Raw genomic sequence first — 57,671 nt, 5'->3', positions numbered from 1 at the left:
ACCACCAGGTCAACGATCAGCTTGGCATTCGGGATGCCCATGCGTTCCAGCACGGTCTGGTAGGAACCGACCGCTGCCAGCGCAGGATCATTCCACGGCACCAGGGCCACGACGATGAAGATCGACACCAGGTAGAACAAGCCGATCCGCCAGATCACCGAGTTGGTGGCCTTGGAAATCTGCTGGCCCGGGTTCTTCGATTCAGCGGCCGCGATGGTCACGATCTCGGTGCCCATGAACGAGAACATGGTGGTCAGGATCGCCGCCAATACCGCGCCCATGCCGTTGGGCAGGAAGCCCTGGGTGTCGAACAGGTGCGAAACGCCGCTGACCTGACTGCCCGGCAGGAAGCCGAAGATCGCCAGGATGCCGAGGATCACAAACCCGATGATCGCCACCACTTTGATCAGCGCAAACCAGAACTCGAACTCGCCGTAGTTCTTCACACTGAACAGGTTGGTCGCGGTCAGCAGCAAGGTAATGATCAGGGTGAAGGCCCAGATCGCCACGCCGGGGAACCAGGCGTGCAGGATGGTCGCGGCAGCGTTGGCTTCCAGCGGAATCACCAGCACCCAGAACCACCAGTACAACCAGCCGATGGTGAAACCGGCCCAGTGCCCGATCGCACGGTCGGCATAAGTAGAGAACGAACCCGTGTCCGGCGATGCCACGGCCATCTCGGCCAGCATGCGCATCACCAACACCACCAGCGTACCGGCGGCGGCATAAGCCAGCAGCACGGCCGGGCCTGCCGCAGCAATCGCGTGGCCGGAGCCCACAAACAACCCGGCACCGATAACGCCGGCAATCGACAGCATGGTGACGTGACGCGGTTTGAGCCCCTGTTCGAGGTCATTGGAGCTTTGCGTACTACTCATTGACACACCTTTGCGAGGAATTGCGAATACGGTCCACCCGGTCTGGCGTCTTTCTCGTGAAAAGAAACCAACGGGGCGTTCTTTATTTTTTACGCAAGATTTGCGCCAAAATGTTACAGAGCCGCGATTGACGCGGGCTGTAGGGAAACTCAATAGCTCTCGTAAGTCACTGACACTAATGGCATTCCGCTATAGCGTTACTGTGCGACTCACTTGAAAGACGAATCAGTGCACCAAAAACACACACAATTTGTGCGTGACGCCCCATTAAAGGGCTGATATGGACCGTTCGCCGGTTTAACCCTTCCAACACCCGGCCAAAGCTGGCACCATCGCGCCCTTTTTTACGCGAAACCTGTAGGAATACTGGTTCAAACGGCTGTTCGGTTGTTGATGGCGCGACACACTGCTGTGCCGATGCGACACCCTGCCGCAGACCGTCTGTTTACCGCCTGCAGGGCTGTTGGCTGTCATCCGGACGCTATGCTAGCTTGGCGCCTCGCCAGGAAGGCGGGCCAACAGCAGGAGCGCAATGAACACAATGAGGACCGCACATGGCTGAGGCCACGCCCGCGCTTGAAATCCGCAACTTGCATAAACGCTATGGTGAGCTGGAGGTGCTTAAAGGTATCTCGCTGACCGCCCGCGACGGCGATGTGATCTCGATCCTGGGTTCCTCCGGTTCCGGCAAGTCCACGTTCCTGCGCTGCATCAACCTGCTGGAAAACCCGCACCAGGGGCAAATCCTGGTAGCTGGTGAAGAGCTCAAGCTCAAGGCTGCGAAAAACGGCGAACTGGTGGCCGCCGACGGCAAACAGATCAACCGCCTGCGCAGCGAAATCGGTTTTGTGTTTCAAAACTTTAACCTGTGGCCGCACATGAGCGTCCTCGACAACATCATCGAGGCCCCGCGCCGCGTGCTCGGCCAGAGCAAGGCCGAAGCCACTGAAATCGCCGAAGCCTTGCTGGCCAAGGTCGGCATCAGTGACAAGCGTCATGCCTACCCCGCGCAACTGTCCGGCGGCCAGCAACAACGCGCCGCGATCGCACGCACCCTGGCCATGCAGCCCAAAGTCATCCTGTTCGACGAGCCCACATCGGCCCTTGACCCGGAAATGGTTCAGGAAGTACTTAATGTGATCCGCGCCCTGGCCGAAGAAGGCCGCACCATGCTGCTGGTCACCCATGAAATGGGCTTTGCCCGCCAGGTGTCCAGTGAAGTGGTGTTCCTGCACCAGGGCCTGGTCGAAGAGCAAGGATCGCCACAGCAGGTATTTGAAAACCCGCTTTCGGCGCGCTGCAAACAATTCATGTCCAGCAACCGCTAACGGAGCAACATGCATGCAGAACTATAAAAAATTCCTCTTGGCCGCCGCTGTTTCGATGGCGTTCAGCGCCACGGCGATGGCTGAAACCTTGAAAATGGGGATCGAAGCGGCCTACCCGCCGTTCAACAATAAAGATGCCAGCGGCAACGTCGTCGGCTTCGACAAGGACATCGGCGACGCCCTGTGCGCCAAGATGAAAGTCGAGAAGTGCGAAGTGTATGTCTCCGACTGGGACGGCATCATCCCGGCCCTGAATGCCAAGAAGTTCGACTTCCTGGTCTCCTCGCTGTCCATCACCGATGAACGCAAGCAGGCCGTCGACTTCACCGACCCGTACTACTCCAACAAGCTGCAGTTCATCGCGCCCAAAGCCAACAAAGACTTCAAGACCGACGCGGACTACCTGAAGGGCAAGATCATCGGTGCACAGCGCGCAACGCTGGCCGGTACCTACCTGGAAGACAAGCTGCCGGACACCACCGCCAAGCTCTACGACACCCAGGAAAACGCCTACCTCGACCTGACTTCCGGCCGCCTGGACGGGATGCTCGCCGACAAGTACGTGCAGTACGAGTGGCTGAAAAGCAAAGACGGCTCCGCCTACGAATTCAAGGGCGACCCGGTGGTCGAGAGCGACAAGATCGGTATCGCCGTACGCAAAGGCGACCCGCTGCGCGAGCGCTTGAACAAAGCCCTGGCTGAAATCAAGGCCGACGGCACCTACAAGAAGATCAACGACAAGTACTTCCCTTTCAGTATCGAGTGATCCTGAATGGCCTGCCCGGCGTGCTCGCTTGAGTGCGCCGGTCCTGAGCTTTGCCTTGCGAAACGACTAAACCATGAATTTCGACCTCTACGGATTCGGCCCGGCGCTCGCCGCCGGCGCGCTGATGACCGTCAAGCTGGCGCTCACCGCCCTGTGCCTCGGGCTGGTGCTCGGGCTGGCCGGCGCCCTGGCCAAGACTTCCCCGTACAAGCCGCTGCAATGGCTTGGCGGCAGCTACTCCACCCTGGTTCGCGGCATCCCGGAACTGCTGTGGGTCCTGCTGATCTACTTCGGCACGGTCAACCTGATGCGCTCCCTCGGGGAGTTTTTCGGCAACCCCGACCTTTCCCTCAGCGCTTTCGCCGCCGGGGTGATCGCCCTGGGCCTGTGCTTTGGCGCCTACGCCACGGAAGTCTTCCGCGGCGCGATCCTGGCCATTCCCAAGGGCCACCGTGAAGCCGGTGTCGCACTGGGCTTGTCGAAGGTCCGGATCTTCACCCGCTTGATCATGCCGCAGATGTGGCGCATCGCGCTGCCGGGCCTGGGCAACCTGTTCATGATTCTGATGAAGGACACCGCGCTGGTCTCGGTGATCGGCCTGGAAGAAATCATGCGCCACGCGCAGATCGGCGTGACCGTCACCAAGCAGCCCTTCACCTTCTTTATGGTCGCGGCCTTCATGTACCTGGGCCTCACTGTCCTGGCGATGACCGGCATGCACTTCCTGGAAAAACGTGCCGCGCGCGGCTTTGCGAGGAGCACGCAATGAGTGGCGACTACAGCTGGCTGTCGCATTTCGACCTGGGCCTGAACTGGGCCGTGATCATCAAATGGCTGCCGAAACTGGCCCAGGGCGCAACCCTGACCCTGGAGCTGGTGGCCATCGCCGTGATCGCCGGCCTGCTGCTGGCAATCCCGCTGGGCATCGCCCGCTCGTCACGCCTGTGGTACGTGCGCACCCTGCCCTACTGCTACATTTTCTTCTTCCGCGGCACGCCGCTGCTGGTGCAGCTGTTCCTGGTGTACTACGGCCTGGCACAGTTCGACGCCGTGCGTGAAAGCTTCATGTGGCCGTATCTGCGGGACCCGTTCTGGTGCGCCACCGCCACCATGACCCTGCACACCGCCGCCTATATCGCCGAGATCCTGCGTGGCGCGATCCAGGCCATCCCGCCGGGTGAAATCGAAGCCGCGCGGGCGCTGGGCATGTCCAGGCCCAAGGCGCTGTTCTACATCATCCTGCCGCGTGCCGCGCGCATCGGCCTGCCGGCCTACAGCAACGAAGTGATCCTGATGCTCAAGGCCAGCGCCCTGGCCAGTACCGTGACCCTGCTGGAACTGACCGGCATGGCCCGAACGATCATTGCCCGCACCTACCTGCCGGTAGAGATCTTCTTCGCTGCCGGGTTGTTCTACCTGCTGATGTCCTACGTCCTGGTGCGCTTCTTCAAGCTGCTGGAGCGCTGGTTGCGGGTCGATGCCTGCCAGGGCCGCTGACGCCTTGTTGACGGGTGAGCACCTGCTCGCCCGCTTCCAGGCGCTGGATACGTTCCTCACCGAACATCAAGGGTTGTGGCGACCAAGGCCCTTTACCCATCTGCAATTGCCGTGGGAAACCCAGCATCCCGAACTGGCCCATTGGCTGCGCCAGCGCTCGCTGGCCGAAGCGGAAAGCAGCCATAACCAGCCTCACCACTTGCCGGCGCCTGCGCCTTTCCCTGAGCTGGCCATGCAGTCGCTGAATCTCAGCGCTGTGGATAACTTACCATCCCGCCCGCTACCCGCCGCCCGCCATCGCCTGAACGTCGATGTACCCGGCCGCAAATGGCAGCAGATCGAAGCCTTCGGCGCCGCACTGCAATTTCGCCACCCCCCCGAACACTGGCTCGACTGGTGTGCCGGCAAGGGCCACCTCGGCCGCCGCCTGTTGCAACCCGGGCAGCAACTGACCTGCCTGGAATACGACCCGGCCCTCATCGCCTCAGGGCAAGCCCTCAGCGAACACCATCAATTGCCCGTCACCCATCGCCTGCAAGATGTGATGGCCGACGTACAGATCAGCCGCGACCAAACCCCGGTGGCACTGCACGCCTGCGGCGACCTGCATGTGCGCCTGCTCCAGCTGGCCAGCGCCGCCGGCTGCCAGCAGTTGGCCGTGGCGCCCTGCTGCTACAACCGCATCCGCGCCGAGCAGTACCCGCCGCTGTCGATTGCCGCCCAGGCGTCGTCACTGCATTTATCGGTGGAAGACCTCGGCCTGCCGCTGAGCGAAACCGTTACCGCCGGCGCTCGGGTGCGCCAGCAGCGCGATACGTCGATGGCCAGGCGCCTGGGCTTTGATGTTCTGCAGCGGCAACTGCGCGGGAGCGATGCTTACCTGCCCACTCCGTCCCTGCCCGCGAGTTGGCTGGCCAAGCCGTTCGCCGACTACTGCCGCGAACTGGCGGCCCTCAAGGGATTATCCACAGGGGAACAGCATTGGTCGGCACTGGAGGCCCAAGGCTGGCAGCGCTTGGCACAGGTGCGAAACCTGGAATTAGTGCGTGGTCTGTTTCGGCGCCCGCTGGAAATGTGGCTGGTACTGGACCGGGCATTGTTTCTCGAAGAAAACGGTTACAGGGTTCAAGTCGGCAGCTTCTGCGAAACACCGCTCACCCCGCGCAACCTGATGCTGCTCGCCGAGCGCAATTAAAGGGCATTTTGTCGCAGCGTGCCCTGTGGATAACTCTGTTGATGGAATTCTGGCAGAGGCCCTGCCGGCAAGCTTCGCGGGGCAAAATGCTGACTGGTCATTTTTTGTTCACAAAATAAAACGCACGCAAAACAGGCAGTTGCAGCGTGATGAGAACCGCTCCGCAAAATTGCGGTTTGATGACAGGTCGAACCAACCGATTGTGCATAAGCATCTGAGGTTAGCGGCATAACCCGGGCTTTTCAGTGGGCAACCAGCAGGCGGCAAAGCGCGTTTATATCGTCACAGGCCATGCTTGCGGCTTGGTTATCCAGCGGATCGCTGCCAAAAGCCAGGGCCTCGCTGATCGCCGGATCCCGATGCACCACCTCCAACAGGCTGTCACCCAGGCGCTTCCTGAACACCTCGACCATGTCCAGGCTGAAGCCCGAGGTCTCGTCGAGTTGGTTGATCACGAAGTGGCAACGCAGCGCCGGCCGATCATCAAGGTGTGGCGCCAGCAACTGCTCCATCTGCTCCAGGGTGCCAAGGGAAGCCGCATCCGCCTGGGCGATGACCAGCACCACATCGGCCACGTTCAGTGCCTGATGCAGGTAGACGTTATTACCCGCCGGGGTGTCGATGATCACCGTGTCCTGCTCACCCAAGCCCAGGGCCGACAAATGTTGCGCCAGCCAATGCGGCTCCTGTTTCAGCCAACGCTGGAGGTCTTCCTGCTGACGGATATCGGTTTCGCCAAACGTGATCACCTGGCAACCGGCAAAGCCTGAATGAAGGATCTGGCTCCAGCGCTCGTTGTGCAGGCTGGTGCGCCCGATGCCGGGCAAGGTATGGCTCAGGCCGAAGTGGTGATAGAGCGCGTTTTGCGGGTCCAGGTCCAGCGCCACCACTGGCTGCCCCAGGCGCTGCAAACCGCTGCTCAGCGCCGTGGCCAGGGTGCTGCGGCCGACGCCGCCATTGACCGAAACCAGCGCTACCACCTTCGCCCGGATGTTCGCGACTTCGCGGGACTGCTCGTTGGCACAAGGGGAATGTCGGGAGAACGACGCGCCACTGCCCATATTGAGGCTGGCACTGTCGTCGACCGGCATGTCTTCGAAGAACTGCAGCATCGAATCCATCCCTTGAACATCACTGGCAGTCGTCTTATCGAACAACGAAAAAAGATCATCGGTACGGCTCATCGCCAACACTCCCTCACGACGCATCTTAAAGACGTGAAAGGTCAGCTGTACTGATGCTTACCGCAGGTCTTTTTGTGGGCGCCTTTGTGTACGCATTCTGTGACAAAGGAATGAAAGTGTCATTATTTTGGTGTTTCTGAAGAAATCTTTAAGACGAGCGGTAAATGGTCAATTTACTGACTAATCTTTATCGGGTCGTAAGGTGTTTGCAAATCCCGCTCCGGGATCTCCCAGATCAGCAGCTTGGGCGGCGTCTGCTTGAACGCCGGGCTGTCGAAATAAGCCTTGGCGGCGCCTGAAAATTCGCCGCCGTCCTTGCTGAAGTTACCCACCGGAGCGTTCAGGGCTTTTTGCAGGAAACCCACGAAATTCGAATTGCGCGAAAACGAGGTACCGATCAGCGCCACGTTCGGCAGGCCGGCGTCACCAAACAAATCGTCAGGGTTACTCGACGCCGCCGGGCCGTTCTCATGCGCGGTGCTGGCCGCAACCTGCTCGCCCACCGGCTGCAACTTCGGCGGCAACCAGTCGAGACCGGCCAGGCGCACCAGGTCACCCGGACGCGGTGCGAGCGGTGCCTGGGTAATGTCGAAGGCTTGCTCCGGCGTGGCCTGGATACCGCGCTGCTGGATGCGCAGGGCCACGGCGCGGGCGCCGGCATTCGAGCCGATTTCGCTCCAGTGCGTGTCGGTACGCAGGTAGGCATCCGGCCCGAGGGGTTTCAGGGTGTCGGTCAAATCCAGCACTTCAACGCCCGCCGCTTGCAACAGCGTGCTCCATTGCTGGATCCGGCCATCCAGCACGGCCGGACGATACAAGCCGCAACGCTGGGCAGCGGCGATGCGGGTTTTATCCGGCACCACCATCACTTGCAGATCAATACCGCGCTGGCCTAGCTGCTTTTTCAGGTCGATCACCGCGTCGGCCTTGGTGCGCGCATTGTCTTCGGCGTGGCGGTTGAGCTTCAGCTCATCGCTGATAAACAGCCAGCCCGGGCAGCCCTGGCGCACCCGCGGCCCGGTGTCGCCGAACGCCAGCCAACTGGCGCCGCGCTCCAGGTTTGCCGCTTCGATGGCCATCGGTGCCTTGGACAGTTCCTTGGCAAACCGATGGGTCACTTCACCGTGCAGCAGCATGTCGCTGTCGACCTTGGGCGGCAGGAAACTCACCGGCCCCTTGACCATCAGCCAGACGCAAGACAACAGCCCCGCCGCCAGGAAAGGCACCAACACCCAGCCCGCCAGGGGGCTGGTGCGGACGGCCAATTCACTCGGTGGGGTCGGCGCGGTAGGGGCGGGCATCGTCAGGCTTCCTTAGAACTGAAAGTACAGAAACGGTACGGCATCGCGGCTGGCAATCAGCGCGAACGACAACACAAACCCGGCCACCGGCCACAGGGACGCGGCCACCACAAACCAGGGCTGCGTACCAAAACGCTGCTCGCAGCGGGTCTGCCAGATCGGCGCGATGATGCACACCAAACCGAGCAACGCGGCCATGCCATGGGCCGGGCGCATGGCCACGGCCAACGCATCACCCAAGGCCATGCCATGCATGCCGAATTGGCCGGCGTACATGGTCAGTGCCGAATGGAAGTCCGGTGCGCGGAACAGCGTCCAGGCCAGGCACACAAACAGCAGCGTCAAGATGTGCGACAGCACCGGCGGAATGCTCGGCAGGCTCGAGCGCGACCACGCCCGGTCAATGCACAACGCGATACCGTGGGCCGAACCCCACAACAGGTAGTTCCAACTGTCGCCGCCATGCCACAACCCGGCAATCGCCATGGTCAGGAACAGGTTGCGGTAGGTGCGCCATACGCCATCGCGGTTACCGCCGAGGGCGATGTACAGGTAGTCCCGCAGCCAGCTGGACAGCGACAAATGCCAGCGCCGCCAGAAGTCCTGGATGCTGCTGGCGAGGTATGGCCGGTTGAAGTTTTCCGGGAAGTGGAAGCCCAGCATCAAGCCCAGGCCGATGGCCATGGCACTGTAGCCGGCGAAGTCGAAAAACAGTTGCAACGAGTACGCCAGGCAGCCGATCCAGGCATCCACCAGGCTCGGGTTTTCCAGGTGGAAGGCGATGTCCACCAGCGGCGACAAGGTATCGGCCACCAGCACTTTCATGCCCATGCCGATCATGAAACGCCGAGCGCCAAGGCTGAAATTCGGCCAGTTGAAATAGCGCTGGTTCAGCTCGCGCCGCACCCAGTCATAACGAATGATCGGGCCCGCAATCGAGTGGCCGAACATCGAGATATAGGTCGCGTAATTAATGAAGCTGCGCTCCACCGGCACGGTGTGCCGATGCACATCCACCAGGTACGAAATCGCCTGCAGCACAATGAACGACAACCCGGCCGGCAACGCCACGCGCTGCCAATCCAGCGGCATCGCGCCGTACCAGGTGATCACCTCACTCACGGTGCCCGCGACGATGTTGGCGTACTTGTACCAACACAGCACCGCGGTGTTGAACACGATCAACGCGATCAACAGCCGCACCCGGCCCTTGCCGTCTTCACGGGAACGGTCCACCAGCAAACCGCCGACCCACGCCACCACGGTCAACACCATGTGCAGGAACAGGAACAGCGGGCTCAACCAGCCGTAGAACAGCCAGCTGCCGATCAACAGGATGACGTTGCGCCAGCCCGGACGGGCCAGCGCATAAATCAACAGGAAGGCCGGCAGGAACAGCGTGAGGAATTCCAGTGAGGCAAAGACCATGGTGGTGTCGGGCCCGATCAGTTAGCGAGCGTGTCGGAGGTAAACAGCAACCTCGAACCGGCGGCCGATGGCAGTGCGAGCACGCTGTAGCGTTCGCCGGCCTTGAGGGTGAAGGTCAGCGGCTGGCCCACCGGCGCGTTGGCGCACTTGAGCTGCACCGACAGTTCCACCGGGTTGATCATGCGGCGCGAAATCGCGCCTTCGGCGACCTTCTTGAACAGCTCGGCTTTTTGCGCCACGGCTTCCAGGCTCGCATCGGCGCAGGCGGCGTCGGCGTTGATAAAGGCCAGCGAGGCCTTCAGTGCGTTGAAGTCATCCGGCTGTTCGTGGATCACCAGCTGGCGCGTGCCGCCCTTGGCGTCCGGCACGGCCACTACGGTGGCGAACTCGCCCGGCGCGACGGTCACGGCCAGCTCGGAATCCTTGCCGCCCTGGCTCAACACACCCTTGATCGGGGTCTTGCCGCCCGACACCGGCAGGTAGTCAGACACCAGTTTGTCGCCACCCAACACCAGGCTGGCCTTGGAACCCTGGGGCAGCAATTTCAGCTCGCCGTCGGTGCCGTTGGCCAGGCGCAGGAAGGCCGAATCCTTCTCCGGGCCGGTGGGGTAAAGCGGGATGTCGGCGCTGTAGGCGCTGACGCTGCCGAGCAAGGTCGCCAGGCCCAGGGTGATCCGTTTCATTATTGCGCTCCTTTGCCCACGGCGGCCGGTGGCAACTTCGCCAGGGAGTCGCCGATCGCCTTGGCCCACTTCTGGTAGCCGTCGATGGTGAAGTGCTGGCCGTCGGTGGTGATCCACTGGCCCGGCTTGGAGAAGGTCAGCGAGTCAACGTAGGTGCACGGCGCCACGTTGGTGGCGAGGAACTGCGACATCACCTTGGTGCGCGCATCATCCTTCTTGTACTGCGAACCGACCTTGCCCCACGCCGGCCCGACCCACACACACTTGGTGCCGGTTTCGGTGATGGCCTTGGTCAGGGAAGTCACGCTTTTCCAGGCCCAGACTTTCGGGAACTGCGGCTCCGGGTACGAGGCCATGGTGTCGGCGATGATGATCACCACCAGGTCCGGCTTGTCCTTGGCGATCAGGTCTTTGATCGGGGTGGTGCTCATGGCGTTCTTGCCGAAAATCTCGGCCTTGCCAACCGGCAGGCGCTCGGCACCGCACTCGACTTTCTTCGGCACGATCCAGTCGGCTGCACCGGCGCCGCACGCGCCGATGGAGTGAACCTTGGCGCCCTGGGCGGTGAGGTTGTCCTGCAGCGGGTTGAGCAGTGAATCAGGAAAGCTCATGTGACTTTCGCCCAATACCAGCAGGGTCAGGCCGGCAATAGCAGAAGCGGAAACAGGCATGGATGACTCCTATCAAATCAATTCGAATAAGGGGAACGGTACGGACTGACCGGCAAGGGCATAGGCCCGCTCAGGTCTTCAAACAAGTAGCGCAGGTAGGCGTTACCGACGTACTGGCGATAGTCCTGGGCGTTGTCGAGACCGACTTCGCCACCCAGGTAAAAGCGCGAGCTGAGGCGGTATTCGGCGGCGGCGTTGAAGCTGTAGCCGATGCCGGTCTTGCTGTCCTTGGCGTATTTCGGATCGCCCCGGTCACTCTGGAGCTGGTCATGCCCCGGGAAATAATCGACCGCATCTTGCTCGATATGCTGGATGCCCACCGAACTTTTTATCTGGTAGCTGAACCGATCAAAACTCTGCGCCCAGCGCACCGGCACACCCAGGGAGAAGAAGCGCTGCGGGCTGAAGTAACCGCCCTGGCCGTAGGTGTAGTAACCCTGGTTTTCCTTGAAGCCCATGACCGAACCGCTGATGCCGAGGGTCAGGGTGTCGGTCGGGGTATTGCGCAGGTACCAGTAGATGCCGCTGCCCAGTTCCAGCCGGGTGTTGTCTTCGACGTTGTTGCCCAACAGCTCGTGCAACGAGGCGTAGCCATACACACCGAGCTTCTGGTTGTCGTAGCTCAGGTCGCCACGCCCGCCGTTGGCGGTCACGCCGCCCCATTTCTCGCCGGTACGCTTGTCTTCGGAACCGGCAAAGGAGGTCACACTGTCGGTGACCGGGCGCCGCGAAACGTTGACCCCGTAACGGAAGTTGGAGCCCTGGGAGAACGGCCGCGAGACGCTGGCGCCACCGACGATGGTGTCGTACAGGAAGCCCAGCGGGCTCACACCGATGTCGGCCTTGAGGCCTTCATCCGGGTTCTCCACGGCAACGGCCAGACCGACGCCCGTGTCGCTCTGGGAGCCCGCCGGGTTGGCCGTGCCACCGCCAAAGCGTGTGGCAGAGTCGCTCTTCACGCTGCCGGAACTCACATGCACCGGCGTCACGCGCAGCGCAACGTTCAGATCACCCACCGGCATCCGCGCTTCAAACGGCGCCTCGACGTCAGTGATTTTGCTCAAGCCGCTTTCGCCATTGTTGCTGCGAACGCTCAAGCCCTGCACCAGGTAACCGGTGCGATCCCGCAGGATCGTATCCAGCGCACGACGTGCCGGGCTGAGGTTGGCGGTGTCGAGTGCAGCAATGCTCGACGGTGGCTCGAACGGCTCGTTCCAGTTGTTCGACGCTGGACGCGCGGAGGCTGCCAGGGCATTGTCCGGCACGACATTGGTCGGTGCATCAATCGGCGGCGGCACGGCGCCGGCGACGGTCAGGTCGGTGACCTGGCGACGCTGGCCCGGCAAGCCGACGAAGGGGTTGTAAGGCACGCCCTGGGAGCCGGCCTGAGCCAATTGCGTCTGGCTCTTCTGGCTGTTCTCAATCGCCAACGCCTTGCGCAGCAGTGCAGCGGCTTCGTTGTTCTTGCCCAGCCCCTGATAGATGCGCGCAGCCGAGGTGAGGATCTCGGGGTTGCCCGGCTCCAGGGACAGCGCCTTTTCACTGGCGCTTTCCGCCAGGCCACGATCACGGCCCTGCAAGGCGATATCCGCCAGGCCCAGTTGCAGGCGAGCGTTGTTCGGGTTCTGCTGAATCAGCGGCGCATAAAGCTCCATGGCCTTTTTGCTATTGCCGCTGGCTGCGTACATCCGCGCCAGGGCACCTACCGCCATAGCGTCGTTGGGACGCTGGGCAAGGGCCGGCGACAGCATGTCGTAGGCCGCGACCAGGTCGTTTTTCTCACGCAGGGCATCAGCCTGCTTGACCCGGTACAGGTAGATCAAATCGTCGTAACGCTGGCGACCGGTTTCACTCAGCGGCTTGCCCTGCACTTCACGCAGGATGTCGCCCGCCTCGGTGTAGTGGTTGGCCTTGAGCAGGACATTGGCGTACAGCAGTTTCTGGTCGACGGTCGGGTTCGGATTGTTATCCAGAACCTTCTGCATGATATCCAGGCCCTGCTGCGTCGCGCCGACTTCCACATAAGCGGCCGCCAGCACCGCCAGGCGCTCAGGCTTCTGCCGGGTCATGGCTTCACTGCGGCCCAGCAGCGCGAGGGCTTCCGGGCGTTGGCCACGGCGGGCGGTCTCGATCGCGATGTCGGTCTGCTTGTGCAGCGCGATATCGATACCCAGCTCGTTCATGTCAGCGGTACGTTGCCCCGCAGGGATACGCGCCAGGGTCTCTTCAGCCTTTTTCCACTCACCCAGCTCCGCCGACAGCAGCGTGCTGGTGTACAGCGCGTCCGGCTGGTTCGGCTGCTTGGCCAGTAAGCCGTCGATCAAGGCACGGGCGTTGCGAATCTGGCCGTCGCGCAGGTAAATGCGCGCCAGGGCGAAGCGTGTCCACGGGTTTTCCGGGTCGGCATCAAGGGCTTGTTTGTAGGCGGCTTGCGCGGCTTTCAAATCGCCCCGCTGCTCGGCCAGCTTGCCGACCTGGGTAGCGCGCAACGCGGTGATTTTCACACTCGGCGCGAACTTCGCGCGCTCGGCGGGCGACACCGAGTCGATCAGCTTCAAGGCTTCTTCCGGCTGCCCGGATTGGGACAGCACGTTGATCAAGCCGCTCAGCGCGTCCGGGTCGCCAGGATGACGGGCGAGCACTTTGCGGTAGCCGGCTTCGGCGGTGTCGAACTGATTGTCCTGAGCCTGGAAACCCGCCAGTGCCACGGCAGCGCCGGGCTGGCCAGGGTTCAAGCGTTCGGCCTGGGCCACCAGGTCGCGGGCCTGGCTGCCGCGCCCGCCACGCTGGGCGTCACGGGCCTGGTTGAGCAGGTTCCAGTAGCGCACATCATTGAGCGCCGACTGCCATGCCGCGCCACCCGGCAAACGGGTGGCCTGAACCAGGTAGCTTTCAGCCTCGCTGAAGCGCTGCTGCTGTTGACGCAGCACGCCCATGCCACCGAGGGCATCGACGTCATTGGGTTTTTCGTTGAGGCGCGCCGCCAATAGCGGCTCGGCGGTTTTCAGGTCGCCGTCATCCAGCGCCTTGAACGCCTTGGTCATCTGCGGATCACGCTGCCAACCGGCGCCGGTCTTGCCTTGGGCAATGCCCTTGTTCATCAGCGCACGGATTTCGCTGTCGTCCGGATGCGCCGCCAGAAACTGCTGGAACAACGGCACCTGGTCGCTCTTCGGCGGGCCGAGCCAGATCAGCGCAAAGCGCCAGGTTTCATCGGCGTTGCCGCCCACGTCGTTGTTCGGTGCCAGCTTGGCCAGGGCGCGGATGCCGTCGGCGCGGGTGGCCGGGTTACGCGCCAGATGCTTGGCCAGGAACAGCGCCACAATCGGGTCGTTCGGCCGCTCGCGAGACAAACGCTGCAAGCCGGCGATGGCCTCGTTCGTGCCCTTGGGCGTGAAGCCCAGGGTGTTGTAATACTCGCGGGCAAGCAGGCCCTGGGGCTGGCGCCCCTGGAAGATCTGGCGATACAGCGCCACCGCTTGTTCGCGCTCTTCTTCAGGCTCGCCGAGTTCACGGGCCTGTTCCAGCAACTTCGCGTTGGCCGGGATGTTGACGGTGATGTCCTGCTCCAGCAGCAAGGCCTGGCGCGGTACCGGGCTCAGCGCCTGCAGGCGGGCCAGGTACTTTTGCGCTTCGGCCGGACGCTGTTGTTGCACCTGGATCAAGCCAATGCCGTACAGCGCATCCGGCTGTTCAGGGCTCAGGCGCAGCAGTTTCTGCCAGGTCTCGAGGGCGCGTTCCGGGTTCTTTTTCGACTGCCAGTAATAGCCCTGCTCGATCAGCAGGCTTTGCGGGTCAGTGGTTTCGGCAAAGCTGGCGCTGGAAGCCAGGGCCGCCAGAATCGCAATGGCTAGCGTGTGACGGCGCATGCAGACTCCCAGGATAATTTCACCGTGCCGTCTTGTTCGAAACGGTACTTTTGATCAGCGAAGCCCTGGCCGAACAGGCTGAGCATGTAGTCGTAGTAAATCGGCTGGGCGCTGTCCGGGGCCGAAGGCGCGAGCGCCTTGGCGAGGGCGTCGTCGACTTTCTGCTTTTGCAATTGCGCCAGGGCGGTTTCGCCCCGGGCCTGGAAGAAGGCCATGGTGGAGGCCGAGAACCCCGTCGGCGTGTAGCCGTTGTTTTTCTCGACTTCACCGGTCAGCACGTGGACTTTCTCCGGCGGCAAACCGTTGACCGACGCAGCGGTGGCACGGGAAATCCCGCCCAAGGCCTTGAGCATCGGCGCGGCCAGCGGGTCGCTCTTGGCGGTCATGCCGGCCCAGAGGTAAGTGCGGATCGCGTCGTAGCTGCCCAGGTCATCGGAAAACGGGTCGACGATAAACAGCCCGGTGTTTGCGCTGGTGGCGCGATAACCGACCCAGTTGGCCGCCAGGCCATGGGGATTGCTCGGCAGGTCGGCGAGCATCTTCGCGTTGCTCTCGGCCACTTCGTTCCAGCCGGCGTTCGGGCGCTCTTTTGCAAAGCGGCGCAGTTGCGGCAGTACTTGATAGCTGGGGTTGAAGCGCCACAGGCCTCCCGCGTGTGCATAGCCTACCGGCCCCGGCAACAGCATCTTGCCCAGGCCCGGTACGCGCACGATCAGGTTGCGTTCAACATTGGCCAACACCAGTTGCGCGTCGCTGCGGTACTGCGGTGCGTTCCACACGCGCGCGGCTTCGAGCAGCGCATAGGCCATCCACAAATCGGCGTCGCTGGCGGAGTTGCTGTCGATCGCGCCCCACTTGCCATCGTCACGCTTGCCCCACAGCCAGGCCGGCAGGTTCTGGCCGATGTCGGCGCCCGCCATGTTGGACTTGGTCCAGGTCCAGAGCTTGTCGAAGGTCGCCCGGTCGTTGCCCACCAGGGCAAAGAACATCGCGTACGACTGCCCTTCCGAGCTGCTTTCCGTCGGCTTCATGGACGAGTTCAACACCCGGCCATCGTCCTGGATAAAGCGCTTGGCATAGTTCTGCCACAGCGGCCAATCGCAGGTCTGTGCCTGGGCGGCACCGGCAAGCAATGTGCTGCCAATCACCGCCAGGATCGCGCTACGCAAAGGGTTCATGCCAACCGCCGTTTTGCACGGGCACGCAGTGCCAGGTAGATCAGGCAGGTCAGCACCAGCAGCCCCAGGAAGGTAATCGCCAGCATCCAGCCCAGGTTCTGGGACAGCTGCCATTGCATGAATTTGAAGTAGTTCAGGTCGCCGACGTAGTACTGCTGGTCCGCGACCAACGAGCTGATCTGCGTGCCCTGCACCACCGCCAGGCTGCCCTGGATCGAGTCTTTGTAGTCGTCACCGCCAATCAGCGCCGAGGTCGCTTCAAGCAGGCCCTGAGGCTGGTTGCTGGCGATCAGCACCACGCTGCGCCCGGCCTTGAGCGGCGATTGGAAGCCGGCGAACCAGGTGCTGTTGCTCAGCCCGCTGAAGGTGATGCCGGCATTGGCCGTATGCTGGTTGGCCGCGGCGTCCGGGCTGATCCAGCTGCGCACATAACGTGGCAGGTCAGACAACAGGAAGTGGTGCTGCAGGCCGTCACTGGTGGCCGGCAGGTATTGCTGCCATTGCTGCAGCAGCGGCTGGTTGCCGCCGGTGGCGAGCACCAGCAGGTCTTTGTCGGCAACGCTTTGCACGTCTTTGGCCTGCACCACTTTGACGGCGGTGGCCGGGTAGCCGGTGGACTCGCCGAAGCGGCCCATCACAGTCAGGTAGGCGCTCAACTCATCGGTGCCGACGTTGTCCGGCATCACCACCGCCGACTCCGAAAGGTCAGCCAGGCGGGTGAACGGGAAGCCGGAATCGTTGAACACGCCGAGGTTCGGCATGGCGATAAAGTGCTGGTAGCTGCTCAGGTCCAGGCTCGAGTCCGGGTCAATCGCACCGCGCATGTTGTCGACGATGATGTCCCGGCATTCGCCTTCCTTGATGTAGTCGTACATGAAGCGCAGTTGCAGCTTGGACTTGGGCGAAGCCGAGCTGATCGGCAACAGGGTCGTCACTTCACGGGGCAGGGTTTCGTCTTTCTTCAGCTGGTCCAGCAGGCTCTGCCCGCCGCCCAGGTTGCTCACCGACGGCAACGCGACAGACTTCATGAACTGGTCATTCAGGCCGATCAGCAAGGAGGAGTTGGTGGACACCTGCTGCGGCGTGTAGCGGTATTTGACGTTGAGCGGCACGCCCTCTTCACGCCAGTTGAACAGGTCGGGCGGCAGGCGCAGGTCGACGCTGATCGGGCCCGGGTTGTAGCCGGAGACGTTGAGTTTTTTCAGTTCTACCAGCTCGCCAAGGCGTACCGGACGGTTGCTGGGCAGCCAGTTCGGCGCGTCGTAAGGGCTGCGCGGGGCCAGGGTGTCGAGCCTGGTGATGACCACGCTGTTGCCGGTCAACACCGGGTTGCCCAGCACCACGGCGGTGGCGGCACGCTTGAGTTCGGCGCCATCACGGCCGGAGACGATCAGCAGCTTGCCATTCGGGTCGTTGGGGTTGGTGATCAGGGTCAGGGTCGGCCCTTTAGGCTCAGGGACCGCCACACCGTGTACATCCACAGCCTGGGTACTTTGCACCAGCACGATGGCGTTGCCCTTGGCCGGAATCTCGCCAAGGGTGGTCGGGAACGTCGCACCCCGGTAGCTGGCCAAGCCGCCTACCCACGACGACAGTGCACCGGCAGCTTCCAGCGCGGCATTGTCCGGCGCGCTGGCAAACACGAACGGCAGGCTGACCTGGCGCGCATCGCGCTTGTCGAAGAACGGCAGCGGCAGCACCGACAGGTCGTCTTTCAAGACGATCGGCTGCACCTGCACTTTCAGCTCACTGCTGTTGCTGATCTTGGCCCACAGGCTGCTGTGCAGCGGGTCTTCACAGGACATGGTGTAGTGGCCGATGAACTGCAGGCTCAAGCGGTTGAATTCGGTGATCAGGTGCGCCGGAATCTGCACCAGTTTTTCCTGCTGGATACCTGCGCCCTCTTTGGGCAGCGGCAGGCTGGCGGCGACTTCGTCGTTGACCAGCACGTTGATCTGCGACAGGTCCGCCAGCAGCGCCGGCGAGTAGCTGTACTTGAGCAACAGTTGCGCGCCCTTCACCACTTCATCGGCACGGATGTCGAAGTTGACGCTGTCGGACGCTTCCACGCCTTGCAGGTTCATGGTGTCGCGACGGCCCAGTTGCTTGAGGGTCAGGCTGTAGCCGTCGTCAGTGCTCTGCACCGCAACAGCGGGTGCAGCTGCCTGTGCCTGCGAGCCCAGGCCCAGCAGCGAAGCGATCATCAGCGCGAGCACGCCGCGCGACTGCGGGCGGGCAAATAGTGTGGAAGTCATGGCTTGTCCATCAGCGTATCGAGCGGTTGTGAGGGAGTGCGGCGCAGGGCCAGACGCAATTCATGCAGCGTGGCGCGACCCAGGGTAAACAGGCCGCCGATGCCGATGGCACCGACTTCACGCAGGGCTGACAACGGTGTATCGGGCTGGCCGGCACCCCAACTCGCGGCCCAGGTGTCGGCGCGGGAAAACGTCAGGCGTACCAGTTCGCTTTGTTGGCGCAGGGACAGTGCATCGAATTGCGCGCCAATCTGCGCGCCCTTGCTGAACACCACCCGCGCCTGGAACAGGCTGTCTTGTCCGTTGCGCGACAGCACCAACTGCAACTGTTCGCCCCGGGCAATCTGGTGCCCGTCGGCGAGGATCAGGCCGAAGCCGTTCTGCGAGAAATCCTGGGTCGTGCCTTTGAGCACACGACCGTCGGCGCAGATCACACTGACCGGCAATTTCGCGCTGACCCGCGGCTCGGAGCGCACTTGCCGCGCTTCGGAAGCCACTGCCACTGCCGCGCTGGTGATGATCAGGTTGTAGAGGGTCCAGGTCAGGTTGATCGCCACGGTGACCGCGGTGGACTCGTCGCCCCAGATCAACTGATAAAGACCGAAGCACAGCCCGACCAGGTTCACCGCCAGCAGTACCAGGTACGGCCGGGCGAGTTTCCAGTCGAAGAATTGCTTGTCGATGATCCCGCCCTTGTCGGTGACGTTGAAGCCGCCCGCCTTGGGGTTGACCAGCGCAACCAATACCGGCGGCAGGATGTACCAGGCCAGTACGGTCTCGTAGACCTCGTTCCAGAACGAGTGGCGGAAGCGCCCCTGGATCCGCGAGTTGGTCAGGCTCGAATGCACGAGGTGGGGCAACACATAGGCGACAATCATCAGCGCCGAGGCGTGGAAAATCTGCGCGCCGAAAATCAGGTAGGCCAGCGGCGCGGTGAGGAACACCAGCCGCGGCAAGCCATAGAAGAAGTGCAGCATGGCGTTGGCGTAGCAGATGCGCTGGCCCCACTTCAGGCCTTTGCCCAGCAGCGGATTGTCGGTGCGGAAAATCTGCGCCATGCCCCGCGCCCAACGGATGCGCTGGTTGATGTGGCGTGACAGGCTTTCGGTGGCCAGGCCCGCGGCTTGCGGGATCGCCAGGTAAGCGGTGTTGTAGCCCAGGCGGTTGAGCTTGAGCGCGGTGTGGGCGTCTTCGGTGACGGTCTCGACGGCCACGCCGCCGATTTCCAGCAAGGGCTTGCGGCGGATCACCGCACACGAGCCGCAGAAGAACGTCGCGTTCCACAGGTCGTTGCCGTCCTGCACCAGGCCGTAGAACAACTCGCCCTCATTGGGCACTGCGCGGAAGGTGTCGAGGTTCTTTTCAAACGGGTCGGGTGAAAAGAAGAAGTGCGGCGTTTGCAGCATCGCCAGCTTGGGGTCCTTGAGGAACCAGCCGAGGCTGACTTGCAGGAAGGAACGGGTCGGCACGTGGTCGGCGTCGAACAGCGCGATGTACTCGCCGTCGGTGACCTTCAACGCTTCATTGAGGTTGCCGGCCTTGGCGTGGAAATTGTTGTCGCGACGGATGTAGTTCACGCCGATCTTGCGGCAGAAATCGCGGAAGTCGTCGCGACGGCCATCGTCGAGCACGTGGACGCGCAACTTGTCCTTGGGCCAGTCCATCGCCTGGGCGGCGAAGATGGTCAGTTTGACGATGCTCAACGCCTCGTTGTAGGTCGGGATGAACACGTCGACCGTGGGCCACTCCGACGGTTCGGTCTTGAGCCACACCGGCTCGCGGCGCAGCGGCCAGGCGGTTTGCACGTAGCCGAAGATCAGCACCACCAGCGCGTACAGCTCGGCGAGCACCAGGCCGTAGCCGAACAGCATGTCGAGCCAGGTTTCAAAACCCAGGGTGGAAGTCAGCCGCCAGTACATGTAGCGCAGCGACGCCACCAGCGACAACACCACCAGCGCGAGGATCGCCATGCGCCCGGGAATCTTGCGCAGCACCAGCACCGCAAGGAAGCACACGGCGGCAAACAGGCATTGGCTGTAGAGGTCCAGCGGGGCGCTGACAATGCTCACCAACAGCAAGGTGCCGACCACACAACTGATCACCACCAGCACTTTGCGCAGCGTATCGGGCCAGCGATTGAAGCGCGAAATCGCGGCGTCCAGCCGCTGCTCGGCGCGCCCCGGAGTGTGGGGCGTAGAGGACGTAGTGTCGGTCATGGAAGGTCCGAATCGATGCGTTCGAGCAGCGTGCGGCACAGGGCGTGAATGTCCTGGCAGCCGAGACTGTTGACGGTAGGGTCGAGGGGATCGCGGCCGCAGGCCTGGGCTTCACTGAACACCGGGTCACGGTGGACCGTGCCGAGCAGTGCATCGCCGAGGCGGGCCTTGAACACTTCGGCCATGTCCAGGCTGAAGCGGTGGGCGCCGTCGAGTTGGTTGATCACGTAGTAACGCTGTGGTGGTTTTTCGCACTCAAGGTACGGCGCCAGCACGCTGTCCATCTGGGCCAGGGTGCTGAATGAGGAAACATCCGCCTGCACCGCCACCAACACCACGTCTGCCAGGGCCATGGCCTGGTGCAGGTACACCGTGTTGCCGGCGGGCACGTCGATCACCAACGTGTCCTGGCCATTCAACTGCAAACCGGCCAGGTGCCGGGGCAGCCATTGGGCGTCTTCGCCGAGCCAGCGATTGAGGTTTTTTTGCTGGTCGTTGTTGGTCTCACCGAAGGCCACCAGACGGCAACCGGCAAAGCCGCGCTCAGCCAGGCCTTCCCAGGACTCATTGCTCAAGCTCGTCGCGCCGATGCCGGGCAAATTCAGGCCCAGGCACAAGTGATGACGCAGGGCGTTTTGCGGGTCCAGGTCCAGCGCCACGGCCGGGTGGCCTTGACGCTGCAGGCCGCTGGCAATGGCCGCGGTCAGCGTGCTGCGACCGACACCGCCCTTGAGCGAGACCACCACGATCACCTTGGGTGACGATTGATCCGAGTACACCTCACCGGTCGGCCCTTCGACCACTTCGGGAGGTTGCAGGTGATCGGCTTCGCCCTGGGTCAGCTCTTCGAGCAAGCGCAGCAATGGCGCCGACGGCGGCTCATCCAGCGCGACGGTGCAAGCGGTTTGGGCCGGGATGGGCACGGCGTCGAAAGGCTCGACCACCACGTCATCCTCAAGATAATCGTGGACGGCGTACATCTCCCGGTAGCCATTTGGATTGGCGCCCAGCTTATTGAATAGTTTTGAAATATCGTCTGCGCGACTCACCCACGGCCCTCCCCGGTTATTACGCTTTAAAGGCGTTAAAAAGGTCAGCCTGTTGAGCTGACCTTGGTTTTTCTAGTTATGTGTTGGCTGGCGGCATTCTGTGATATCAGATTGATGGTGTCAGTATTTTGATGCTTTTGGATGAATTCTTTCCGACGAGCGGCTAAGCGCCGTATTTTTGACTTATTTGGCGAATTTTTATCAATTTCTTTCAGATCAGAAGCTTGCGGAGGCTTCTAACCATTTTTCTGGCCGCCTGGTCAGGAAAAATTGCTTAGCTGACGAATCAAATTACAACTTACTAATTAACCGCCAACGTTCCGTAAACCGGGTTAAACGATTCCGCTATTTATATGACGCTTAATATTTCGAAACAGAATACGGTAAGACTCACCTTATTCAAGGGAAAAACGATGACCGTTATGTCGAAAACATCTAAGAGAAAGACCATGAGGCACTAATGCCTCTAATGGATATGTTTCTGTATCAAGTTGTATGCAATCCCCTTCTCAACACATGCCGAGGCAAAACGCCGGGTGCATGACACAGGCCGGATACCTCCCGGGCGCTCAATAGGCTCCAACGCAACACACACCCTATTGAACCTCAGAGGACACCACCATGAACCGCAACACCCTCATCGCCAGCAGCCTGTTTGCCTTGCTCAACGTTGCCGCCTTTTCGGCCCATGTCCAGGCCAGCCCCAAGCTGGATGTACAGCAAGTACTGTCGACCGTGGACGATGGTGGCGCGGCGTGTGGCGTGGTGAATGCGCGGATGACCTACCTGGATTCCCATGGGCAGAAGCGGGTGTTTGAGTACAAGAAATTTGCCGATTCGTGTAACGAAGGCAGCTAAAAGCTGAACGACAAAACCTGTGGCAAGGGAGCTTGCTCCCGCTGGAGTGCGCAGCGCTCCCACTGTTTTGGGCCTGCTGCGCAGCCCAGCGGGAGCAAGCTCCCTCGCCACAAAACCTCATCTGAAGCTAAATGGGATTAACCGCGAATACGGTGCTCGGTGAACTCATAATCCTCCTGGCAATCGCCAGTCGGGTCCGCCGCCACACCAGCCGTTCTCGGTTTGAATCGGCTGGGTTTGCTGCGCATCGCGGAAAAACGTGATGGTGAGGCGGCCGTCGGGCTGGAGGTTGTTGTTCCAGGACAGGATTGGCACTTGCCGCTTTCTGCACGCAGGCCTTTCCAGTGATCCAGCGCATGGGATTGGCGGAGCTGGGGTGGCTGAAACGAGGCCGCGCAGAGAAAACCCGGTCGGTTGCAAAAATAGTCAGAATTCAGGGGTTTACAGATGCTTGCCAATCGCTATAATCGTCGCCCTAACACGCCGGTATAGCTCAGTTGGTAGAGCAACTGACTTGTAATCAGTAGGTCCCGGGTTCGACTCCTGGTGCCGGCACCATACAAAACGAAGCCCTCGCAGAAATGCGGGGGCTTTGTTGTTTCTGGGGTGTCCCTACCGCAGCCCCTGATCTGGCTGCCTCACTACTTTCCTGCTGACCATCTACCTGCTACCACGCCCCTCTGCAAACCTTTCGAAAGCCCCGACTCCTGTAACCACGCTCGCATCGCTCTTTGTATGCGAAATTTGGGGTTTAGGCAGAACCGTGCAGAGCGATAAATAAATCTGTCCCCTTTGCGCTCAACCTGCTTGCGCCAAATGAAAGCTACGTCGATTTCCAACGGGAAATCGTCCGCGCTGCACGAGACCTCCTACATAAGAACAACCTCAAAGGCTTTCATGAATTACGGGCGGCCTTTGCATGCGAACGATATGAGCAACTCACACAACACCCCGCGCCTATCAACGATGGCCATTGCTACCAACTCGACCGACGCCTCGATCAAGAGGCTCGAGCGCAAATCAGCTATGAGCTCGGACACGACCGTATAGACGTTCTATCAGCATACATAGGAGGTCGAATGTGAAGGCTCCATTCGATATGGAGCTATTTCTCGCTGGGGTACTCAGTGGAGCGTATGCCACACGTCGGCGTCACCTCCGTCAGGCCAAGACCATTCAAGCCGCAATTTTCGCCCGCTGGGGAGTAGAAAACCCTTGGTGCTGGAGGAACAAACATCTGGGTTGGTTCTTACAAAGTCATATAGCATTTAAAGAGAAAACTACAAAATACTACTACTTACTAACCGTTAGACTGATAATAAAAAGATTGGCGAAAGACTGGAAAATACATCCAAGATAAAATCAAAATTATTTGACTACCAACAACCTTGAATATACCCTAAACACTATTCACTAGAAGAAACCATTAATATGATTCTATTAAATACTTATGACGATCATGACGATGCTAAGGAAGCAGAGAGCTTACTGATAGGTAAAAAGCGCCTCGCTAGCGAGAGGGACGGCACCCAGATTATATATAACCTTTTTGGTATAGCCTCTTGGCGAAATTTTCATAACCTAAAAATGTATAGCCTGGCCGAGCTAAAAAATTTGCTAGAGCATCGAAACACCTGGAGTGACGCCCAGATTAGAAGGCATGGCGATATAATGGATCAACTCGTAATTGTCGCTAGAAACTTCGACCTATTACTTCCCTCTCACTGGGAATGAGGGCGGCGCACAAAAGTTATTAATTAGCACGCCGGCCCAACACTAAAAACAGCTACATATCATTTAAAAAAAGCGCTATATAGCTCTTCACCCAACTGATTCCAGTGGCTCGACTTATATGGAGAAAAATCAAAATCACGAACACCACTCAGCCTAGACCTATAGTATTCAAAACCACGCTCGCCATCATTCTCCAAAATTAGACGCAGGCATTTTATGAATCCATTAATTGCTGTTGGAGTAAGCAGCTTGCTCTCATGCGAAATTTGCCAACCTTCAGGAAAAGACGCCTTAACAGCGTTGAGAAGGCTATTTATCTCATCGACACAATAAGCTATATAAGCATCAAGGGAAGTTCTGCTTTCCTTAGATAATATACTTGCTTTTTTCTCTTGCGCCGGCCACGCGGTAAATAGAGAATCAGAGCCCTCCCACTTAACTATAGGCTTCAGACCATAGCTAACTATTGAGGATATTTTTAGCTTTTTTGCATCATCAAATACGTGCTCTTCAAGCTTATCCTTCAGTGCGCCTTTGCGAGCAAGGTTAATAAGAATAGCCTTAGCAACCGCCGTACCGGAAAACGGATTGACTATTAGCTCTATTTCTTGAGTAAGGGCAGACTTAACCTTTGTTTGACGTCCATTGATCTCAAGAAACAATCGGGCCTCGAATAAAGTCCTTTCTTCCTCGGAGGCTGTAAGCGGATAGATAATTCCTGTGACTAGCAAGTTCTGCTTATCTCGAAGTCGTCCGATTTGCGGCTCATAGATATCCGCCCCCTCGTGATAAGAATAGACTCTATGCTGACCGTCAATCAGCCCTACTACGTTATACTCATCCGGGACCGAAATAGTCACCGGCTTTACGTTCAACTGCCCGCTTGGTGGTAATTGGTCAGAGGTCCCAATATCATGTATCTTAGTTGTTGATGGCAATGTTGCTATGACATTACCCAAATAAACCCTTTTACTCTCTGAGAGATACTGCCTCATCGATCTTATTTTTGGCATATCCAATATACGCTGATATGACAGATTGGGTTCTAACCAACCATTCTTCCTCAAAACAAAGCTTTTTTTCAACAAAGAAGCAGGATCAGCATAAAATGAGACTACTTTATACCCCTCAGGATAGCTGCTATTTGCCTCTGGAAGTAAAAAGCCTTGAAAAGTGCTGAGAGCCCGATGATTTCCACCTGACAACTTTGCCTTACCTAAATCTTTATATTCGACACCAAGAAACTTCAGTATTTCATACTTGGCAGAAACGGATACACTTTTAACGAGAGCGTGAAAATAATTAGTCAGCGCCTTCTCTACGACCTGCATACCGACTCGACCTGCACTTTCGACATATTCTGAGTCGACAGAATGCATGCTGAAGTATACTACCCTCAGTTCGTACTCAGTGGCTTCATAAGTCTGCGATGCAAAATAGGTTTCAAAATCCGGAAGATTTTTAATTAAACAATTAACAAATTCGGATTTGTTTTTCATTGCCAGTTCAAAAGCTATTTGCTTTTTAGCAATATGTGGTCCGGGCGTCGCAGTACAGGTATCTTCCATTACCACCAATATATTTTCATAAACGAACACCCCATCGAGCTCAGTCGTCCGAGATCCATTTGATGTTTCTATAACAAACTCTCGATTTTCCGAACGTACAAACTGGAAGCCGGACTTGATAAATATTTCTTTAGCAGAAGCACGAAACTTAGCCTCATCCCTTTTCTTTTTAGCTGCAATTCGGGCTGCTAGCTTCTCAGCCGCGGTGAGCTTCTTACGCGGCTTTTTAGCTATCTTTGGCTTCCTTAGCTTGGCAACGGTCATCGAGCGTTCCTATAAATTTCTTCGTTTATATTCAATGCTATGGTGCTGAAAATAAATTCGTCTTTACGCCCCTTAACCTGCGAGCTTTTATATTGATGTGTATTACCTGCGCTATATATATACAAATCAGACACGGGCAACAAATCGACGAATTCTTTCAAACTTGTCAACTGCTCAAAATCAGGACAAACTCCAAATTTCGAAAGAGGAGGGCAACTAATAATCTCTTGGATCGAACTTAAAAGTGTCTCCAACGGGACTTCGTTCGATGTCAAAAACACATACTTTGCCGCAACTATTTCATACTTTCCACGTACGGGCCGTTCGAGCCGCTGAACCCATATTTTTTCAATTTCAATCCCGACAGACTTAAGCTTCTTTGCAAGAACCCTGGCAAACTTCAAAATTCTCAGCTCAAGAATCGTCTCTTTAAATATATCAGCCTCAATGGAAGATTTTGAAGTTGAGTATTTAGCCAAACGCTTATCAAGATTGTCCTTTAGATACTTGCTGAACATATCAAGATAGCTCGCATTCAACTCAAATCCTAAAAATTTTCGGGCCATGAATGCGGCTTGTGCCGGAACAGTGCCGGATCCGGAAAAAGGATCGAAAACAGTGTCCCCTTCATCCGTCGTAAGCGTAATAATGCGTCTTACGAGGTCTTCAGGAAGCGGGCAAAAATGCTTGATATACCCTTCCCCCCAAGAACCTTGAGTAGGAATACTAAACTCCCAAATTTCCTCTAAACTCTTGCCGTGGGGGCTGTACCGTTCAGGATAACGTACCCACCACTCCTTCAGATCATTAATTTCTCTGGCTCGCTCAGAGTAATACTTGAAATCCGGCCCCTTTGAAAAAAACAGCACGTATTCAAATATTTTCCTAGTGGTACCTTTATTGCTCCAAGGAACTGTCTTGTCTTTCTTCCAAATAATTATATCTTGAAGCTTCCAGCCTACAGCGCTTATTTCTCGCGCAAAATCAAAAGGAAGCGTAACGACTGCCCCATCTCGCTTAAAAGAGTCGATAACGACCCAAAGCGAGCCAGTATCTTTGGTCGCATGATATACGTCTTTGAATATTTTTTTCAGATCTTGCAAGTAATCTTCATAGGACTGTCCAAAGCCAATCTGACCAGAATGACCATAATCCTTCATATCAAAATAAGGAGGAGATGTGATAGTAACGTCGACCGCCCCTTTCTTCACTCTCTTCTTTAAGTTTCTAGCGTCATCTAAAAAAACTTCGGACATCATTTGTGCTCTGGCGCTACCGCCAAATAGGAAATTTCTCCATTATAAGCTTTTTTTTTGCGCTTTTCCACCACCTTTAACTTAGCTGCCAAAAGAGCTCCCACTAACAACAAATATTTCCAGTACGATAATCAACCAAACTTATTCACCCGCACAGTTAACAACTGTGCGCCTCAAAGAAAGTCTAAGCACAACCATTTAAGGCCAAGCCGAAGCATTAGGATAACCCAATAGATATCAGTATATTAGCAACTTCTTAACTTGCTGATTTATAGAAGATTAATTTACTGTTCGACTCCTGATGCCGCACCATACAAAACCAAGCCCTCGCAGAAATGCGGGGGCTTTGTTGTTTCTGGGGTGTTCATATTCTGTCTACGCCTGGCGCCCCAACTGAACAAGCCGGTCAGCCTCCAGAAAGACCAATTCCCGTAGCGAAGTCCCGCCTTCAGCGTTTTATGCAGAATTATGGATAGCCAATAATTATGGCTTACCCATAAAACGGCATAACTGCACGAGCCGCATGATTTTGCATCCTGAACTGGCTGCAGGAATGGCAAACCTGCCCTTCAAGCTCAGCGTTCTGAGAAGACGCGACAGACTCATCTTCAGGCCGCCAGAACCAAGCACGGCAGCGGCAAAACGAAACAACTATTTCCTCAGTTGCACCCACCCCACCACCACGCTACCCTCCCCACGTCGCTGCCAATTCAGCGACCGGGCCTGAGAACCCGACATGATGCAGGCGCAACAGCGCCACCAATCACGATTTGCAGGCGTTTTTTTATGCCCGTAGTTTCGTGCAATGGCGGCTGTGCGTGGGAGACCTTCGGGTCTGCCGGGTTCCTGTATCTCCGGTTCTCAGCCTGCGCACAGCTGCCACCCATTCGCCTGAGAACGAACGTGGTAGCTCTCACTTGATATGGGAGTTTTACCGATGAGCGCTCCAAATCCGTCTGGCTTCACTACCCTCGGCGTTACCCCTTTTTCCTTTCATTCCGACCAGCCTCTGTTCCGCGTTAACAGCGGGGTTTCCCTGAGCGAAGCGCTGTCTCACGTTTCTGATTTACTGCATGTGGCCAAGCTGTTGGCAGAGGACGCGGCGATGATTCGGGATACGGACCGATACGCCTGGGCTTCGCACTATTTGCAGGAGATGAGCAAGGCGGTGATTGATGATGTGGTGAAGGTGTTGGAGTCGCCGGGCAATAATCTGTAGGTGTGTCAGGTTGTGAGTGTGTTGGCTGGGCCATCGCCATCGCGGGCAAGCCCGGCTCCCACATTTGTTCTTGGTTGTTTGTTTTAGAGTGTCTGGCTAGAAGCCGCCACACAAAAAACGCCCCGAACCATCACGGTCCGGGGCGTTTTTTATTCAGCCGCGTCGCTTAGTGCCCAGCACTCTGCCCACCGTCCACATGTAGAATTTCCCCGGTCACAAACCCAGCCGATTCCAGGTACACAATCGCCTGCGCAATATCCCGCGCTTCACCCATGTGCCCCACCGGATGCAGGCTGCCCAACGCCGCATGCGTCTCTTCCCCATGCATCGGCGTTTTGATAATCCCTGGGCTCACCGCGTTCACGCGAATGCCGCGCTTGGCGTATTCAATCGCCAGCGATTTGGTCGCCGAGTTCAGCCCGCCTTTGGTCAGCGAGGCCAGCACCGACGGCACGCCATCAATCGCGTGGTCCACCAAACTGGTGGTGATGTTGACGATGTGCCCGGCGCCCTGTTTCAGCATCTCGGTAATCGCCAGTTGGGTGATGTAGAAGAACCCGTTCAGGTTCACCGCCAACACGTTTACGTAGTCTTCGTGGGTGTAGCTGGTGAACGGTTTGGCAACGAAGATCCCGGCGTTGTTGATCAGGCTGTCGATGCGGCCAAAACGCGCTACGCCTTCGCGGATGACGCGCTCGGCGGTGGCCGGGTCGGCGATGTCGCCGGCCACGGTGAGGATGTCCGGATCCGTCGACGGTTTGATCGAACGGGAGGTGGCAACCACGCGGTAATCCAGCTCGCGGTAAGCCTTCACTGCAGCAGCGCCCAGGCCTTGGGATGCGCCGGTGATCACAACGACTTTTTTCGAATTGCTCATGATGAAACCTCTATAGGGAAAATGGGATGGTTCAAGCAGCCGCGGCGGACATTTCCCGCAGCATCTGTTCGTAGTAACTGACTGATTGCGACCCGGAGACCAGCTGGCGGCCATTGAGGACCATGGCCGGTACGGAGTTGATGCCGTGCTCGCGGTAGAACGCTTCCAGCGCGCGCACTTCATTGGCGTAGGCGGTAGAGCCCACCACCCGTCGTGCGCCTTCAATATCCAGCCCGGTTTCGGCGGCCAGACCCGCCAGGGTTTCGTGATCACTGACGTTCTGGCCATCGCTGAAATACCCGCGCAACAGCGCCTTTTTCAGCTCGAGCTGGCGCCCTTGCTGCAAAGCCCAAAACAGCAACCGATGGGCGTCGAAGGTGTTGTAGAAGTGGCTGCGCTTTTCCAGGTCGAAGGTGAAGCCGATGGCCGCGCCGCGCTCCATCAGCATCCTTTTGCCGCTGGCAACTTCCTCGGCGCTGCGCCCGTATTTGCGCATCATGTGGGCGACGGCGTTTTCGCCTTCGGCCGGCATGTCGGGGTTGAGTTCGAAGGGTTTGAAGGTCAGTTCAACCTTCACTTCGCCCGCCAGGTTGTCGATGGCTTGCTCCAGGGCGGTGGCGCCGAGGGCGCACCACGGGCACACCACGTCGGAGATGAAGTCGATGGTGACAGGCGTGCTCATGACGGATTTTCCGCGAGCTGTTTGCGGTACTGGGTGGTGGTGATGCCGGCGTAGCCCCAGTTATCGGTGTCGACTTCTTCGATGACGATGTGGGTCAGGTCGGGGCGTTTGTTGAGGACGCGTTCGAGGGTTTCGGTGATCTCGGCAATGACCTGGGCTTTCTGCTCCGAGGTAACGCCGTCGCGGGTGATACGTACGCTGACAAATGGCATGACAAGGCTCCAGTGACTTGCCCATCGACATGGTGGGCAGGCAGTGAGGCCAATTTAAGAGGTTGCTTGAGGTGGATAAAGGTGGGGCGGAGTACTTCATTAGTGACGCTATGTAATCAATTAGCCCTGATCATAGCCATAAAAAAACCCCGAACCAGTCGGGGTTTTTTATCGCCTTGAATCAGGCGCGACGCCGAATCAATTAGAAAACGTTGATTGGGTAGTCGGCGAACAGGCGGATCTCGTTACCACCCACGTTGTAGTTGCTGGCGTTGTTGGAAACGCGCAACCACGACGCACGGGCACGCAGGCTCAGGTCTTTGGCCGGGCCGCTCTGTACTACGTATTTGAACTGGTTGAAGATTTCACGCTCGGTGCCACTGCCGCGGTTGGAACCGTCGTCAATGTTGGTGCCGCGCACGTAGGCGATGTTGTAGGTCAGGCCAGGCACGCCGAAGGCGCTGAAGTCCAGGCCGTAGCCTGCTTGCCAGGAGCGCTCGTCCTTGCCGTTGAAGTCAGACCAGTAGGAGTTGGCCAGCAGGATGGTGTTGCCACCGTCGCCGATCCCGCCTGCGTTGCGGTAGCCGCCGTACAGGTAACCGGTGTCACCGGTGCTGCGCTGGTGAGCCACGGTGAAGCTGTGCGGGCCAACGGCCCACGTGGCGCCCAGGCTCCAGATTTTGTTGTCGCGAGCGTCGGCGTCACCTTGGTTTTCCAGGGCGAAGCTACGGTCGAGCTTGGTCTTGTAGCCGTTGAAGTCGAAGGTCAACGATTGCTTCTCTGGCAGGGCCAGCACGTAGTTGACGTTGACGTATTGCTTCTTCAGCACGTCCTGCATGTTGGAAGCGTAGAGCGCTGCCGACAGGCTTTCGGTGAATTTGTAGCTACCGCCGATGTAGTCGATGCTTTTCAGCGCGCCACTGTCGGAACCCTCGGCGCTCTTGCGAGCTTCCTTGGTGAAGTGACCAGCGTCCAGTTGCAGGCCGGCGATTTCCTTGGAGACGATCGAGGTACCGGTATAGGTTTCGGACAACAGGCGGGAGTTGTCGTATTCCAGGACCGGCACGGCTGGCATCTGATCACCGTACTTGATCACGGTGTTGGAGATGCGTGCCTTGACGGCAGCGCCGCCCTTGGCCAGGTCGTTGGCCGCTTCGCCGCTGTCGCCTTGCTTGAAGAAGTCGATACCGCCAGCGCCGCTGCGACCTTTACCACCATCCAGGCGAATGGCGTATTGGCCGATCACGTCCACACCCACACCAACGGTGCCTTGGGTGAAACCGGATTCGAACTTGCCGATGAAGCCCTGGCCCCATTCGGCTTTGTCTTGCTTGCCGTTTTTGTAGTCGCGGCTGATGTAAGCGTTGCGTGCCGCGATGTTCAGGTGGCTGTCTTCAACAAAACCCTTCGATTGGGATTGGTCGTCAGCCATTGCTTGCGTAGCGCTCAAAATCCCCAGAGCGATCAGCCCCATCCGTTGCTTCAACATTTTCTTATATTCCTTATTACTGGTTGAGTACGCGCTGTGACACCAGGCTCCGTGTTGCTTTTCTGGTGTCGACTTTCCCAGATAAAAAAAGGCCCGCGGACGACGTGAAATGCCGCGGGCCTTTTTTTATTGGGGAAGTCATGGCGGTTAGCCACAGGCGTTGGGGCGAATCCTATCCGCGCCCTTTACTGTGTGTCAATTTCGTGAATCTTCTGTATTTAGGCTAAAAAAGTCTAAGAAACATTAAATAGCCATCATTGCGCAAGGCTCTATCAAGCGCTTCCTGGATCTGCACACCCCTGCAGGCCACACATTGGTGCACTCGATTGGGTGGGTTGAATCGAAATTGCGACTCTTTGTCTCAGCCACTCAACGAAGGCTTCTGGCTTGCCCAACCAGGGGCTGATATCGAGCAATTGCAGTTGCCCATTCTGCTCCAGGGCCAGTGTGGGGAAGCCCTGGCCGCCGACTTTTGCCAGCCATTGGCGGCTGTCATTGATGTGCGCTTGAGTTGCTGCGCCAAGGATTTCACTGAAAGCGGCGGTGAAGGCTTGGGGATCCAAACCGATGGATTCGGCCAGGGTCAGCAGCACGTCCTTATCGGCAATTCGGCGACCTTCGACGTAGTGCGCCGTTTGCAGACGCGCCAGCAGTTCCAGGCCTCGACCGGCGATTTTTTCTGCGGCCAGCACGGCGCTGGTCGGCGGTGCTGAATCGAAGACCGCACCGTGGTCCCGCAACAAACCTTCGAAATACGCCTCGCCAAACGGTTGCCCGGTGTACTCGGCGATGCGCCGGTCGTGGGGCATTACGTAGTCACGCAACTGCGGCGATACGGATTGGCGATTCGCGCCGGTCATCATGCCGCCGCCGTGCAACTGGATCGATAACACGCTCCGGGCGGCGCTCAGCAGCGGCTCGGCGCCGTAACACCAACCGCACAGCGGGTCGTAAATGTAGTGAAGTGTGGCTGCCGACATGACGGGCTCCAATGGATATTGATGCCAGGCAGATTAGTCTTACGCACAATTGGGAAAAACCCCGGATCGGCTTTCAGACTGTTTCGAGAATCGGTCGAATACCCTTGAAAAACATACGCCGTAACATTTTTCAGAAAGGTCCGCCCAGGAATAGATAACCTACGCAAATAGTAAGCATTACCATTAACGCGCTTTTATCCTGCCAACCTTTTTGGATACACACCCCGATGCCTGCCCTTCGCCTGACGCCCATGACCCTTGGGCTCTCTGTCCTGCTGTCTGCCGGATTTACCTGCGCTGCCACTGTCCTGCCGGAAACCTCCGTGAGCGCCGAAGCTGACGAGGACGACCCGCGCGTCAAGGAAACCAGCACCGCCACCCGCACCGCCACACCCGTGCGTTATGTGCCCCAGGCCATCGACTCGGTAAAAACCGACAACCTGCATTCCTACGGCACCAATGACCTGGGCCAGGCCTTGAGCGGTATACCCAACGTCAGCAGCGGCGCCGACACACGGTTCGACAGCCTGCGCATCCGCGGCTTCGACGCCAGCAACGATTTCTACCTGGACGGCGTTCGCGACGACAGCCAATACGTGCGCGACCTGCACAACATCGAACGCATCGAGGTGCTCAAAGGCCCGGCAGCCGTGTTGTACGGCCGCGGCGGCCAGGGCGGCATCGTCAACCGTGTGAGCAAGCTGCCCCAGGCCGGTCGCGCCTCCAGCATCGAGGCCCAGGGCGGCAGCAATGATTTGCGCAGCCTGTACGCCGACCTCAGCACCGACCCCACCGACACCATCAGCCTGCGCCTGAACATGGGCAACCAGGACAACAACAGTTTCCGCGACGGCGTCAGCGGCAATCGCCAACTGTTTGCGCCGTCCATGAGCTGGCAACTGAGCCCCGACCTGAACTGGCTGGTGCAGTACGAATACAGCCGCTACAACCGCACGCCGGACCGGGGCATTCCCGGGGTCAATGGGCGGCCGGCAGATGTCAGCCGCGGCACCACTTATGGTGACAAGCGCGATTACATCGACGACACGTCACAATCCCTGCGTTCGCGGCTTGCCTATGAGCTGAACGACAGTTGGCAACTGCGCCATACGTTGGGCGTGTTCACCCTAGACAGCGACTTCGATAACACTTACGCCGTCAGCTACGACCCAAAAACCGGCAAGGTCGGGCGCCAGCGCTGGCAGCAGGACTTGACCACCCGCAACATCCTCAACAACGTCGAACTGGAAGGCGGCTTCACCACCTTCGGCCTGGAGCATCGCTTGCTCACCGGAGTGGAGTTGGGCAACCAGCGCCGTGACCCGAAACTCTATCGAGCGCCGCTCGCCGCTGTGCCGAGCGTGGATGTGTACAACCCCAACCCGGACCTGCGCCACCACGGTCGCCTGCCGGCATTCAGCAGCAGTCACACCGAAGCGCAAAGCCAGGGCGTGTATGTGCAGGACCAACTGCGCCTGAACGATCAATGGCAACTGCTCGCCGGTTTGCGCTATGACCGCTTTGATGTGGAGTCCACCAACAAGCTGACCAACGCCTCGGAACAGGTCGTGAGCCACAGCACCAGCCCGCGCGTGGGCCTGGTCTGGACGCCGCTGGAACATCATTCGTTCTATGCCTCGTGGAGCAAGACGTTCTCGCCGACCGGCGGCGGCCTGATCGGCATCACGCCCAATGCCACGGGCAACGCCAACGACCTGAGCCCGGAGCTGACCAAACAGAAGGAAATCGGGGTCAAGAGCGACTGGCTCGACGACCGCCTGAGCACCACCCTGGCGGTGTATGAACTGGAGCTCTACAACCGCCGCACCCGCGACCCGCTGGACCCGACCATCACCCTGCTCAGCGGCGAGCAGCGTTCCCGTGGCGTGGAGTTGACCGCTACCGGCAAGATCATCGGCAACTGGTACGTGCGCGGTGGCGTCGGCCTGCAGGACGCCACGGTGGTGAAAGACAACAATGGCTTTGAAGGCAAGCGCATCAGCGACGTGGCCAAGCGCAACGCGAGCCTGTTCGTCACCTGGAAACCGGAGATGGGCTGGTACGCGGAAACCGGGCTGACGCTGGTGGGTGAGCGCTATGCGGATAACGCCAACACGGTATTGTTGCCGGGCTATGGGCGTTGGGACGCACTGGCCGGGTTCCGGCAGAAGGAATGGGATGTGCGGGCGGCGCTGAACAATATCAGCGACAAGACATACTACGCGTCAGCGACGAGTGCGGCGCAGATTCAGTTCGGCGACCCGCGCAGTCTGGTGGTGACCGGAACCTACAGTTTCTAACAGGCTTGCGTGGCGAGGGAGCTTGCTCCCGCTGGGGTGCGAAGCGCCCCCAAAATAGGCGACTGTGTTTTTTCAGATAGAACTCGATGATCTGTTTTGGGGCTGCTGCGCAGCCCAGCGGGAGCAAGCTCCCTCACCACAAGGTCCAGTGCAACATTGAAAACAACCGTCAGCCTTGCATCAATTCACACAACGCCTGCACCTCGTCCTCGCTGAACAGCCCCGCCGGGTACCGTTCGCTCATCACCCGGCGCGGGTCGGGCGTCCTGATCTGCCGCGAACCGTTTGCCTTCAACCAGAGCGCCAGCGCGTGGATCGCGTCACCGTTCACCCGCAAAGGGTGGAACGTGCGCGTGTACATCAGGTTGATATCGGCATTCATTTCAGCGCTCTCTCCGACGGCATGAGCGGCTAACTTACTCAAGGTTTATGACAGAACCGCTTAGTCATACACCGTGCTGTGTGTCGCAACAGCGATACAAGAGCTATGCCAATGTGCCCGGTTTGTCGGCACTTGCACACAAAAAAGCCCGCGAACCTGACGGGCCGCGGGCTTTCCGTGAGCGCGCAAAACATGGCGCACTCGAATGCCGGTAAACCCGGCACCAGGCTGTTACAACTGCACTCAGTTTTTGTGCGGGGCCGGCTGCTGCTGGGTCAGGCAGTGGATGTTGCCGCCCCCCAGTAACAGTTCGCGGCCAGGCACCATCACCACTTCATGCTGCGGGAACAGGCTCTGCAGAATCTCCTTGGCGCGGCTGTCCAGCGGGTCGTCGAAGCTCGGCGCGATGATGCCGCCGTTGACGATCAGGAAGTTGACGTAGGAACCGGCCAACCGCACGGTGGGATTGCGCTCCTGGGTGCCGTCTACCGGGTCCACGCCTGCGCATTCTTCCTCGGTGGCGTACAGCGGCCCCGGGATCGGCATTTTATGCACTGTGAACGAGCGGCCCTGGGCGTCGGTGCTGCTTTGCAGTACGTCCATGGCGGCATGGCAGCGCGCATAGTTCGGGTCTTGCGGGTCGTCGGTCCAGGCCAGCAACACTTCGCCCGGGCGTACGTAGCAGCAGAAGTTATCCACATGCCCATCGGTTTCGTCGTTGAACAGGCCATCCGGCAACCAGATGATCTTATCAACCGCCAGGTTGGCGCTGAGCACCGCTTCGATTTCCTCACGCTGCAGGTGCGGGTTGCGATTGCGGTTAAGCAGGCATTCTTCGGTGGTGATCAGGGTGCCTTCGCCGTCGACGTGGATCGAACCGCCTTCCAGCACAAACCCTTCGGTGCGATAACGCGGGCTGCGCTCGATCTCGAGGATCTTGCCGCCCACCTGGGAGTCGCGGTTCCACGGCGAGTACAAGCCACCATCAAAACCGCCCCAGGCGTTGAAGTCCCAGTTCACACCGCGCACTTCACCGCTGTTGTTGATCACGAAGGTCGGCCCGGTATCGCGGACCCAGGCGTCGTCGCTGGACATTTCCACCAGGCGAATATTCGGCACGTCCAGGCGCGCCCGGGCGTTTTCGTACTGGCCGGCCGAGACCGCCACGGTCACCGGTTCAAAACGTGCGATGGCCTTGGCCACCGCCACATGGGCGGCCTGCGCCGGCTTGCCGCCCAGGCGCCAGTTGTCCGGGCGTTCGGGCCAGATCATCCAGGTCTGGGTTTGTGGCGCCCATTCGGCAGGCATGTAGAAGCCGTCGGCGCGGGGGGTGCTGTGCAAAGTGGTCATGGCGATTCAGGACTCCAGGGAACCGTCGAGGGTTTTAAGCGCACCATACAGGTTCGGACGGCGGTCGCGGAACGAACCCCAGGCGCTGCGAATGTGTTCAAGTTCATCGAGATCGAAGCGGTGCACCAGGATGCCTTCTTCGGTTTCGTTGAGTTCTTCTACTTTCTCGCCGAACTGATTGGCGATGAAGGACGAGCCGTAGAAGGTGATGTCGTAGCCGTCTTGCTCTTCGTTACCGATGCGGTTGCTGGCGATCAGCGGCATCAGGTTGGCGCCGGCATGGCCTTGCTGTACCCGCTGCCAGTGGTCGCGGGAAGAAATTGTCTTGTCGTGGGGCTCGCTGCCGATGGCGGTCGGGTAGAACAGGATTTCCGCGCCTTGCAGCGCCATGCTGCGGGCGGCTTCCGGGAACCACTGGTCCCAGCAGATGCCCACGCCGATCTTCGCATAGCGGGTGTTCCACACCTTGAAGCCGGTGTCGCCGGGGTTGAAGTAATACTTTTCATGGTAGCCCGGGCCGTCCGGGATGTGGCTTTTCCGATAAATCCCGAGGTTGGCGCCGTCAGCGTCGATGATCGCAATGCTGTTGAAACGCGCGCGGCCGGCCAGTTCATAGAAACTGATGGGCAACACCACCTGCAGTTCCCGGGCGACCTTCTGGAAGTGCTTGATCGCGACGTTATCTTCAACCGTGGTCGCCAGTTGCAGGTAGTCCGGGTTCGGCTTCTGGCAGAAGTACGGGGCCTCGAACAGTTCCTGGATCAGGATGATCTGCGCGCCCTTGGCGGCGGCCTCACGCACCAGCCTTTCAGCGGTTTCGAGATTGGCATCAAGGTCCCAGGAACAGGCCATCTGGGTCGCGGCAACGGTAACGATACGGCTCATGAATCATCTCCTCGGCGGCGGGCAGGTGGACGCCTTTATAGCGGATAAAAATCGGCTTTTGAAGCTAATAAATATCCGCCCATCGAAAAATGATCAAATTTTACCGATAACAATCGACTTTATTGTTACAAGCCTTCCTCCAGAACCTTCGCCAGCATGTCGACGAAGAAATCCACACTGCGCCGTGAGGTGACCATCGGCGGCTTGATCTTGAGGATGTTCAGGTAGTCGCCGGTGGGCTGCATGAAGATCCCCAGTTCCCGCAGCCGGTCACACAGCAGCGCGGTCTCTTCGGTGGCCGGTTCCAGGGTCTGTCGATCGCGGACCAATTCCAGCCCCAGGTAAAACCCGGAACCATGCACTGCGCCCACCAATGGATACTGCTCGACCAGCGCCTCCAACCGCGCCTTGAAGTGTCCGCCCACCTCCTGGGCGTTTTCCCACAGCTTTTCTTCCTCCATCACATCCAGCACCGCCATGCCGATCCGGCAACTCACCGGGCTGCCTCCCGATGAGGAGAAGAAGTAACCCTCGGCCTCCAGCGCCTCGGCGATTTCCCGGCGGGTGATCACCGCGCCCAACGGCTGGCCATTGCCCATGCCCTTGGCCATGGTGATGATGTCCGGCACCACGCCCTGCTCTTCAAAGCCCCAGAAGAAATGCCCCATGCGGCCGTAGCCCACCTGCACTTCGTCGGCGATGCACACGCCGCCCTGCTCACGAACCAGCGCGTACACCTGCTGCAAATAACCGGGCGGCAAGGCAATCCCGCCGGCATTGCCATACACCGGCTCGCAAATGAAACCCGCCAGTTGGCGATTCTGCGCGGCGATTTTCGCCAGGTTGTGTTCCACGCTGCGTACGTAGTCGGGGGCGCTGTCCTGCCCGCGAAACTCGCCGCGATAGGTATTCGGCGCGGTCACCGGGTGCACCCAGTCCGGGCGGCTGCTCAAGGCCTGGGGGTTGTCGGCAATCGAGGTCGACACCGCATCCGCCGCCACCGACCAGCCGTGATAGGCCTCCAGCACGCTGAGCATGTCGCGCCCGCCGCTGTAGGCCCAGGCCAGGCGAATCGCCAGGTCGTTGGCCTCGGTACCGCTGTTGACCAGGAACACCCGGTCCATGGAGTCCGGCGCCAGCGCCAGCAAACGCTCGGAGAATTCGGCAATCGCCGCATAGTGGAAGCGCGAGTTGGTGTTGAGCAGCGACCATTGCCGCGCTGCCACCTCGGCCATGCGCGGATGACCGTGGCCGAGGACGGCGACGTTGTTGAGCATGTCGAGGTAGGAACGGCCCTGCATGTCGATCAGGTGGTTGCGCCAGCCGCGCTCGATGCGCGGCGGGTCGACGTAATAGTGCTTCTGCGAGCGGGCGAAACTGGCGTCCCGACGCGCCAGCAGGGCTTCGGGGTCCACCTCCGGCTCGGCGTCGCAGGCCAGCCCCAGCAAGGTAGCCGGGGATGGGCAGAGCGTTTGCCATGCCGCCGCCCGGGAAGGCGTGCAGAACAGCGGTGGCTCAAGCTCGGCGCGGCACAGTTGTACTGTCAGCGGCGCGACCACGTCGCCGATTACCTGGCCTTTTACCACTGCGGCGCCGTGCTTCAACAAGGCGTTCACGCCCCACAACCGAACACTCAACTGGGCGCTATGCAGGCTCAGCAGGCCGTCGGCGCCATGGCGCAAGGTGCCGGCGAACGGTGCTTCCACCGTGGCGCCCAAGGGCATGTGCAGTTCTACGTGAAGCGCGAAGGTGTCGGGCTCGACGGCACTGTCGGGTTGGGTGCGGGACAGACGGTATTGACCATAACGACTGGCTGCCAGGCCATGGACCACGGCCGCTTGTTCCAGCAATCGGCGATCAATGCCCTCCTGCTCCCAGTTACCGGCCTCGAAATGCGGGCTGAGCACGCCCAGATCGATCAACGCGAATTCACGCCCAACGAGCCCCGGCAACAAAGGCGCGAAGCCTTCACCGACAATCGGCGGCAATTCAGCACCGACGCAGTTCAGGATCGCCGCCTCCATCAATTCAAAGGGCACCGAGGTGGCTACGTGGAAAATTTCCCACTCATGCTCGGCATTCTTCAACAGGTACGCGTTATCCGGGTCCAGGCGTTGCTGCTGTTCACTGCTCAGCACCAACACCGCGGCCCGCGCGACGATCAGCGGCCATAGCACCTGTAACTCTTCGCGCTGCAACGGCGTGATCCGGTGGCACGCCTGGATCGCCGGCAGGATCGCGAACGGATCTCCCTCGGCATGATGCAGCAGCGCCGCGCAGGTCACAGACAGGTCGGCAATGCGCCAGGTGCGCACCAGGTCGCCAAAATCAATCACCCCCTCAATCTGCCAATGCCGCTGGGCATCGCGCTGCCAGACCACGTTGTCATCGGTGATGTCCATGTGCACGGCTTGCCAGGGCAGGCGGTCGGCCAACGGCCGCAGACGCTGCCCGACCTGCTCCACCACGCGCTCCAGCCCGGCCCGATGCGGGAGGTTTTCGAGGGTCGACAGCAAATGAGTGATCAGCTCAAGGGCATGGCGTGGGTCCCATTGCAGGGTACGTTCCAGGCCCGGATGCTCGAAGTCGGCCAGCGCCTGGCTCATCCGCCCGCAGAATTCGCCGAAGCCTGCGATCACCTCGCGCCCCAGATGGGGCAGATGGGTCAGCGGCTGGCCGTCGATGTAGTCCAGCAACCGCAGGTGCACGGTTTGCCCGGCGACGGTCTCGGTCAGCAGTTCTTCGCCAGCAAGCGACGAGATCACCTTGGGCACCCGTACATCCGAATGTTCCTGCAGATGCTTGAGGGCTGCGTGCTGGGCCTGCAGCTCGACGGCGGCGTAGTCGCCCCGGCAGATTTTCAGCACAAAGCGGCCACGCTCGCTGTCGATACGGTAGTTGAGGTCTTGCTGGCTGCCGAGGGACTGCAACGCCCCACCCAGGCCGTAATGCTGCTCAAGTAGCTGCGTCGCAGGCACAGGCCCGACTTGCGGGCATGGCAGGCTGGCGCGATGAATCAACGTGGCGAGCAACATGTGAAGACCCCTGGCTTTTTTATCAGGCGCTTATATCGCCATTGTTGACGGGGGTTACGCAACCCCCAGTCCCGCGCAGTGCCGTCAATCTGACTGTGGCCCCTTGCACCACCTGGCTCAACAACTCAAGCTATGCTCCATTCGCTTAATGTCTGTCTAAGGAAAAGGGCCTCCGACATGCGCATTCTCATCACCGGCGGCGCCGGATTCATCGGCTCCGCTCTGATCCGGCACCTGATTCAACACACCGGGCACGAAGTGCTCAACCTGGACAAATTGACCTACGCCGGCAATCTTGAGTCGCTGGCCAGCATCGCGAGCAACAGCCGCTACGAGTTCGTCCAGGCCGATATCATCGACCAGGCCACCATCAGCGCCGTCCTGGCGCGCTTTGAGCCCCACGCGATCATGCACCTGGCGGCCGAGTCTCATGTGGACCGTTCAATCGACGGCCCGTCGGATTTTATCCAGACCAATATCGTCGGTACCTACAGCCTGCTGGAGGCCGCACGCGGTTATTGGCAGAAGCTGGAAGAACCGGCCAAAAGTGCCTTCCGCTTCCACCACATCTCCACCGATGAAGTGTATGGCGACCTGCACGGCGTCGATGACCTGTTCACCGAAACCACGCCCTACGCCCCAAGCTCGCCGTATTCGGCCAGCAAGGCCGCATCCGATCACCTGGTACGCGCCTGGCAGCGCACTTACGGCCTGCCGGTGCTGTTGACCAATTGCTCGAACAACTACGGGCCGTTCCACTTTCCCGAGAAGCTGATTCCGCTGGTGATCCTCAACGCCCTCGCAGGTAAACCATTGCCGGTGTACGGCGACGGCCTGCAAGTGCGCGACTGGCTGTTCGTCGAAGACCACGCCCGCGCGCTGTTCAAAGTGGTGACTGAAGGTGTGGTAGGCGAGACCTACAACATCGGCGGCCATAACGAGCAGAAGAATATCGACGTGGTGCGCAGCATCTGCGGCCTGCTGGAAGAACTGGCACCACAACGCCCGGCGGGCGTGGAGAAATTCACTGACCTGATCACCTTCGTCAAGGATCGCCCGGGCCACGACCAGCGCTATGCGATCGACGCCAGCAAGATCGAACGCGAGCTGGGCTGGGTTCCGCAGGAAACCTTTGAAACCGGCCTGCGCAAAACCGTGCAGTGGTACCTCGATAACCTGGAATGGTGCCGCAGGGTCCAGGACGGTAGTTATCAAGGCGAACGACTGGGCAACACCGACTTTAAGGATCTGATCGCATGATGAAGGGAATCGTACTGGCCGGTGGCTCCGGCACGCGTTTGCACCCCATTACCCTGGGCGTTTCCAAGCAACTGTTGCCGGTGTATGACAAGCCGATGATCTACTACCCGATCTCGGTGCTGATGCTGGCCGGGATCAAGGAAATCCTGGTGATCTCCACCCCGGTAGACCTGCCGCAATACCGCAACCTGTTGGGCGATGGCAGCCAGTTTGGCGTGCGGTTCACTTATGCGGAGCAGCCGTCCCCGGACGGCCTGGCCCAGGCGTTTTTGATTGGCGAAGAGTTTATCGGCGATGACCCGGTATGCCTGATCCTGGGCGACAACATCTTCCACGGCCAGCACTTCGGCGAACAACTGCGCACTGCTGCCGAACGCCCATCTGGCGCCACGGTATTCGGTTACTGGGTCAAGGACCCGGAGCGTTTCGGCGTGATCGACTTCGACAGCCAGGGCCGCGCGCTGTCCATCGAGGAAAAACCAGCCAAGCCAAAGTCGAGCTACGCGGTGACCGGCCTGTATTTCTACGACAACGACGTGATCAGGATCGCCAAGGCAGTCAAGCCATCGCCACGGGGCGAGCTGGAGATCACCGACGTCAACAACGCCTACCTCAAGCGTGGCGACCTGCACGTGGAGCGCTTCGGCCGTGGTTTCGCCTGGCTCGACACCGGCACCCACGACAGCCTGCTGGAGGCCTCGACGTATGTGCAGACCATCGAGCACCGCCAGGGTTTGAAAGTGGCGTGCCTGGAAGAAATCGCCTACGAGAACGGCTGGATCGACCGTGACCACTTGCTGGAGCGGGCCAAGTACTTCGGCAAGACCGGCTACGGCCAATACCTGTATTCACTGGCCGGGGAGCAAAAATGAAGGTCACCGACACGGCGTTGCCGGGCGTATTGATCATCGAACCGAAAGTGTTCGGTGACGAGCGCGGCTTTTTCTACGAAAGCTTCAACGCCCGCGCCTTCGAAGAGGCCACCGGGCTCAAGCGTGATTTCGTGCAGGACAACCACTCGCGCTCGCAAAAAGGCGTGCTGCGCGGCCTGCATTACCAGCTCGAACATACCCAGGGCAAACTGGTGCGCGTCATCGCCGGCGAAGTGCTGGATGTGGCCGTCGACATCCGCCGCAGCTCGCCCAACTTCGGGCAATGGGTGGGCGTGCGGCTTAGCGCCGATAACCATCGCCAGTTGTGGGTACCGGAAGGTTTCGCCCACGGCTTTGTGGTGCTGAGCGACTACGCCGAGTTCCTCTACAAGACCACCGATTACTACCAGCCGAGCGCCGAGCGTTGCATCCTCTGGAACGACCCGACGCTGGCCATCGACTGGGAACTGACGGAGACGCCGCAACTGTCCGCCAAGGACCAGGCCGGGAAAAGCCTGCAAGAGGCCGACCTGTTCCCATGAAAATCCTTATCAGCGGCCAACATGGCCAAGTCTCCCGGGAGTTGCAACAGCGCCTCCGGGGCCTGGGCGAGTTGATCGTGCTGGGCCGCGATCAACTGGACCTGGCGCATCCCGAGCAGATCCGCGACCAAGTACGCGCCCATCGCCCGGGCCTGATCATCAACGCAGCCGCCCATACGGCCGTCGATCAAGCCGAGAGCGAGCCGGACGTGGCCTTCGCCATCAACGCCACCGCGCCCGGGATTTTTGCCGAGGAAGCCAAGGCACTGGGCATTCCGCTGATTCACTATTCCACCGACTACGTGTTCGACGGCAGCAAGGCCGCGCCCTACAACGAGGACGACGCAACCAACCCGCTGGGCGTCTATGGCGCAAGCAAGCTGGCGGGCGAACAGGCGATCGCGGCCGTCGGCGGTGAACACCTGATCCTGCGCACCAGCTGGGTCTACTCGACCCACGGCAAGAACTTCCTGCTGACCATGCAACGCCTGCTGCAGGAAAAACCGCAGATGCGCATCGTCGCCGACCAGATCGGCGCGCCGACCTGGGCCGGGACCATCGCCAACAGCACCCGTGCACTGATCGAGCGCTGGCAGGCGGGCCAGGCCGGGGATTGGGGTGTCTACCACCTGACGGCCCAGGGCGAGACCTCGTGGTTCGGCTTTGCACAGGCCATCGGCGAGCAACTACGGGCCAACGGTCGTGCCTGCGCCGAGCTGGAAGCGATTCCCTCCAGCGCCTATCCAACGCCGGCCAGGCGCCCGCTGAACTCGCGCCTCGATTGCAGCCGCCTGCAACAGCAATGGCATGTCTCGCAACCGCAGTGGCATGACGCATTGCGCGAGTGTCTTGCCGAGCAGCACTAGGCATAATGCGCCTGTACCCACAGGCGCACGACTCCCATGACTCCACCCCTTCCGCGAAGACCCCGCTGGCGCAGCCTGGCATTGCTGGCGCTATGCCTGGCACCGCTGTTGTGGCCGCTGGAGCACCTGGCAGAGCGTTATTACCGCAACGAACTGGCCGGTCAGAACCGCCAGACGCTGGACCTGTACGTCGCCAACCTGCTGGGCACCCTGCATCGCTACGAAGTGTTGCCGCAAATCCTCGGTGACCTGCCGGCCCTGCGCACCGCCATCGACGCGCCTCACGTCAGCACCAACCTGGTCAACGCCAACCACCTGCTCAAGGACGTCGCCGCCCAGGCCGGGGTGGAAGTGATGTACCTGATGGACACCACCGGCAAGACCCTCGCCGCGTCCAACTGGGACAAGCAGGACAGCTTCGTCGGGCGTAATTTTTCCTTTCGCCCCTACTTCAGCGAAGCTATGGCCGGGCGCCTCGGGCGCTTCTTCGGCCTGGGCACCACCTCGGCCAAGCGCGGTTACTTCTTCGCCGCCGCCGTACGCGATGGCGACAAGATCATCGGTGTGCTGGTGGTAAAGGTCGACCTGGACCACACCGAAAGCCTGTGGGGCAACACCCCCGAACAACTGCTGGTCACCGACCACAACGGCGTGGTGATCCTGACCTCGCGCCCGCAATGGCGCTTTCGCGCCACCCGGCCGCTGACGGATGAAGAACGCCGCGCCATCATCGCCATCCAGCCCTATCCGACCCGCGACCCGCAGCCGCTGAGCCTCAGCCCGACGGCGTGGGTGCGCCAATCCACCGACATCGCCGAAACCGGCTGGAAAGTCGAGATTCTCGCGCCGCGCACCTTGATCAGCCGCCCGGTGCGCACCGTGGTCGCGGTGGGTGGCGCCGCCTTGCTGGTGCTGATGCTGTTGCTCGGCCTGATGATGCAGCGCCGTCGTCACTACCTGGAACGCATCGCCTTCGAAGCCAAGGCCCGTCGCGAACTGGAGATGCGCGTGATCGAGCGGACCAGCGACCTGGAAGGCCTCAACCGGCGCCTGAAACAGGAAGTGCTGGAACGTGAACATGCCCAGCAGGAACTGGTGCGCGCCCAGGACGACCTGGTGCAGGCCGGCAAGTTGTCGGCGCTGGGCACCATGTCGGCGAGTATCAGCCATGAACTCAACCAGCCGTTGGCGGCGATTCGCAGCTACGCGGAAAACGCCGGGATTTTGCTCGACCATGAGCGCACCGACGACGCCCGTGGCAACCTCAAGCTGATCAGCGAGTTGACCGGGCGCATGGCCTCGATCATCGCTCACTTGCGCGCCTTCGCCCGGCGCGACCGGCATGCGCCGGAAAGCGTGGCCCTGCAACCGGCCCTGGACGATGCCCTGGCGCTGCTGGCCAAGCGGCGGCGGGCAATGGAAGTGGAACTGATCCGCGACCTGCCCGAGGCCACCTTGTGGGTGGCGGCCGGCGAAACCCGCCTGCGCCAGGTGCTGGGCAACCTGTTGGCCAACGCTCTGGACGCCCTGACCGAAAAAGGCCCGCCGCGCAAACTCTGGCTGAGTGCCCAAACCACCGAACAGGGCGTCAACCTGTACATTCGCGACAACGGCCCGGGTTTCTGCATGGAAGCCCTGGGCCGCGCCAGCGAGCCGTTCTACACCACCAAGACCCGCACCCAGGGCCTGGGGTTGGGCCTGGCGATCTGCGACACCCTGATGCGCGCCTTTGGCGGTGAACTGTTGTTCGCCAACCACAAGGAAGGCGGCGCACTGTTAACCTTGAAACTGCGCGCCGGAGCACCGGGTGTCAGTCTGCAACCGTCCGAGGACCGCAGTGTATGAGTATCGATAACCAGATTCAGGTGGTGTTGATCGACGATGATCCACACCTGCGTCAGGCCCTCTGCCAGACCCTGGACCTGGCCGGGCTGAAAGTCCTGACCCTCGGCGAAGCCCAGGGCCTGACCGCGCGCCTGTCCCGGGATTGGCCGGGGGTTGTGGTGAGCGACATCCGCATGCCCGGCATGGACGGCCTGGAACTGTTGAAGGAACTCCACGCCCAGGACCCGGAGCTGCCGGTACTGCTGATCACCGGCCACGGCGACGTGCCACTGGCGGTGCAGGCGATGCGCACCGGCGCCTACGACTTCCTGGAAAAACCCTTCGCCAGTGACGCCCTGCTCGACAGCGTGCGCCGCGCCCTGGCCCTGCGCCGCCTGGTGCTGGACAACCGCAGCCTGCGCCTGGCCCTGAGCGACCGTCAGCAATTGAGTACACGCCTGGTGGGCCACTCCCCGCAAATGCTGCGCCTGCGCGAGCAGATTGGCGCGCTGGCGGCGACCAAGGCTGATGTGCTGATCCTCGGTGAAACCGGTGCCGGCAAGGAAGTGGTAGCGCGTGCGCTGCACGATCTGTCGAACCGCCGCAGCGGCCCGTTTGTGGCGATCAACGCCGGCGCCCTGGCCGAGTCGGTGGTGGAAAGCGAGTTGTTCGGGCATGAGCCAGGGGCCTTTACCGGCGCCCAGAAGCGGCGCATCGGCAAATTCGAATTCGCCAACGGCGGCACGCTGTTTCTCGACGAAATCGAAAGCATGAGCCTGGATGTGCAGGTCAAGCTGCTGCGGCTGTTGCAGGAGCGTGTGGTGGAGCGTCTGGGGGGCAACCAACTGATCCCGCTGGATATCCGCATCATCGCCGCCACCAAGGAAGACCTGCGCCAGTCCGCCGACCAGGGGCGCTTCCGGGCGGACTTGTATTACCGCCTCAACGTTGCGCCGCTGCGCATTCCACCGCTGCGCGAACGGGGTGAGGATGCGCTGATGCTGTTCCAGCACTTTGCCGACGAAGCCAGCACGCGCCACGGGCTACCGATGAAAGAGCTGCAACCGGGCCAGCGCGCGCTGTTGTTGCGTCACAGCTGGCCGGGCAATGTGCGCGAGCTGCAAAACGCCGCCGAGCGTTTCGCCCTGGGCCTTGAACTGGCGCTGGACAGCACCCCGGACAGCCCTTCGCCGGGCATCCTCACCAGCACGCCCGGCGGCTTGAGCGAACAGGTCGAACAGTTTGAAAAAAGCCTGATCGCCGCCGAACTGGCGCGCACCCACAATTCCATGCGCAGCCTCGCCGAGGCATTGGGCGTGCCGCGTAAAACCCTGCACGACAAACTGCGCAAGCACGGGCTGAACTTCGCTGACAGCGGCAACAGTCACGCTGACGACGAATGACCCTTTTCCCCCTGCCACGAGGCCACCATGAGTCGCGATAGCCGTTACCTGGAATCGATCCTTCACCACGACATTCCCCTGACCCGGGAAATGGGCCTCAAGGTTATCGACTGGCAGGACCGGCAGCTGCAACTGCGCTTGCCGCTCGACGCCAACATCAACCACAAGAGCACCATGTTTGGCGGCAGCCTGTATTGCGGCGCCGTGCTGGCAGGTTGGGGCTGGCTGCATTTGCAGTTGCGTGAGGAAGGGATTGAAGACGGGCATATCGTGATTCAGGAAGGGCAGATCAGTTATCCGCTGCCGGTGACTACCGATGCGACGGCGATTTGCCAGGCGCCTGATGACAAGGTGTGGAAGCGGTTTTTGGCGACCTATAAACGGTATGGCCGGGCGCGCTTGGCGCTGGAGACATGGATAGTCAACGAGGGCAGTGAAGAGCGGGCCGTGGCCTTTACCGGGCAGTACGTCCTGCACACATAACAAATGTGGGAGCGGGCTTGCTCGCGAAAGCGGTGGATCAGCCAATACATCTGGTGACTGACACACTGCCTTCGCGAGCAAGCCCGCTCCCACATTTTTGATCGGCGCTGTGTTTAAGAACGGGCCAGAGTCAGCAACCGCTCACGCCATTCAGCCTTGGCCGGCAGTGCCAAAAAGAACGGATTCAACAGCGATTCCCGCGCCGGGTAACTGAACGGCTGCCCATTCAATTCCAGCACTTCACCGCCCGCTCCTTCCAGCACACCCTGTGCCGCAGCGGTGTCCCACTGCGAGGTGGGCGCCAGGCGCGGGTAGCAATCGGCGCTGCCCTCAGCCAACAGGCAAAACTTCAAAGAACTGCCGATATTGGCCAGCTTCAACTCGCCCAATCCGGCACTCAAGCCAGCGAGCAAGCGATCCTGTTCAGGGCTCGTATGGCGACGACTGGCAACCACGGTAAATGCTTCACCGCTCGCCGGGGTCTGGCGCACCTGGATTTGCTTGGGCGCAGCACCTACATCGGAACGCCAGGCACCCAGCCCGGCCCCCCCGAAGTAGCACCGACCGCTGGTAGGCATCGACACCACACCGAACACCACGCGACCTTTTTCGATCAGCGCGATGTTGACGGTGAACTCCTCGCTGCCGGAGATGAATTCCTTGGTGCCATCCAGCGGGTCCACCAGCCACCAGCGCTGCCAACCGGCGCGCACGCTCTGGTCAATGTCGGCGTCTTCCTCCGAGAGCACCGGAATGCTCGGGTCCAGGGCAGTCAGACCGGCGAGGATCAAGTGATGGGCAGCCAAGTCGGCGGCAGTGACCGGTGAATCATCGGTCTTGGTGGTGACGGCAACATCGGCGCGCCAATACGGCAGGATGACCTCGCCAGCCTGGCGGGCCAATTCGATCGCGGGGGCAATAAACGGGTGACCCAGGAACAGTTCGCTCATGGCTGGAACGCTCCACGTTGAGTCAACAGGTCGCGTACCAGGTACAGCGCGGCCAACGCGCGGCCCTCGCTGAACTGCTCGTTCTGCGCCAACTGCGAGAGCTCCCGCAGGTTGACCCGGTCGACGCGCATCGGCTCGGGCTCGTCGCCTTCCAGGCGCTCTTCATACAGTTCGGTGGCCAGCACCACCTGGATTTTCTGGCTCATGTAGCCGGGGGACAGCGACAGCTCGGTGATGTGCTCCAACTGGCGGGCGCCGAAACCGGCTTCTTCCTTGAGCTCACGGTCGGCTGCCGCCAACACGTCTTCGCCCGGTTCGATCAGGCCCTTGGGCAGTGACAGTTCATACTCGTCGGTGCCGCCGCAATATTCTTCGATCAGCAACGCATGGTCCGAGTCGATCATCGCCACGATCATCACCGCGCCATATCCGGCACCCCTGCCCACCAGGCGCTCGTAGGTCCGCTCCACGCCATTGGAAAAGCGCAATTGCACTTCCTCCACGCGGAACAAACGGCTACTGGCGACTATTTCGCGGGCGAGGACGGTGGGTTTCTGGCGCATGAGCGGCTCCTTGGCGTGATCGGGTTACTATACCGTGGCTTTTCCGATTGTCTGTGTCGGATATCTTTTCTTACATGAGTGTTCTTTATGCCTCCATTGCCCTGGCACGCCATCGACACCGTCCTGCTGGACATGGACGGCACCTTGCTCGACCTGCACTTCGACAACCATTTCTGGATGGAGCACCTGCCCCAGCGCTATGCCGAGTTGCATGGTGTGAGCCGGGCCATGGCCGAGATGGAGCTGCAGCCGCTGTTCGAGCGTAACGCCGGACAGTTGCAATGGTATTGCCTGGATTTCTGGAGCGCCGAACTCAAGATCCCGGTACGCGAGCTCAAGCTGGAAACCGCGCACCTGATTGCCTTGCGCCCGGATGCCGACACCTTCCTGGCGGCGATCAAACAGGCGGGCAAGCGGGTGATCCTGATCACCAACGCCCATCGGGATTCGCTGTCGTTGAAGCTGGAACGCATCGAGTTGGCGCCTTATTTCGAGCGACTGATCAGCTCCCATGACTATGGTTTTGCCAAGGAAAACCCGCAGTTCTGGGACGCCCTGCACGCCGATATCGCCTTCGACCCGGCCCGCAGCCTGTTTATCGACGATACCTTGCCGATCCTGCGTAGCGCCCGGGATTTTGGCGTGGGGCACTTGCTGGCGGTGAAGGAACCGGACAGCCGGAAGGGGCCCAAGGACACGGCGGAGTTTGCAGCGGTTGGGGATTACCGGGACTTGATCGTAGGTTTGTAACAACACTGAAGGTCCAATGTGGGAGCGGGCTTGCTCGCGAATACGGTGTGTCAGCCACTGAATATATTGACTGACACACCGCATTCGCGAGCAAGCCCGCTCCCACATTGGGTCCGCGGATTACTCAGGAATACGCAGCGTCTGCCCTGGGTAGATTTTGTCCGGATGGGACAGCAGCGGCTTGTTGGCTTCGAAGATTTTGTTGTACTGGTTGGCGTTGCCATACACCGCCAGCGAAATAGCGCTCAGGGTGTCGCCCTTTTTCACCACGACAAAGCGGGCCGCCGCGACAACTGGACCGGAAACAGTGATCTGGTCATCAACACTCGCAACGCCGGCGATGTTGCCCAGCGCCAGCAATATCTTCTCTTTCTCTTCCTGGCTGGCGACTTCACCTGTCACGGTCACCTTGTCACCGTCGACGGTGGTTTGCACATTGGGGTTACCCAATCCAACCTTGGCCACGTGCTCTTTTAACTGCTCGCTCGCGTTGGCATTACCCGGTGTCAACAGGTCAATCAACTTCTCGCCTGCTTCCTTAACAAAGCTTAAAAGACTCATGGTGCGCTCTCCTTGGGATTTAATTTCCAGATGCCAAAGACTAGACCAGTCCTACAGAATTGGGTTCCAGCCTGACCAAAGACCCAAACACGCTAGAATCCCACCGCATTGGAATAAGCCCGGAGCGAAGATGGACATCAAACAGCTGAAATTCCTCATCGCCCTCGACGAAACCCGTCACTTCGGCCAGGCGGCGGCGCGCTGCCATATCACCCAGCCGACCCTGTCGATGCGCCTGCGCAGCCTGGAGGAAGAGCTGCAGTTGCCGCTGGTCAATCGCGGGCAGCGCTTCGAAGGCTTTACCGCCCCCGGCGAACGCGTGCTTGCCTGGGCACGCACGGTGCTGGCGGCCTATGACGGCTTGCAGGCCGAGGCCGCTGCGTGTCGCGGCAACCTGGTAGGCACGTTGCGCCTGGGGGTGGTGCCGTTGTCGAGCTTCGATCCGCTGGCGTTGATGCAGAAGCTGCACAAGGAACACCCCAGCCTGCGCTTTGAGTTGTCCGCGTTAAGCTCCGAGCAAATCCTTGAACAACTTGCCAGCAACCGCCTGGACCTCGGTGTGTCGTACCTCGAGCGCCTGGACGCCGAACGTTTCGACTCCCTGGCCCTGGGCGAAACCCGCATGGGCCTGCTGTACGACCAACGGTTCTTCAGCTTCGGCGACAAGCCCCTGAGTTGGGAGGCGCTGATCGAACTGCCCCTGGGCATGCTCACCAGCGGCATGCACTTTCGCCAGTCCATCGACCACAATTTTCACAGCCGTGGCCTCAACCCGCAGCCACTGTTACAGACCGATGCCGTCCATCAATTGTTACAAGCGGTGCACGGCGGCCTGTGTTGCGCGGTGATGCCACTGGACGGCGGCCTCGACGCCCTCACCGAGCACCTGCGCCTGCAACCCATTGAAGACGCTCACACTTTGGCTCGCCTGGGGTTGATCATGCGCCGCAGTGCACCCCGTTCGGCCTTGGCGGAAGCGTGTTTTGCGCTGTACCAGAAATCGCTGATCGAGACTTGATCGACGGCATCTATCGGTAGATCAGTACTGACGATTAGACGCGACCCTTTGTCGCGCCTAGTCTTACAGCTGAATACTCCCGGTGGTAATGCCCAATGAACGCCCAGCGCCCAGTCTGCGCGGCGCCCGCCCTCGAAACGCCCGCGCCCGCCGCCAGCCAGAGCTACCAGTTTTGTAATCTCGAACACACCGAATCGGCCAGCACCGCGCTTGCCGAGGAAGTTGCGTTGGCGATTGCCTATAACGACATCAGCCAGGCGGTGATGCTGGTGACGCCAACCGACCTTGAAGACTTTATTGTCGGATTCAGCATCGGTAGCGGCATTATCGAAGACGTTAGCGACATTTATGACCTGAAAATCAGCGGTTCGGGCTCGACCCAATACGCTCAGGTGCAGATTTCCAGCCGCGCGTTCTGGAATATGAAGCAGCAGCGCCGGCAACTCGCCGGCACCAGTGGCTGTGGGCTGTGCGGCGTAGAAGCCGTGGAGCAGGCGCTGCCCAACCTCAAGGTGTTGCCCGGCGCGCCGTTGCCGCCTGCCGAATGGCTGGATGGCCTGCGCCAGCGCATCAGCGCGTTCCAACCGCTGGGCCAGTACAGCGGCGCGGTGCATGCGGCGGTGTTCATGAACAACCAGGGCGAATTGCTGCTGGGCCGTGAAGACATCGGCCGGCATAACGCCCTCGACAAGCTGATCGGTGCGCTGATCCGCCAAAAGATTCCGACCGACGGCGGCCTGGCGATTGTTACCAGTCGCTGCAGCCTCGAACTGATCCAGAAAGTCTTGCGTGCGGGCATCCAGACCCTGGTCAGCCTGTCGTCGCCCACCGGCCTGGCCCTGCAATGGGCTCGCCGGCACAACCTCAATCTCATCCACCTGCCGCAGAAAAGTGCGCCGCGGGTCTATAGCCCTGCGATGGAGAATCAAGCGTGAGTAATCATCATCAAGCCGACGACAAACCCACCCCGCGCTACAAGCCCTATAAAGGCCCGGCGGGTGGTTGGGGCGCACTGATCAGCGTGGCGCAAGCCTGGCTGACCAGCGACAACGCGCTGAAAAACATCCGCATGATGCTCAAGACCAACCAGAACGGCGGCTTCGACTGCCCGGGCTGCGCCTGGGGCGACTCGCCGGAAAGCGGCATGGTCAAGTTCTGCGAGAACGGCGCCAAGGCGGTCAACTGGGAAGCCACCAAGCGCCGGGTCGACGCGGCATTCTTCGCCAAGCACAGCGTCAGCGCGCTGCTGGAGCAGAGCGACTACTGGCTTGAGTATCAGGGCCGCCTGACCGAGCCGATGAGCTACGACGCCGAAACCGACCGTTACAAACCCATCAGCTGGGAATCGGCTTTCGACTTGATCGGCAAGCACCTCAATGCACTGCCAAACCCGGACATGGCCGAGTTCTATACCTCGGGCCGGGCCAGCAACGAAGCGGCTTACCTGTATCAACTGTTTGTGCGCGCCTACGGCACCAACAACTTCCCGGATTGCTCGAACATGTGCCACGAAGCCAGCGGCGTCGCCCTGGCGCAAAGCGTGGGCGTGGGCAAAGGCACCGTGACCTTCGATGACTTCGAGCATGCGGACGCGATTTTCGTCTGGGGCCAGAACCCCGGCACCAACCACCCACGCATGCTGGAGCCACTGCGCGAAGCGGTAAAACGCGGCGCCCAGGTGGTGTGCATCAACCCGCTGAAAGAGCGTGGCCTGGAACGCTTCCAGCACCCGCAACACCCGCTGGAAATGCTCACCAACGGCGACAAGCCAACCAACACCGCCTACTTCCGCCCGGCGCTGGGAGGCGACATGGCCATCCTGCGGGGCATGGCCAAGTTCCTGCTGCTGTGGGAACGCCAGGCCCAGGCCGAAGGCAAGGAGGCCGTGTTCGACCACGACTTCCTCAACGAACACACCGCCAACGTGCTGGATTACCTGGGCAAGATCGACGACACCTCATGGGATGAAATCGTCGAGCAGTCCGGCCTGACCCTGGTAGAGATCGAGCAAGCGGCGCGCATGTACGCCAAAGGCAAGAACGTGATCATGTGCTGGGCGATGGGCATCACCCAGCATCGCCACTCGGTGCCGACCATCCAGGAAATCGCCAACCTGATGCTGCTGCGCGGCAACATCGGCCGCCCGGGCGCGGGCCTGTGCCCGGTGCGTGGCCACAGTAACGTGCAGGGCGACCGCACCATGGGCATCAACGAACGCCCGCCGGTGGCGTTCCTCGATGCCCTGGAGCGTCGTTTCCAGTTCCAGGTGCCGCGCGATAACGGCCACAACGTGGTGGAAGCGATTCACGCCATGCTCGAAGGCCGCTCCAAGGTATTTATCGGCCTGGGCGGCAACTTCGCCCAAGCCACCCCGGACAGCCCACGCACCTTTGAAGCACTGCGCAATTGCGACCTGACCGTACAGATCAGCACCAAGCTCAACCGCAGCCACCTGATGCATGGCAAGGACGCGCTGATCCTGCCATGCCTGGGCCGCACCGACATCGACATCCAGGCCGAAGGCCCGCAAGCCGTGACCGTTGAAGACTCGTTCAGCATGGTCCACGCCTCCAACGGCCAACTGCAGCCGCTGTCGAAACAGATGAAATCCGAGCCTGCGATTCTAGCGGGCATTGCCGCCGCCACCCTGGGCAGCAAGCCGGTGGACTGGAACTGGCTGGTGGCCGATTACGACCGTATTCGCGACCTGATCGCCGACACCATTCCGGGCTTCAAGGACTTCAACGAGCGCCTGAAAAACCCGGGCGGTTTCTACCTGGGCAACTCGGCTGGCGCTCGTCGCTGGAACACCCCGTCGGGCCGCGCCAACTTCCGCCCGAACATCCTGCCCAAGGACCTGGTGCACGAACGCACCCGCAACACCGGGCAATTGCCGGACCTGATCATGCAGTCGATGCGCTCCCACGATCAGTACAACACCACCATCTATGGCCTGGACGACCGCTATCGCGGGGTCAAGGGCCAGCGGGATGTGTTGTTCGTCAACGAAGCCGACATCATCCGCCTAGGCTTCAAGCCGGGGCAGAAGGCTGACCTCGTGTCGATCTGGGACGACGGCCGTGAGCGTCGGGTGAAAGGCTTTACCTTGCTGGCATTTGATATTCCGGCGGGGCAGGCTGCGGCTTATTACCCGGAAGTGAATCCGCTGGTGCCGCTGGAAAGCACGGGGGATGGCAGCCATACGCCAACGTCGAAGTTTGTAGCGATCCGCCTGGAAGCAGCGAGTGCAACCGGCTTGATCATGGCGAAGTCGGCCTAAGCGACACCTCGCCACAGACAGCACCCGAGTTTCTTACGGGCACAAAAAAGGCCGCTTTTGCATAAAAGCGGCCGTTCCGAAGTAACTAAAGACTCGCAAAACTCACTTAAGTTCCTCATACAAAACAGTAACTTAGAGAATTGTATACAACCCATACCACTGGTCGGGTTTCGATTGTCACCGTCTCGATACAACCTCAGGATCGCGCCGTCATCCTCTTGAGGTTCCTCTATGAAGTTCTCCTCGATTCTCTTGTTGTCCCTTGGCCTGGTCAGTGGCGCAGCCATGGCCGGTGGCACCACCGAAGCCGGTGTGGGCGGCGCATTGGGCGGGGTTCTAGGTTCTGTCGTAGGTCAGCAGTTGGGCGGTAACACCGGCTCGGCGATTGGTGCAGCACTCGGCGGCGCGGGCGGCAGTGCGGTCGGCGCAGACAAGCGCAGCCGCGGTGAAGCAGCCATTGGCGGCGCATTGGGCGCGGCCGGCGGCAACGTGGTGGGTCGCAGTGTCGGCGGCAGCACCGGCAGCCTGATCGGCGCAGCAGCCGGCGGTGGCGCCGGTGGTGCACTGGGCAACTACATGGGCAACAAGAGCGATGACGATGATCGTCGTTACCGTGGGCGCGATAACCGCCGTTATGACCGCGATGACCATCGCGGGCGCGGCCATGCTTATGGGCATCGCAAAAACAAGCATCACTATCGCCACCACCGGTAACACGCGAATCGAAAGAACAACGCGGGTTTAATGTGGGAGCGGCGGTGCGCCGCTCCCACATTTGATTTTCATTGCTTCGCAGATCGTATTCAGATCACCAATCGCTGTAACGCCTCGCGCAACATCCCCGGGATCGTCACCGGCTGGTTCGACGCCCGATCCACAAACACATGCACAAACCTCCCCGCAGCACAGGCATCTTCTTCTCCCGCCTTGAACACCGCCAACTCATACTGCACCGAACTGTTGCCCAACTTGCCCACCCGCAGGCCGATCTCGATGCGGTCCGGAAAGGCAATCGAGGCGAAGTAGTCGCACGCCGAACTCACCACAAACCCAACCACTTCGCCGTCATGAATATCCAACCCGCCCTGCTCGATCAGATAGGTATTCACCGCGGTGTCGAAGAAGCTGTAGTAGGTGACGTTATTCACATGGCCATATACATCGTTGTCGTGCCAGCGCGTGATGATCGGCTGGAAGTGGCGGTAATCGGCGCGTTGTGGCATGGCGTTGGTCATCGGTAAAACCCGGGCAGGAGGAGGCTCTCTTGATACTGGGTTCAAGCACTACCCGCAAGCCTAGGTTGGGCTTTGCTCAATCGTTTGCTGGACGCACGCCATACGCTTGAGCGCTTGATCCGTCTCGGCCGATTGCTGCAGGCACTGGCGATAGGCGGTGATATAGGTCTCGACTGCAGCGCTGGCCTGCTGCGGCGTGACCCGCGCCAGATACTCCACGAACGAACGCCGGCCGATCTGGAAGTGTTGGTAATCCAGCGGAAAATCCCAATAACCACCCCAGGTCAAAAAGCCGTGTTCGGCGAACAGGTCAATCACCTCTTCTGCCCGGCCAGGGCGCGCCGGCTTGCCGGGGCGGGCATCCAGGCGGTTAACGGCAGTCGCGGTACTTGCCCTGGGCTCAACAGTGGCCTGGCCGGTGAATTCACCTCGCGGGTTACGCCCGAACAAAACGAATGGGTTTTGCAGAGGGTTAAGGTCAATTGCGGCGCCATAGGCGTGCAGCGACCACCCCGAAGCGCCACTGACCTGGCGCCCATTAAAACCACTGGTATTGTTGCGGGCCATCGAGACCTTGTCGTTGCCTCGATAGGTTTCCAGCCTGACCGCCTGATGCACCGGGAACCGACGTTGCAGCAACTGCCTGAAGATCTCCTCCACATGGGGTGCGATGGCATCCAGCACCACGAGCTGCCCGTTGTTATGCAGCACTCCGCCAAAGTCCACATAGCTGAACGTCACCCGCGCCAGGCGTGCGCAGGGCAATGGATTGGCGGCGGTGATGGTGTTGCGAAGCTGCATCTGCCGACAGTCATTCACGCTCAACGGGATGACCGAGGCCAGCGTGCCTTGTGCGACCAGCAACCCGGCGAACAGCAAGACGCCGGGGACAACACCACGAGAAAAACCAAAAGCCATGGGCAATTCCTTTGCAGAAGAAGTGAAGCGTCAAACCTTCTCACCTGCGGGCACGGTCCGGCTGTCGGCGGCGTCTGCCACTGGAAGGGAAAGCGCGACCTTCCAGACCGGAAATCAGAGTGCCTCCAACCCTGCCTCCGCCCATTCACGAACCTCTGCATAGGGATACTCCTCCAGTACCGCGAAACCTGGAATCCCTCGTGCCTTCAGCTTGGTAAACAACGGCACGCTGAGACCGCATAAAAACCGTGTCAGCCGCTCCGCGCTTGGCAAGTCGCCGCTGTACTCATGGTGGCTGTGGATAAATTCACCGCACAGCGCGAGAAAGTTTTTATCCACAAGCGGCGGCAAGCTCGGCGGCGCCGGCAAGTGGGCGACGTTACCGTGGCACACCGAGCAGTGCCCGCACTGCCGGGGCGCGTTTTCATCGCCGAAATAGTGCGCCAGGCGGTAACCCAGGCACTCCTGTGTCGCGAACAGATCCAGCATGGCGTGAATTCGCGCCACCTCCGTCACCTCATGCTGCTTGAAGCCTGTGTATAACTCCGTGCTCAGCG

The 57,671-nt window shown here is 60.1% G+C and carries 48 protein-coding genes, 1 tRNA gene and 1 pseudogene (2 of these 50 cut by a window edge); 22 read left to right on the top strand and 28 right to left on the bottom strand.

Features of this window, described 5'->3' with window-relative positions; all coding sequences use genetic code 11:
* A protein-coding gene (gene gabP / locus HX801_RS08940; RefSeq protein WP_003218057.1) for a GABA permease crosses the window boundary here: on the bottom strand, positions 1 to 878 show its 5' portion. Its footprint begins 514 nt before the window's first position; only the first 878 of its 1,392 coding nucleotides appear in the window; its start codon is at positions 876 to 878; its stop codon lies beyond the left edge, outside the window.
* A gap of 554 nt (positions 879 to 1,432) precedes the next feature.
* Here gabP and HX801_RS08935 point away from each other — a divergent pair.
* The 5 genes from HX801_RS08935 (at position 1,433) to HX801_RS08915 (ending at position 5,664) form a co-directional block, all read left to right on the top strand.
* Positions 1,433 to 2,206, top strand: a complete 774-nt coding sequence (locus HX801_RS08935) for an ABC transporter ATP-binding protein (RefSeq protein ID WP_003218059.1) — start codon at positions 1,433 to 1,435, stop codon at positions 2,204 to 2,206.
* A gap of 13 nt (positions 2,207 to 2,219) precedes the next feature.
* A complete protein-coding gene (locus HX801_RS08930) occupies positions 2,220 to 2,972 on the top strand; it encodes an ABC transporter substrate-binding protein (RefSeq protein ID WP_003218061.1) in 753 nt (250 codons plus the stop codon).
* Between the two features lie 73 nt (positions 2,973 to 3,045).
* Positions 3,046 to 3,741 (top strand): ABC transporter permease, encoded by a 696-nt coding sequence (locus tag HX801_RS08925; RefSeq protein WP_003218063.1) that lies wholly within the window; start codon positions 3,046 to 3,048, stop codon positions 3,739 to 3,741.
* Positions 3,742 to 3,779: 38 nt separating this feature from the next.
* Positions 3,780 to 4,469: an ABC transporter permease gene (locus tag HX801_RS08920; protein WP_032899447.1), complete on the top strand. Its 690-nt coding sequence runs from the start codon at positions 3,780 to 3,782 to the stop codon at positions 4,467 to 4,469.
* Complete coding sequence (locus HX801_RS08915) at positions 4,450 to 5,664, top strand: methyltransferase (protein ID WP_177021913.1); 1,215 nt, start codon at positions 4,450 to 4,452, stop codon at positions 5,662 to 5,664. The genes HX801_RS08920 and HX801_RS08915 overlap by 20 nt, the downstream gene beginning before the upstream one ends.
* Before the next feature lie 242 nt (positions 5,665 to 5,906).
* Here HX801_RS08915 and bcsQ (HX801_RS08910) read toward each other — a convergent pair whose 3' ends face one another.
* The 10 genes from bcsQ (HX801_RS08910) to bcsQ (HX801_RS08865) form a co-directional block, all read right to left on the bottom strand.
* Positions 5,907 to 6,848 carry a cellulose biosynthesis protein BcsQ gene (gene bcsQ / locus HX801_RS08910; RefSeq protein WP_177021912.1) on the bottom strand — a complete coding sequence of 314 codons (942 nt, stop codon included), beginning with the start codon at positions 6,846 to 6,848 and terminating at the stop codon, positions 5,907 to 5,909.
* 173 nt (positions 6,849 to 7,021) lie between these two features.
* The gene (locus HX801_RS08905) at positions 7,022 to 8,149 is read right to left on the bottom strand and encodes a cell division protein FtsQ (RefSeq protein ID WP_008435708.1); all 1,128 of its coding nucleotides are present in this window, start codon (positions 8,147 to 8,149) and stop codon (positions 7,022 to 7,024) included.
* A gap of 12 nt (positions 8,150 to 8,161) precedes the next feature.
* Positions 8,162 to 9,577 (bottom strand): MBOAT family protein, encoded by a 1,416-nt coding sequence (locus tag HX801_RS08900; protein WP_003218070.1) that lies wholly within the window; start codon positions 9,575 to 9,577, stop codon positions 8,162 to 8,164.
* A 17-nt stretch (positions 9,578 to 9,594) separates the two neighbouring features.
* Entirely contained in the window at positions 9,595 to 10,260 is a 666-nt protein-coding gene (locus tag HX801_RS08895) for an alginate O-acetyltransferase AlgF (RefSeq protein WP_177021911.1), read from the bottom strand.
* The gene (locus HX801_RS08890) at positions 10,260 to 10,931 is read right to left on the bottom strand and encodes an SGNH/GDSL hydrolase family protein (protein WP_003218072.1); all 672 of its coding nucleotides are present in this window, start codon (positions 10,929 to 10,931) and stop codon (positions 10,260 to 10,262) included. The genes HX801_RS08895 and HX801_RS08890 overlap by 1 nt, the downstream gene beginning before the upstream one ends.
* A gap of 17 nt (positions 10,932 to 10,948) precedes the next feature.
* The gene (locus tag HX801_RS08885) at positions 10,949 to 14,800 is read right to left on the bottom strand and encodes a cellulose biosynthesis protein BcsC (RefSeq protein WP_177021910.1); all 3,852 of its coding nucleotides are present in this window, start codon (positions 14,798 to 14,800) and stop codon (positions 10,949 to 10,951) included.
* A complete protein-coding gene (gene bcsZ / locus HX801_RS08880; protein WP_177021909.1) occupies positions 14,782 to 15,978 on the bottom strand; it encodes a cellulose synthase complex periplasmic endoglucanase BcsZ in 1,197 nt (398 codons plus the stop codon). Before bcsZ ends, HX801_RS08885 begins: the two co-directional genes overlap by 19 nt.
* Positions 15,975 to 18,233 carry a cellulose biosynthesis cyclic di-GMP-binding regulatory protein BcsB gene (gene bcsB, locus HX801_RS08875; protein WP_008435714.1) on the bottom strand — a complete coding sequence of 753 codons (2,259 nt, stop codon included), beginning with the start codon at positions 18,231 to 18,233 and terminating at the stop codon, positions 15,975 to 15,977. Before bcsB ends, bcsZ begins: the two co-directional genes overlap by 4 nt.
* Positions 18,230 to 20,449: a UDP-forming cellulose synthase catalytic subunit gene (gene bcsA, locus HX801_RS08870; protein ID WP_177021033.1), complete on the bottom strand. Its 2,220-nt coding sequence runs from the start codon at positions 20,447 to 20,449 to the stop codon at positions 18,230 to 18,232. The genes bcsB and bcsA overlap by 4 nt, the downstream gene beginning before the upstream one ends.
* The gene (bcsQ, locus tag HX801_RS08865; protein WP_008435715.1) at positions 20,446 to 21,429 is read right to left on the bottom strand and encodes a cellulose biosynthesis protein BcsQ; all 984 of its coding nucleotides are present in this window, start codon (positions 21,427 to 21,429) and stop codon (positions 20,446 to 20,448) included. The genes bcsA and bcsQ (HX801_RS08865) overlap by 4 nt, the downstream gene beginning before the upstream one ends.
* Before the next feature lie 690 nt (positions 21,430 to 22,119).
* Here bcsQ (HX801_RS08865) and HX801_RS08860 point away from each other — a divergent pair.
* The 3 genes and pseudogenes from HX801_RS08860 to HX801_RS31985 all read left to right on the top strand — a co-directional run.
* Complete coding sequence (locus HX801_RS08860; RefSeq protein ID WP_177021908.1) at positions 22,120 to 22,356, top strand: DUF2790 domain-containing protein; 237 nt, start codon at positions 22,120 to 22,122, stop codon at positions 22,354 to 22,356.
* 482 nt (positions 22,357 to 22,838) lie between these two features.
* Positions 22,839 to 22,914: transfer RNA gene (locus HX801_RS08855), tRNA-Thr, on the top strand.
* Positions 22,915 to 23,156: 242 nt separating this feature from the next.
* Positions 23,157 to 23,441, top strand: a pseudogene (locus HX801_RS31985) (integrase); the annotation flags it as partial.
* A 708-nt stretch (positions 23,442 to 24,149) separates the two neighbouring features.
* Here HX801_RS31985 and HX801_RS08850 read toward each other — a convergent pair.
* Together HX801_RS08850 and HX801_RS08845 are read right to left on the bottom strand one after the other, a co-directional pair.
* Positions 24,150 to 25,922, bottom strand: coding sequence for a DGQHR domain-containing protein (locus HX801_RS08850; RefSeq protein WP_177021907.1), 1,773 nt, complete (start codon positions 25,920 to 25,922; stop codon positions 24,150 to 24,152).
* Positions 25,919 to 27,181: a DNA methyltransferase gene (locus tag HX801_RS08845; protein WP_177021906.1), complete on the bottom strand. Its 1,263-nt coding sequence runs from the start codon at positions 27,179 to 27,181 to the stop codon at positions 25,919 to 25,921. Before HX801_RS08845 ends, HX801_RS08850 begins: the two co-directional genes overlap by 4 nt.
* A gap of 934 nt (positions 27,182 to 28,115) precedes the next feature.
* On the opposite strand from HX801_RS08845, the gene HX801_RS08840 reads away from it, so the two are divergent.
* The gene (locus HX801_RS08840) at positions 28,116 to 28,397 is read left to right on the top strand and encodes a DUF3077 domain-containing protein (protein ID WP_102370209.1); all 282 of its coding nucleotides are present in this window, start codon (positions 28,116 to 28,118) and stop codon (positions 28,395 to 28,397) included.
* Between the two features lie 166 nt (positions 28,398 to 28,563).
* Here the strand turns inward: HX801_RS08840 and HX801_RS08835 are convergent, their stop codons facing one another.
* The 5 genes from HX801_RS08835 to HX801_RS08815 all read right to left on the bottom strand — a co-directional run bounded on the left by HX801_RS08835 (position 28,564) and on the right by HX801_RS08815 (position 32,637).
* A complete protein-coding gene (locus tag HX801_RS08835; protein WP_003218108.1) occupies positions 28,564 to 29,274 on the bottom strand; it encodes an SDR family NAD(P)-dependent oxidoreductase in 711 nt (236 codons plus the stop codon).
* A 31-nt stretch (positions 29,275 to 29,305) separates the two neighbouring features.
* Positions 29,306 to 29,956, bottom strand: a complete 651-nt coding sequence (locus HX801_RS08830; protein ID WP_177021905.1) for a DsbA family oxidoreductase — start codon at positions 29,954 to 29,956, stop codon at positions 29,306 to 29,308.
* Positions 29,953 to 30,168 (bottom strand): 4-oxalocrotonate tautomerase family protein, encoded by a 216-nt coding sequence (locus HX801_RS08825; protein WP_003218111.1) that lies wholly within the window; start codon positions 30,166 to 30,168, stop codon positions 29,953 to 29,955. Before HX801_RS08825 ends, HX801_RS08830 begins: the two co-directional genes overlap by 4 nt.
* Before the next feature lie 202 nt (positions 30,169 to 30,370).
* Positions 30,371 to 31,657, bottom strand: a complete 1,287-nt coding sequence (locus HX801_RS08820) for an OprD family porin (protein WP_003218115.1) — start codon at positions 31,655 to 31,657, stop codon at positions 30,371 to 30,373.
* A gap of 272 nt (positions 31,658 to 31,929) precedes the next feature.
* The gene (locus tag HX801_RS08815) at positions 31,930 to 32,637 is read right to left on the bottom strand and encodes a DsbA family protein (protein ID WP_102367902.1); all 708 of its coding nucleotides are present in this window, start codon (positions 32,635 to 32,637) and stop codon (positions 31,930 to 31,932) included.
* 227 nt (positions 32,638 to 32,864) lie between these two features.
* On the opposite strand from HX801_RS08815, the gene HX801_RS08810 reads away from it, so the two are divergent.
* Complete coding sequence (locus HX801_RS08810; RefSeq protein WP_177021904.1) at positions 32,865 to 34,937, top strand: TonB-dependent siderophore receptor; 2,073 nt, start codon at positions 32,865 to 32,867, stop codon at positions 34,935 to 34,937.
* A 169-nt stretch (positions 34,938 to 35,106) separates the two neighbouring features.
* Here the strand turns inward: HX801_RS08810 and HX801_RS08805 are convergent, their stop codons facing one another.
* The 4 genes from HX801_RS08805 to HX801_RS08790 all read right to left on the bottom strand — a co-directional run bounded on the left by HX801_RS08805 (position 35,107) and on the right by HX801_RS08790 (position 40,589).
* Positions 35,107 to 35,319: a hypothetical protein gene (locus tag HX801_RS08805; protein WP_003213240.1), complete on the bottom strand. Its 213-nt coding sequence runs from the start codon at positions 35,317 to 35,319 to the stop codon at positions 35,107 to 35,109.
* Between the two features lie 243 nt (positions 35,320 to 35,562).
* The gene (gene aguA / locus HX801_RS08800) at positions 35,563 to 36,669 is read right to left on the bottom strand and encodes an agmatine deiminase (protein ID WP_102604451.1); all 1,107 of its coding nucleotides are present in this window, start codon (positions 36,667 to 36,669) and stop codon (positions 35,563 to 35,565) included.
* Positions 36,670 to 36,675: 6 nt separating this feature from the next.
* Positions 36,676 to 37,554, bottom strand: coding sequence for an N-carbamoylputrescine amidase (aguB, locus tag HX801_RS08795; RefSeq protein WP_177021903.1), 879 nt, complete (start codon positions 37,552 to 37,554; stop codon positions 36,676 to 36,678).
* Positions 37,555 to 37,679: 125 nt separating this feature from the next.
* Positions 37,680 to 40,589 carry an aminotransferase gene (locus HX801_RS08790; RefSeq protein ID WP_177021902.1) on the bottom strand — a complete coding sequence of 970 codons (2,910 nt, stop codon included), beginning with the start codon at positions 40,587 to 40,589 and terminating at the stop codon, positions 37,680 to 37,682.
* Between the two features lie 177 nt (positions 40,590 to 40,766).
* Between HX801_RS08790 and rfbB the strand changes: the two genes are divergently transcribed.
* The 7 genes from rfbB to HX801_RS08755 are packed head-to-tail and all read left to right on the top strand — an operon-like array spanning position 40,767 to position 47,839.
* The gene (gene rfbB / locus HX801_RS08785) at positions 40,767 to 41,849 is read left to right on the top strand and encodes a dTDP-glucose 4,6-dehydratase (protein WP_177021901.1); all 1,083 of its coding nucleotides are present in this window, start codon (positions 40,767 to 40,769) and stop codon (positions 41,847 to 41,849) included.
* Entirely contained in the window at positions 41,846 to 42,721 is an 876-nt protein-coding gene (gene rfbA / locus HX801_RS08780) for a glucose-1-phosphate thymidylyltransferase RfbA (protein WP_087692716.1), read from the top strand. Before rfbB ends, rfbA begins: the two co-directional genes overlap by 4 nt.
* A complete protein-coding gene (gene rfbC, locus HX801_RS08775; protein WP_177021900.1) occupies positions 42,718 to 43,263 on the top strand; it encodes a dTDP-4-dehydrorhamnose 3,5-epimerase in 546 nt (181 codons plus the stop codon). Before rfbA ends, rfbC begins: the two co-directional genes overlap by 4 nt.
* On the top strand, positions 43,260 to 44,129 hold the full coding sequence (gene rfbD, locus HX801_RS08770) for a dTDP-4-dehydrorhamnose reductase (protein WP_087692718.1): 870 nt from the start codon (positions 43,260 to 43,262) through the stop codon (positions 44,127 to 44,129). Before rfbC ends, rfbD begins: the two co-directional genes overlap by 4 nt.
* 36 nt (positions 44,130 to 44,165) lie before the next feature.
* Entirely contained in the window at positions 44,166 to 45,974 is a 1,809-nt protein-coding gene (locus tag HX801_RS08765) for an ATP-binding protein (protein ID WP_023659335.1), read from the top strand.
* Positions 45,971 to 47,356, top strand: coding sequence for a sigma-54 dependent transcriptional regulator (locus HX801_RS08760; RefSeq protein ID WP_003213224.1), 1,386 nt, complete (start codon positions 45,971 to 45,973; stop codon positions 47,354 to 47,356). The genes HX801_RS08765 and HX801_RS08760 overlap by 4 nt, the downstream gene beginning before the upstream one ends.
* Before the next feature lie 27 nt (positions 47,357 to 47,383).
* A complete protein-coding gene (locus HX801_RS08755; protein WP_087692720.1) occupies positions 47,384 to 47,839 on the top strand; it encodes a YiiD C-terminal domain-containing protein in 456 nt (151 codons plus the stop codon).
* A 113-nt stretch (positions 47,840 to 47,952) separates the two neighbouring features.
* Here the strand turns inward: HX801_RS08755 and cysQ are convergent, their stop codons facing one another.
* Positions 47,953 to 48,789: a 3'(2'),5'-bisphosphate nucleotidase CysQ gene (cysQ, locus tag HX801_RS08750; protein ID WP_003213220.1), complete on the bottom strand. Its 837-nt coding sequence runs from the start codon at positions 48,787 to 48,789 to the stop codon at positions 47,953 to 47,955.
* The gene (nudE, locus tag HX801_RS08745) at positions 48,786 to 49,352 is read right to left on the bottom strand and encodes an ADP compounds hydrolase NudE (RefSeq protein WP_003213218.1); all 567 of its coding nucleotides are present in this window, start codon (positions 49,350 to 49,352) and stop codon (positions 48,786 to 48,788) included. Before nudE ends, cysQ begins: the two co-directional genes overlap by 4 nt.
* Positions 49,353 to 49,439: 87 nt before the next feature.
* On the opposite strand from nudE, the gene yrfG reads away from it, so the two are divergent.
* On the top strand, positions 49,440 to 50,102 hold the full coding sequence (yrfG, locus tag HX801_RS08740) for a GMP/IMP nucleotidase (protein WP_003213217.1): 663 nt from the start codon (positions 49,440 to 49,442) through the stop codon (positions 50,100 to 50,102).
* A gap of 120 nt (positions 50,103 to 50,222) precedes the next feature.
* Here the strand turns inward: yrfG and lysM are convergent, their stop codons facing one another.
* A complete protein-coding gene (gene lysM, locus HX801_RS08735) occupies positions 50,223 to 50,663 on the bottom strand; it encodes a peptidoglycan-binding protein LysM (protein ID WP_177021899.1) in 441 nt (146 codons plus the stop codon).
* A 130-nt stretch (positions 50,664 to 50,793) separates the two neighbouring features.
* Between lysM and HX801_RS08730 the strand changes: the two genes are divergently transcribed.
* From HX801_RS08730 to HX801_RS08715, 4 genes are all read left to right on the top strand, one after another.
* Positions 50,794 to 51,681 carry a LysR family transcriptional regulator gene (locus HX801_RS08730; RefSeq protein WP_003213213.1) on the top strand — a complete coding sequence of 296 codons (888 nt, stop codon included), beginning with the start codon at positions 50,794 to 50,796 and terminating at the stop codon, positions 51,679 to 51,681.
* A 95-nt stretch (positions 51,682 to 51,776) separates the two neighbouring features.
* A complete protein-coding gene (gene fdhD / locus HX801_RS08725) occupies positions 51,777 to 52,616 on the top strand; it encodes a formate dehydrogenase accessory sulfurtransferase FdhD (RefSeq protein WP_008435774.1) in 840 nt (279 codons plus the stop codon).
* Positions 52,613 to 54,961: an FdhF/YdeP family oxidoreductase gene (locus HX801_RS08720; protein WP_177021898.1), complete on the top strand. Its 2,349-nt coding sequence runs from the start codon at positions 52,613 to 52,615 to the stop codon at positions 54,959 to 54,961. Before fdhD ends, HX801_RS08720 begins: the two co-directional genes overlap by 4 nt.
* Before the next feature lie 231 nt (positions 54,962 to 55,192).
* Positions 55,193 to 55,675 carry a glycine zipper domain-containing protein gene (locus HX801_RS08715; RefSeq protein WP_008435777.1) on the top strand — a complete coding sequence of 161 codons (483 nt, stop codon included), beginning with the start codon at positions 55,193 to 55,195 and terminating at the stop codon, positions 55,673 to 55,675.
* A gap of 89 nt (positions 55,676 to 55,764) precedes the next feature.
* On the opposite strand, the gene HX801_RS08710 is transcribed toward HX801_RS08715, so the two are convergent.
* The 3 genes from HX801_RS08710 to HX801_RS08700 all read right to left on the bottom strand — a co-directional run.
* Positions 55,765 to 56,196 (bottom strand): thioesterase family protein, encoded by a 432-nt coding sequence (locus tag HX801_RS08710; protein WP_003213207.1) that lies wholly within the window; start codon positions 56,194 to 56,196, stop codon positions 55,765 to 55,767.
* A gap of 60 nt (positions 56,197 to 56,256) precedes the next feature.
* Positions 56,257 to 57,114 carry a M15 family metallopeptidase gene (locus HX801_RS08705; protein WP_134325551.1) on the bottom strand — a complete coding sequence of 286 codons (858 nt, stop codon included), beginning with the start codon at positions 57,112 to 57,114 and terminating at the stop codon, positions 56,257 to 56,259.
* 114 nt (positions 57,115 to 57,228) lie between these two features.
* On the bottom strand, positions 57,229 to 57,671 hold the 3' portion of the coding sequence (locus HX801_RS08700; protein WP_177021897.1) for an ATP-dependent DNA helicase RecQ. 1,495 nt of this gene lie beyond the right edge of the window; 443 of the gene's 1,938 nt are visible here — the last part of the coding sequence; its start codon lies off the right edge, out of view; the stop codon is at positions 57,229 to 57,231.

This window comes from Pseudomonas sp. G1002 (genome assembly GCF_013385455.1).
GTDB lineage: Bacteria > Pseudomonadota > Gammaproteobacteria > Pseudomonadales > Pseudomonadaceae > Aquipseudomonas.
Note: the sequence above shows the minus strand (reverse complement) of the source record. Positions and strands in the feature narration are given on the sequence as shown.

Coding starts and splice junctions, on each gene's coding strand:
- rfbA (WP_087692716.1), top strand. CDS start 41,846: ATGATGAAGGGAATCGTACTGGCCGGTGGCTCCGGCACGCGTTTGCAC.
- HX801_RS08885 (WP_177021910.1), bottom strand. CDS start 14,800: ATGCGCCGTCACACGCTAGCCATTGCGATTCTGGCGGCCCTGGCTTCC.
- rfbC (WP_177021900.1), top strand. CDS start 42,718: ATGAAGGTCACCGACACGGCGTTGCCGGGCGTATTGATCATCGAACCG.
- lysM (WP_177021899.1), bottom strand. CDS start 50,663: ATGAGTCTTTTAAGCTTTGTTAAGGAAGCAGGCGAGAAGTTGATTGAC.
- nudE (WP_003213218.1), bottom strand. CDS start 49,352: ATGCGCCAGAAACCCACCGTCCTCGCCCGCGAAATAGTCGCCAGTAGC.
- bcsB (WP_008435714.1), bottom strand. CDS start 18,233: ATGACTTCCACACTATTTGCCCGCCCGCAGTCGCGCGGCGTGCTCGCG.
- bcsQ (WP_008435715.1), bottom strand. CDS start 21,429: ATGTACGCCGTCCACGATTATCTTGAGGATGACGTGGTGGTCGAGCCT.
- HX801_RS08915 (WP_177021913.1), top strand. CDS start 4,450: ATGCCTGCCAGGGCCGCTGACGCCTTGTTGACGGGTGAGCACCTGCTC.
- HX801_RS08810 (WP_177021904.1), top strand. CDS start 32,865: ATGCCTGCCCTTCGCCTGACGCCCATGACCCTTGGGCTCTCTGTCCTG.
- HX801_RS08765 (WP_023659335.1), top strand. CDS start 44,166: ATGACTCCACCCCTTCCGCGAAGACCCCGCTGGCGCAGCCTGGCATTG.
- aguB (WP_177021903.1), bottom strand. CDS start 37,554: ATGAGCCGTATCGTTACCGTTGCCGCGACCCAGATGGCCTGTTCCTGG.
- HX801_RS08840 (WP_102370209.1), top strand. CDS start 28,116: ATGAGCGCTCCAAATCCGTCTGGCTTCACTACCCTCGGCGTTACCCCT.
- HX801_RS08830 (WP_177021905.1), bottom strand. CDS start 29,956: ATGAGCACGCCTGTCACCATCGACTTCATCTCCGACGTGGTGTGCCCG.
- HX801_RS08890 (WP_003218072.1), bottom strand. CDS start 10,931: ATGCCTGTTTCCGCTTCTGCTATTGCCGGCCTGACCCTGCTGGTATTG.
- HX801_RS08845 (WP_177021906.1), bottom strand. CDS start 27,181: ATGATGTCCGAAGTTTTTTTAGATGACGCTAGAAACTTAAAGAAGAGA.
- HX801_RS08715 (WP_008435777.1), top strand. CDS start 55,193: ATGAAGTTCTCCTCGATTCTCTTGTTGTCCCTTGGCCTGGTCAGTGGC.
- HX801_RS08730 (WP_003213213.1), top strand. CDS start 50,794: ATGGACATCAAACAGCTGAAATTCCTCATCGCCCTCGACGAAACCCGT.
- HX801_RS08825 (WP_003218111.1), bottom strand. CDS start 30,168: ATGCCATTTGTCAGCGTACGTATCACCCGCGACGGCGTTACCTCGGAG.
- bcsZ (WP_177021909.1), bottom strand. CDS start 15,978: ATGAACCCTTTGCGTAGCGCGATCCTGGCGGTGATTGGCAGCACATTG.
- HX801_RS08835 (WP_003218108.1), bottom strand. CDS start 29,274: ATGAGCAATTCGAAAAAAGTCGTTGTGATCACCGGCGCATCCCAAGGC.
- HX801_RS08805 (WP_003213240.1), bottom strand. CDS start 35,319: ATGAATGCCGATATCAACCTGATGTACACGCGCACGTTCCACCCTTTG.
- rfbB (WP_177021901.1), top strand. CDS start 40,767: ATGCGCATTCTCATCACCGGCGGCGCCGGATTCATCGGCTCCGCTCTG.
- rfbD (WP_087692718.1), top strand. CDS start 43,260: ATGAAAATCCTTATCAGCGGCCAACATGGCCAAGTCTCCCGGGAGTTG.
- HX801_RS08900 (WP_003218070.1), bottom strand. CDS start 9,577: ATGGTCTTTGCCTCACTGGAATTCCTCACGCTGTTCCTGCCGGCCTTC.
- yrfG (WP_003213217.1), top strand. CDS start 49,440: ATGCCTCCATTGCCCTGGCACGCCATCGACACCGTCCTGCTGGACATG.
- bcsA (WP_177021033.1), bottom strand. CDS start 20,449: ATGACCGACACTACGTCCTCTACGCCCCACACTCCGGGGCGCGCCGAG.
- HX801_RS08705 (WP_134325551.1), bottom strand. CDS start 57,114: ATGGCTTTTGGTTTTTCTCGTGGTGTTGTCCCCGGCGTCTTGCTGTTC.
- HX801_RS08930 (WP_003218061.1), top strand. CDS start 2,220: ATGCAGAACTATAAAAAATTCCTCTTGGCCGCCGCTGTTTCGATGGCG.
- cysQ (WP_003213220.1), bottom strand. CDS start 48,789: ATGAGCGAACTGTTCCTGGGTCACCCGTTTATTGCCCCCGCGATCGAA.
- HX801_RS08925 (WP_003218063.1), top strand. CDS start 3,046: ATGAATTTCGACCTCTACGGATTCGGCCCGGCGCTCGCCGCCGGCGCG.
- HX801_RS08935 (WP_003218059.1), top strand. CDS start 1,433: ATGGCTGAGGCCACGCCCGCGCTTGAAATCCGCAACTTGCATAAACGC.
- HX801_RS08895 (WP_177021911.1), bottom strand. CDS start 10,260: ATGAAACGGATCACCCTGGGCCTGGCGACCTTGCTCGGCAGCGTCAGC.
- aguA (WP_102604451.1), bottom strand. CDS start 36,669: ATGACCACTTTGCACAGCACCCCCCGCGCCGACGGCTTCTACATGCCT.
- HX801_RS08820 (WP_003218115.1), bottom strand. CDS start 31,657: ATGTTGAAGCAACGGATGGGGCTGATCGCTCTGGGGATTTTGAGCGCT.
- HX801_RS08755 (WP_087692720.1), top strand. CDS start 47,384: ATGAGTCGCGATAGCCGTTACCTGGAATCGATCCTTCACCACGACATT.
- bcsQ (WP_177021912.1), bottom strand. CDS start 6,848: ATGAGCCGTACCGATGATCTTTTTTCGTTGTTCGATAAGACGACTGCC.
- HX801_RS08860 (WP_177021908.1), top strand. CDS start 22,120: ATGAACCGCAACACCCTCATCGCCAGCAGCCTGTTTGCCTTGCTCAAC.
- HX801_RS08905 (WP_008435708.1), bottom strand. CDS start 8,149: ATGCCCGCCCCTACCGCGCCGACCCCACCGAGTGAATTGGCCGTCCGC.
- HX801_RS08790 (WP_177021902.1), bottom strand. CDS start 40,589: ATGTTGCTCGCCACGTTGATTCATCGCGCCAGCCTGCCATGCCCGCAA.
- HX801_RS08760 (WP_003213224.1), top strand. CDS start 45,971: ATGAGTATCGATAACCAGATTCAGGTGGTGTTGATCGACGATGATCCA.
- fdhD (WP_008435774.1), top strand. CDS start 51,777: ATGAACGCCCAGCGCCCAGTCTGCGCGGCGCCCGCCCTCGAAACGCCC.
- HX801_RS08815 (WP_102367902.1), bottom strand. CDS start 32,637: ATGTCGGCAGCCACACTTCACTACATTTACGACCCGCTGTGCGGTTGG.
- HX801_RS08850 (WP_177021907.1), bottom strand. CDS start 25,922: ATGACCGTTGCCAAGCTAAGGAAGCCAAAGATAGCTAAAAAGCCGCGT.
- HX801_RS08710 (WP_003213207.1), bottom strand. CDS start 56,196: ATGACCAACGCCATGCCACAACGCGCCGATTACCGCCACTTCCAGCCG.